The organism is Actinoplanes ianthinogenes (assembly GCF_018324205.1).
Taxonomy (GTDB): Bacteria; Actinomycetota; Actinomycetes; order Mycobacteriales; family Micromonosporaceae; genus Actinoplanes; species Actinoplanes ianthinogenes.
Genome location: NZ_AP023356.1, coordinates 8994640 through 9050114, shown reverse-complemented (window position 1 = coordinate 9050114; position 55475 = coordinate 8994640). Strand labels below are relative to the sequence as shown.

Sequence of the window (55475 nt, the reverse complement as noted above, 5' to 3'; positions counted from 1 at the left end):
GCCGAGGGCGGTCCCTCGGAGCCAGCGCAGCAGCGGCGTGGGCAACGGCAGCACGAAGATCACAAAAGGCCTCGCGGGGTGCGTCGGGGTGGTGGGCGGAGCGCCGGCCACCGTGGCGGCCGGCGCGCGCACCTCAGGAACCGGTCCGGGTCGAGGGGCTCGGGGCAGCGGTGGGCTTGCGGACCGAGGCGGACGGACTCGGCGCGGCGGTCGGCTTCCGGACCGAAGAGGACGGACTCGGCGCGGCGGCCGGCCCCGAGGCCGACGCCGTCACGGCCGGGGCGGAGGGAGCCGCGACCGAGGCGGAAGGCGTCACGGCCGGCGCGGAGGGAGCCGGCACCGAGGCGGAAGGCGTGGCGGCCGGGCCTGGCGACGCCGGCACCGAAGCGGAAGGCGTCGCGGCCGGCACCGGCGCGGGGGTCGCATCGTCGGCGAAGGCCGCTGCGGCGAACACACCACCGACGCCGATGACGGCAACGGCTCCGGCGGCGACCGCGAGGGTCCGGGTGGATCTGCGCATCTCAAGCTCCAGCACTAGTCAGTCGGTGCACTGTCACCTGGGAGGACGCTTCGGCCCGGAAAAGGTTGGCGACTAGGACGTGACCTCCGTCACTGCTGGCGCGATGCCTCACCGCGGGATCATACGGGGCCCGCGATCACTCGAAGGGCGGTAGCGGACTGTTCGCCGGACCCTGGATCACCGCGCCGTCGACGGCGAAACGGGAGCCGTGGCACGGGCACTCCCAGGCGGTCTCCGCCTCATTGAAGCTGACGATGCAACCCAGATGCGTGCACCGGGCCGACCGGGCATGCACCTCACCGGCCGCGTCCCGATAGGCGGCGCACTGCTGTCCGCGGATCCGGACGACGGCGCCGCTGCCGGGCGCGATGTCGTCGATCGAGTCGACGTGCGACGACCGGACCCGGTCACCCACGAAGTGCCCGGCCACCTCGGCCTGCGCCTTGAGCATCGTCCCCGCCTCGCGCAGCAGCCCGAGCCGCCGCGGATCGTAGAGCCCGGCCCACTCCGGCGCGTCACCGCTGATCAGCGCGGCCAGCAACTGCCCGGACAGCACCCCGGAGCTCATCCCCCAGCCACCGAACCCGGTTGCCACATAGACGTTGTCGCTGCCCGGACGATACCGGCCGATGAACGGCACCCGATCGGTCGTGCTGTTGTCCTGCGTCGCCCAGCGGTAGACGATCCGCGCGTCCGGGAACCGCTGCCCGGTCCAGTCGACGAGCCGCTGCCACCGCTCGGCGGCATCCCCGTTGCCCGGCGTGAAGTGCTCGCCGGTGACGATCAAAAGACGTTCACCCTTACGGTACGGCGTGGTCCGTACCGAACGGGTGTTGTCATCCGGGGTCAGGAACGTCCCCAGCGGATCCTGCCCGGCCGGGATCGCGGCCGCGACCACCAGCTCACGGCGCGGCTGAAGCCGGGCGAACAGCAACGCCCGGTCGAAGACCGGGTAGTGCGTGGCGATCACGACGTGCCGCGCGGTGACGGTGTGCCCGGCCTCGGTGGTGACGGTGCACGGGTCGCCCTCGTGCAGGCCGGTCGCGCGGGTGCGTTCGAAGATGCGCCCACCCTGACGGGTCAGGTCGCCGGCCAGCGCCAGCAGGTATTTGCGCGGGTGGAACTGTGCCTGGCCGTCCACCCGGACCGCGCCGGCCACCGGGAACGGCAGCCCGGTCTCGGTGACGAAGGTGGCCGGCAGCCCGGCGGCGGCCGCGGCGGCCGCCTCGGCGCGGACCTTCTCCAGGGTGCCGGCGGATTCGGCCCAGGTGTAGGCCGGCACCCGTTCCAGCTCGCAGTCGACACCGAGCCGCGCGGTCACCTCGGCGACCCGGTCCACCGCGGCCTGCTGCGACCGGGCGTACTGCTGCGCGCTGACCTGGTCGAACGTGGTCCGCAGGTCGTCGTAGATCAGGGTGTGCAGCACGGACAGCTTCGCGGTGGTGTACCCGGTGACGCCGGTGGCGATCCGGTCCGCCTCGACGAGTGCCACCCGGTGCCCCGCCTCGGTCAGCTCCCACGCCGTGCACAGCCCGGCGATGCCGCCACCGATCACCACCACGTCGGTGTCGAGATCCTCGGTCAGCCGCGGGTAGGCGGTCGGGGCGGTGGACTCGATCCAGTAGGACTCCTGCGCGCCTGCCAGCATGCCCGCGGGCTACCCGTAGCTCCCGTGAGTAAACACCGGCACCTCCCCTAAAGCGTCCTAGGAGGCTAGCCTGACGCCGCCCGGCGGGTCTGGCCGAAATGCCGTATTCCTACAAAATGTAGGAGTATGTTCTGTCCTCATGCCGCAATCGCCGACAGCCCTCGACACCGTCGCCAAGGTTCCTGCCGTGACGCTCGAGTTCTGGATCGTCAAGGTCCTGGCCACGACACTCGGCGAGACCGGCGGCGACTCGCTGTCGATGTCGATGGGTCTGGGCTACTTGACCAGCACGTTCATCTTCGCGGTCGCGTTCGTGGGCGCGGTCGCCCTGCAGATCCGGGCGGAGCGGTTCAACCAGTGGGTCTACTGGTTCACCATCGTGGCGACCACGACGCTGGGCACGACGGTCGCCGACTACGTGGACCGCTCGCTCGGCATCGGTTACGCCGGTGGCACGACGATCCTGGTCATCTGCCTGCTGGCGTCGTTCGGAGTGTGGCGGGCGGTCACCGGCTCGATCGCGGTGACCGACATCCGGTCGCCGCGCAGCGAGGCGTTCTACTGGGTGACCATCATGTTCTCCCAGACCCTGGGTACGGCACTGGGCGACTGGACGGCGGACACCATCGGGCTGGAGTACACCGGCGGCGCCCTGCTGTTCACCGCCCTGCTGGCGGTGCTGGCCGCGGCGTACCGGTGGACGAGCATCTCGCGGACGTTGCTGTTCTGGGCCGCGTTCGTGCTGACCCGGCCGCTGGGCGCGGTCGTCGGCGACTTCCTCGACAAGCCCCTGGCCAAGGGCGGACTCGCCCTGGACCGCTACGCCGCGTCGGCCGCTCTGCTCGCGGCGATCGTCGTCATCCTCACCGTCCGCCGGCAGCATCCCGCCGCCCGGCCGCACTAGGCGGGACCTCCACCACCGCGCCCGGACCCTCTCTCCTACGCCTTGTAGGTTTGTGGACGTCCGGGCCGGGTAGATCCGGTGCCGACGGACGCCGATGGGGAGGACCGTTCATGCCCGCATTCCTCGACCCCGAGCGGCTCATCTCGACCTTCGGGGTCATCGGCATCCTCGCCATGGTGTTCGCCGAGTCCGGGCTGCTGATCGGCTTCTTCCTGCCGGGTGACTCGCTGCTGTTCACCGCGGGCCTGCTGATCGCCGCCGGCACCTACCTGAACCTGCCACTCCCCGTGATGTGCCTGCTGGTGTCGATCGCGGCGGTCGCCGGCGACCAGTTCGGCTACCTGTTCGGGCGACGGTTCGGCCCGGCGCTGTTCCGCCGGCCCGACTCGCGCCTGTTCAAGCAGCAGAATCTGGTCCGGGCACAGGTGTTCTTCGCCGAGTACGGCGCCCGCTCCATCGTCCTGGCGCGCTTCGTCCCGATCGTGCGGACCTTCACGCCGATCGTGGCCGGCGCGAGTCACATGCGGTACCGGACGTTCCTGCTCTACAACCTCATCGGTGGCACGGTCTGGGGCTGCGGCGTGACCACGCTGGGCTACTTCCTCGGGCAGATCGCGTTCGTGAAGTCGAACATCGAGTTCATCCTCGTCGGCATCGTCGTGCTCTCCGTCATCCCGATCGGCGTCGAGTGGCTGCGCAAACGCCGCACCCGGTCTCGTCCGGCGCCGACGCACGAGCCCTGACCACGCTCCTTTTTCAGCGTTCTCTCATCTGCGGCTTGGCATGGTTCGGCGGTGACGATTACCCGGCAGCCGTCCGAGTCCGCGGTCGGCGTCAGCATCCGGCACCAGGCCGCACGGCGGTGGTTGCCGGTCGCCGGGCCGGGCGTGGTCATGCTGATCCTCGGGCTGACCGCCCCGGCCCGTCCGGTGCTGAGCTGGGACGAGGTCGCGACCGCCGACGTGGCACATCGGTCGGTGGGCGAGATCTGGCGTCTGGCGCACCACATCGACGGCGTCTTCGGCCCCTACTACCTGCTGATGCACCTGTGGACCAGGATCTTCGGCGACTCGGTGCTCAGCCTGCGCCTGCCGTCGATCCTGGCGATGGCCGCGGCCGCGGCGCTCACCGGTGAGCTGGGCCGGCGCCTGGCCGGTCCGCGCGCCGGCACGATCGCCGGCCTGCTGCTCTGCGCCATTCCGACCATTTCCCGGTACGCGGCGGAGGCCCGCCCGTACGCGATCGCCTGTCTGCTCTCGAGCGTGGCACTGCTGGCGTTGTACCGCGCCCTGGACGCCCCCGGCCCACGCCGCTGGGCCGCTTACGCCGCCGCGCTCACCGGCCTGGGGCTGTTCAGTCTGGTCGCCCTCTCCGCCGTCGCCGGGCATCTCGCACTGGTGCTGATCCGCTCCCGTGACCGGCTCACACCGTGGTGCGCGGCGGCCGGCGCGACCCTCGTGCCGATGTCACCACTGATCTGGTGGGGCGTGCACCAGCGCGCGGAGCAACTGCACTGGGTCACGCCGATCACGCTGACCGCGGTCCGCACGTTCCCGGCCGGGCTCACCGGTTCGCCGCAGGTCGCCTGGCTGCTGTGGGGCCTGCTGGCGCTGGCCGTGATCCGCCCGTCGCGCGGGATCCTCGAACTGACCGTCCTCGGCCTGGTGCCGCCGCTGGTGGTGGCCGGCGCCGCGGTCGCCGGAACATCCTTCTGGGTCCCCCGGTACCTGCTCTTCGTGCTGATCCCGGTGGCCGTCGCGGCCGGCGCCGGACTGGCCAGGTATCGCCTGGCCGGCCTCGTCGCCGTGGCCGTCTTCGCCGCGGTCGCCGTCCCCGGACAGGTCGCCGTGCGCGGGCCGACGGTGAAGAACGGCAGCGACTATCGGACCCTGGCCACGACCATCAGGGGACAGCAGCAGTCCGGTGACGACCTCGTGCTCGGCACGGACCGCACGATGCGGGCCGGTCTCTCCTACTACTTGCGGCACGATCCGGGCGGGCCGCGTGACGTGCTGGTACAGCGGAGCGCGGCGCAGACCGCGACGCTGAAGGCGGCCGAGTACCCGGACCCGGCGGCTCGTCTCGCTGACGCGGCCCGGATCTGGCTGGTCGTCTACGGCCGGTCGGCCGATCCCACCGGCAGACGTCATGACCTGCGAAAGCTTCTGCATGACCGATATCGGCGCGCCGGGCTGTGGACGGTCAAGAACGCCACGATGGCGCTTTACGTCCGCACGCCGTCGCGATGAGAGCCCCGATGAAGCGGGGCCCAACCGGGCTGGCGCTCATGGCCCTATCGGGCGTCCGGATAGGGCCGTGAGCGCCAGCCCGGTCTTCGCGATGGCGGCGCGAGCCCATTTCCTACATCGGGTAGGCGTTGACTGCCGATATTCTCGGGGCGTGACGAAGGACAGGCGGCGCCCGGGCGCTCTCGAGGCGGCCGTCATGACGTCGCTGTGGGCGGCCGACGCGCCGATGACCGCGGCGCAGGTGCAGCAGCAGATCGGTGACGACCTGGCGTACAACACGGTGCAGACGATCCTGATCCGGCTGCACGAGAAGGGTGAGGTGCACCGGCGCCGGGCCGGGCGCGGGCACGAGTACTGGCCGGCGCGGGACGCGGCGACCGCCGCGGCGGCTCAGATGCGCGCCGCGCTGCCGGACGGCACCGACCGGCACGCCGTGCTCCGCCAGTTCGCCGCCTCGCTCGACCCGTCGGACGCGGCCATCCTGCGCGACCTGCTCACATGACCGTCGCCGTCTACCTTCCGCTGCTGCTGACGCTGCTGTTGGCGCTGGTCGCGCGACGGGTGGCCGGCCGTGGCGCGCCCGGACCGGCCGCGCGGATCCTCACCGTGACCGCCGTGGTCGCCGCGCTCTCGTCCAGCTGGTCGCTGACGATGCTGGCACTCACCATGCTGGACGACGTGCCGCCGCTAGCCGCGCTGGACGACTCCCCCACCGTGGAGCTTCCGGAGCCGGTGCCGGGACCGGTCGCTCTGGTCGCCGGGCTCCTGCTGCTGTGGGGCGGGGCCCGGTTGCTGGCCGACGTGCGCCGCCGGGTGGTAACCAACCGCGGATTGCGGGCCGTCGGCACGGTCCGGCACGGCATGGCCGTCGCGGACTGGGCGGAACCGATGGCGGTGGCGGTGCCCGGCACCGCCCGGCAGCCCGGGCATCTGCTGGTCACCACCGGCATCCTGCGGCTGCTCGACGCGGACGAGCGACGGGTGATGTTCGCCCACGAGCAGGCGCATCTCGACCACCGGCACCACCGGCTGGTCGCCGCGGCCGCTGCTGCCGCCGCGCTCAACCCCCTGCTCACCCCGGTCCGCGACGCCGTCGCCTACCTGGTCGAACGCTGGGCCGACGAGGAGGCCGCGGCACAGGTCGGCGACCGGCGGCTGACCGCGAAGGCGGTGGCCCGCGCCGCACTGGCCGGCTCCGGACCGAAACCGATGACCACGCTGGGCATCGACGGCGGCGCCGTGGTGCGCCGGGTGCACGCCCTGCGTCAGGCGACGCCCGCCCGGCTGCGCCGCCGCCTGATCGGTCCGGCCCTGCTCGCCGCCGGGTTCGTGACGGTCGCCGCGATCGCCACCGAGGCGTTCGTCGACCTGGCGCGCGCCTGGCTCTAGAGCCACGGCAGCCCGGCGCGGCCGGCGGCAGCCCCGAGACTGGGCAGGCCGTACACCTTCTGGAGGCCGTGCAGCAGGTCGTAGTGGGTGAGTCGGTCGGTGTACTGGCCGGGCCGGACGCCGGCGCCCGCGACGATGGTGGCGATGTGGTTGCCGTCGGTCCGGTTGTCCTCGTCGAAGGTGAGCACGAACCAGCTGTGGTGCGTCCTGGCCCAGGCCACGTACGCGGTGAAGTGCCGCCGCAGCCAGGCGTCGCCGGCGGCCTTCGGGCAGTTGTGCATGTCGTGACACAGGTTCGGGATCACGAACGACACCGTGGGCAACTTGCGGAAGTCGGCCGGGAAGTCGGTGTACGGCCGGCTGACCGACGCCGGCACGTTGCTGAAGTTCACCCATGGCGTGTGCCGCCGGACGTACCCGTCAGCTCCTGATCCGCAGCCACGCCAGCCCGGCCGGGGCAGGTCTTCGGCGTATCCCCCGAAGGTGAAGCCGGCGTCGAGCAGTTGGCGGGCCAGGTTGGGCCGGGCGCCCAGATCGTGCGGGCAATTGTTGTCGGTGACGCCCTGGGTGGACCCGGAGAACAGCGCCAGGTAGTTCGGCTGACTGGGGTGGGTCTCGGCGTAGAAGTCGCGCAGATTCGCCGAGTGCGCGGCCAGCGCGGTGATCCACGGGGTCCGCGCCTGGCCGACGACGGCGTCGTATCGCTTGTTCTCCAGGACGACGATGACCACATGGTCGGGCCTCGGCAGTCCGGTCGCGGTGGCCGGTATCGGATTGATCAGCGCCACCGTCACGGCCGCCAGCGTCGCCTGCCCGATCGTTCGCATCATGTCCGCTCCGAGGTGAGATGACCTTTCTCCTACATGTTGTAGGTTTTCGGATCATCGTCGGCTCGACACTCCCGGCGGTCCGGTGAAGGTCACTCCTGCGATAGCGGGAGGCGGATCCGCATGGCGGCACCGTCGGTGAGGTTGTCGACGGTGAGGGTGCCGTCGTGGGCGGTGAGGATGTCGCGGGCGATGGCCAGGCCCAGGCCGGCGCCGCCGGCGTCCCGGGAGCGACTGTCGTCGAGGCGGACGAAGCGGTCGAAGATGCGGTCGCGGTCGGCGGCCGGGATCGGCGGGCCGTCGTTGCCGACCACGATCTCGCCCCGGCCGTCCCGGGCGGCGAGGCTGATCGTGACCCGCTCACGGGCGTGCCGGACGGTGTTGTCGACCAGGTTGCGCACCACCCGGGTGAGCTGGTCCGGGTCACCGGTCACCCGGACCGGCGTGACCGCACCCTCGACCCGCAGGTCCGGATGCTCGGTGGCGACCCGCTCCCGCTCGGCGAAGACCAGGTCGTCCAGGTCGACGTCCTCGCGGCGGACCGGTTTGCGCTGGTCGTCGACGCGCGCCAGCAGCAGCAGGTCCTCGACGAGGCGCGACATCCGGGCGCTCTCGGCGCGGATCCGCGCGACGGACCGGCCCGCCTTCTCGTCGAGGTGCGCGGCGCACAGCAGGTCGGCGTTGGCGCGGATGGTGGTCAGCGGACTGCGCAGCTCGTGGCTGGCGTCCGCGACGAACCGGCGCTGGACGGCCGCCGACGCCTCGATCCGGTCCAGCATCGTGTTCATCGTCGTGGCCAGGGCCGCGATCTCGTCGTCGGCCTCCGGCAGCGGCAGCCGGGCGTGCAGGTTCGTCGCGGTGATCGTCGCGGCCTGCCGGCGCATCGCCTCGACCGGGCGCAGGGTCCGGCCGACGAACAGGAACGTGGCGACCCCCACCACGACCGCGAGGATCGGCACCCCGAGCAGCAACGCCGTGACGATGGCCTCGGTGCTGTCGGCGACGGCGTCCATCGACTCGGCGACCAGCACGATCCGATCGCCGTCCGGGGTGGCGACGCCGGTGGCCAGGATCCGCCACGGCTCCCCCTCGGTCAGCGACAGGTCCCTGGTCTCGCGCAGCCGGCGCCCGGCCGCCGGCCGTAACGTGGACAGGGCCGGCATGCCGGCGATCGCGTCGGACGCGCCGACCACCTCACCGTTCCGCGTCACCACCTGCGCCAGGCTGCGGCCGGCGCCGGAGGGCCGCAACGCCATCTCGAGTGCGGCCGCGTTGCGTGCGGTGAGCGCCGTGGTGACCTGGGCGGTCCGGTCGCCGGCGGCGGTGCTGACGTTGTCGAGCAGGATGACGCGGGCGGTGACCAGCAGAATCGCGCCCGCGACCACCGACGCCAGGACGACCACGACGCCGGCCGCCAGGGCGGAACGCATCCGTACGCCGAGCCGTTTCCGCAACGATGGGAGCATGCCGGTCACGCTAGTCAGGGCGTGCTGAAGGCGTACTGAAAGAGGCTCTTCAGGAATTTCTCAGCGGTGGCCGGGCAGCCTGCCAGGCCCGGCGGCACGACGGAGGGTGGAGTCCCATGAGGGTCCTGGTGGTCGAGGACGAGATCGCCATGGCGGAGACCATCCGGGACGGGCTGGCTCCGGAGGGGTTCACGGTCGACCTGGTCCATGACGGGGCCGAGGGGCTGTGGACGGCCACCGAGAAGCCGCACGGCGCCTACGACGTGATCATGCTGGACATCATGCTGCCCGGGCTCAACGGCTACGAGGTGTGCCGGCAGCTGCGCGCCCGCGAGGTGTGGACGCCGATCCTGATGCTGACCGCCAAGGACGGCGAGTACGACCAGGCCGACGGCCTGGACCTGGGCGCGGACGACTACCTGACCAAGCCGTTCTCGTTCGTGGTGCTGATCGCCCGGCTGCGGGCGCTGATCCGCCGGGGCGCCCCGGAGCGGCCCGCGGTGCTGCGCGCCGGTGATCTGACACTGGATCCGGCCGAGCGACGGGTGGCTCGTGGTGGCACGGCGGTGGCGGTCACGCCGCGGGAGTTCGCGCTGCTGGAGTTCCTGATGCGGCACCGCGGGCAGGCGATGACCAAGACCGCGATCATCGAGAACGTCTGGGACGCGCACTTCGACGGTGATCCGAACATCGTCGAGGTGTACATCGGATACCTGCGCAAGAAGATCGACCACCCGTTCGGCCGCACCGCGATCGAGACGGTACGCGGCGCGGGTTACCGGCTGGCCGACGACGGCTGAGCACGGGCGCGAGCGCTTGACAAACACCTACGCGTTGTAGGAGCTTGGCAGGCGTTCGGAGTAAGGGTCGACTAACTTGGAGTTCTCGTGGGCGGCGCGTTCTTCGCCAGTTATCTCATCGGCCTGCGGGACGGGCTGGAGGCCGCGCTTGTCGTGTCCATCCTGGTCACGCTGCTGATCCGGGCGAACCGGCGCGACGGCCTGCCGCCGCTGTGGACCGGCGTCGCCCTGGCCCTGGTCTGCGCCGGCGGACTCGGCGCGGTCCTCACCTACGTCGCCACCTCGGTGCTCTCCGGCGTCCGGCTGGAGCTGTTCGAGGCGGTGACCTCGCTGATCGCGGTCGCCATGGTCACTTGGATGATCTTCTGGATGCGCAGCAGCGCGCGGACCATCAAGTCGGAGCTGACCGGCAAGCTCACCGAGGCGCTCGGACTGGGGCGCTTCGCGGTGGCCGCGCTCGCGTTCGTCGCGGTGATCCGGGAGAGCGTCGAGATGGTGCTGCTGGTCTTCTCCGCGGCGCAGGCCGCCAGCGAGACGGTGGCGCCGCTGCTCGGCATGCTCGCCGGGGTGGCCTCCGCGGTGCTGCTCGGCGTGCTCATGTACGCGGCGGTCGCCCGCGTCGATCTCGGCCGGCTGTTCACCGGCACCGGCGTGTTGCTGGTGCTGGTCGCGGCGGGGATCGCGAAGTACGCGGTGCACGGGTTCCAGGTCGCCGGCTATCTGCCCGGATCCGCGGCCACGGCCTACGACTGGTCGGCCACGATCGAGCCGGCGTCCTGGTACGGCACGCTGCTGGCCGCGACGATCAACGTGACTCCGTCGGCGACCGTGCTGGAGGTGGGGGCCTTCATCGCGTACGCGAGCCTGGTCTTGATCTTGTTCTTGCGGCCGGCGGGAAAGCGGACCGCGGTGACCGCGTAAACATTTCTCCCTCCCCCGGAAAGGGTCCGCCCCCGGAAGGTCACTTCCGGGGGCGGACCAGACCGGTCGCGACGAGTTCGAGCATGACCGCGGCGGCGATCGCCTCGGCCGCCAGCAGACCGACCAGCACCAGCAGCTGGGTGGCGCCGGCCTGGACCGCGGAGCCGCCGCCGAGCAGGACGCCGACGAAGGCGCCGGGGAGGGTGACCAGCCCGACCGTCCGCGTCTGGTCCAGGGCGGGCAGGAGCGCCTGGCCCGCGCTCGGGCGGCACACCTCGAGGGCGGCGTCGCGGGGCAGGAACCCGAGAGCCAGGGCGGCCTCGTACTCGCCACGCCGGTCACGAAGCTCGTCCAGCGCGCGCCGGCCGGACAGCGAGGTCGCGGTCATCGCACCGCCGATCAGGATGCCGGCGATGGGCAGGACCGCGATCTCGGTCGGCGGGACCGTGCCCGTGGCGACGACCACCGTGCCGGCGACCCCGGCCCCGGCCGCGATCGGGGCGATCGCCGGCCAGCCCCGGCGCAGGGTGCTGATCCGCCGCGCGGAGGTGGCCGCGGCGACGAGCAGCATCAGCAGGACGAACCCGGCGGTCGACCACCACGATCGCAGGACGGCGGTGATCAGCAGCGACACCAGGGCGAGCTGCACGACGGCCCGGACGGAGGCGGTGACCACGGCCCGGGACACCCCGAGGCGCCCGATCGCGGCGGCCGCCGCGGCGACGAGCACCAGGAGGGCCAGCACCCCGGCGAGGACGGGCCCGATCACGATCGTTGCCTGGGTCATCCCGGCACTGTCGCAGATCCCGTCCGGGAGATCCGCACCCGGCGGTACGCCGCGACGGCGCCCACCGCGAGCAGGGCGAGGACCGCGCCGGCCGCGATGTCGCCGGGATAGTGCACGCCCACCCAGACGCGGGCCAGGCCGACGAAGACTGCCGCGACGGTCAGCACGACACCCCAGCCGCGGCTGAGGAACACCAACACGGCGAACGCGAGCGCGAACGCGGCGGTCGCGTGGTCGCTCGGCAGGGAGACGCCCGGGTCGTGCGGAATCAGCTGATGGACCTGGTGGCTCTGGAACGGCCGCAGTTGCCCGTTGAGATGCGCCAGCAGTTGCCCGCCGGCGAAGGCCAGCAGCAGCGCGGCGCCGACCTCGGCCACCGGCCGGACCTGACGGTGCCGCAGGGCACGAGCGGCGAGGAACGCCGCGACCAGGAACACCGGGAAGATCAACCAGGTCGCCGCGAACTCCATCAGGTCGTCCACGCTGTCGGCCCGTCCGGCGAGATCGTTGACGAGTTCGAAAAGCCGATAGTTCATCCGGGCAAACTGCCATCGACATCCTGTGAAACCGCTGAAGAACGATGCGGTCATCCCCCGGACGAGTCACCGCTCGCCTTCAGGCGAATTTCAGCTGGTGTACCGCATCGTGTCAGCCGACACCTCGCCGCCGGCCGGCGGCAGGTCCGGCACTGACAGGAGAGACGATGGAGTACTCCAGCGGTCTGCTCACGCGCACCGGGAGCACGTGGCTGACGAAGGTTCCGGCGATCACCGCCACCTTCTGGGTGATCAAGGTTCTGTCGACCACGGTCGGTGAGACCTTCGCCGACTACCTGGCGGTCAACGTCGGGCTCGGTCCTCTCGTGACCGACGCGATCATGATGATCGTGCTCGTGGCCGCCCTGGTCACCCAGTTCCGGACCACCAAGTACACGCCGTGGATCTACTGGCTGTGTGTGGTGCTGGTCAGCATCGTCGGCACCCAGATCACCGACTTCCTCACCGACACGCTCGGCGTCAGCCTGTACTTGAGCACGGCGGTCTTCGCGGTGATCCTGGCAGTCGTCTTCGTCGTCTGGTACCGGCAGGAACGCACCCTGGCGATCACCTCGATCGACACGCCCCGGCGGGAGGCTTTCTACTGGGCGGCGATCCTGACCACGTTCGCGCTCGGCACCGCCGCCGGTGACCTGGCCACCGAGGCGCTCGGCCTGGGCTTCCGCACCGGCGTCCTCATCTTCGGGACGCTGATCCTTCTCACCTGGCTCGCCTCGCGGTTCGGCGCGAGCGTGGTGGCGACGTTCTGGATCGCCTACGTGCTGACCCGGCCGCTCGGGGCGTCGCTCGGGGACCTGCTCACGCAGGCGAAGGACTTCGGCGGGCTCGACCTCGGCGCCAGCGTCACCAGCCTGCTCTTCTTCGGCGTCATCCTGATCCTGGTCGTCCGCGAGCAGTTGCTGGTCAACCGGCACGGGGTCGCGGTCAAGGGTCAGGGGCCGCTGGGCGGGCACCGCGGCGACTACGCCTGGGCGGGCGGCGCCGCCGTCGCGATCGCGATAGCCGGGCTGGGGCTCAGCAGCACGCACGGCACCAGCACCACCACCGACACCACGGCCGCCACCACCGGCGACGACACGACCGGCACCCCGTCCGCACAGACGCTGCACCCCACGACCAAGCTCGGCAACCTGACCCGGTTCGCCACGATCACCGCCGCCGTGCGGGCCAAGGTCGACCACAACGACCTGGCCGGCGGCAAGACCAAGGTCAAGGACCTCGAAGTCGCCTGGGACGACGCCGAGGCCGGCCTCAAACCGCGCGACCCGGCCAAGTGGAGCCGGCTCGACGGGGAGATCGACGACGTGCTGACCGCCCTGCGCGACGGAAGCCCGAACCAGGCCGACTGCGAGGCCCGCCTGAAGACGCTGACCGACACCCTGAACCAGTTCGACGGCGTGTGATCCGCTGCGCCGCGCGCGGTCAGCGCAGGATGCCGGTGTGACCGAGCGAGTAGCGGCCGGGTTGGGGCCAGACGCAGAGTCCGTGCGGCTGGTTCCCCACCGGGATGCGAGCGAGGAGGTGCCCGGTGGTGGTGTCGATGGCGTAGACCTCGCGGTCGTAGCGCCCGGAGAGCCAGAGGATGCGGCCGTCGGCGGAGACCCCGCCCATGTCGGGGCTGGCGTGACCGGGCAGCTGCCACTTCGCCACCACCTGGCCGGTGTGGAAGTCGAATACGGACACGCTGCCCTCGCCACGGTTGGCGATGTAGAGGTCGTGGGAGTCGCGGCTGGGATACAGGCCGTGGGCGCCGGCGCCGGTGGGCACGAACGTGCGTACGGCCAGCCGTTCACCGTCGACGATCCAGAGTCCGCTGGTCTGCATGTCGGCCACGTACCAGGTACGCCCGTCCGGAGCGATCTTGATGTCCTGCGGCATGGCGTGCCCGGAGAGGTGCAGGCGGGCGACGACACGTTGCGCGGCGGTGTCGACCTTGACGAGGTCACCGGAGAACTCGCAGGTGGCGATGAAATACCGGCCGTCGGCCGAGAAGTCGGCGTGGTTGACCCCGTCGCAGTCGACGGGAAGCGTGTGCCGGGCCGCCATGGTGTGCGGGTCGCTGAAGACGATCGCCCGGCGTGCCTCGGCCATCACCATCGCGAACCGGCCGTCGGGCGTGAAGTAGAGGTTGTACGGGTCGTCGACCGGAACCGGCCGGCCGAGCCTGCCGGTAGCCGGGTCGATCGGGATGAGCGTGCTGCCGGCGTTGTCGTTGATCCACAGTGTGCGCAGGTCCCACGAAGGCACCACATGTTGCGGACCGTGGCCGGCGGGGACGGTCCGGACCACCCGATAGGTGCCCGGATCGATCACGGACAGGGTGTCGCTGCCGAAGTTCGGCACGTAGACGAACGACCGGGCGTGCGCCGCGACAGGCGCGAGGGCTCCCGGGCGGTCGGCGGCGTACACATCCGCCGGGTCGAGCGGCAGCGGCATACCGGGCAGCGACGTGGGGGGCACCGCCGCGGCCGAGGGTGCGCGGAGCACAGCGGGCGCGGGAGCGGCGGCACAGCCGGTGAGGAGAAGCACCGCGGACAGGGCGGTGACGGGCAGTCGTGTCATGCGAACAACTCCGAGGTGGTGACGGGTTGCAGAGCGCGGGCGCGCAGGCCCGCCAGCAACGGGCCGATCGCGGAGACGGTTCCCTGGTGGCCGCAGTGCAGGCTCACGATCGACCCCGGACGCACGGCGGCGAGCGTGGCGGTGACGATCGCGGACGCGCCCGGGTCGGTGAAGTCACGGGGGTCCACGTCATAGGACAGGCAGGTGGGATACCCGGCTCGGCGGGCGGCCGCCTGGATCATCGGGGTGGCGTGCGGGGTCCGCGACGGGCGGAACCAGCGGCCGATCGAGCCGCTGACGCCCTGGATCACGCCGGCACAGTGGGTGATCTCGGCGTACGCGAGCTCGGGTTTCATGGTCTTGATGTCCGCGTGATGCTGGGTGTGGTTGCCGAGCTCGTGGCCGCCGGCGAGGATGCGCCGACCCAGCGCGGGCTGCGCGGCAAGCCACGTTCCGACGGCCAGCACGGTGACCCGGGCGCCGCCGCGGTCCAGCTCGTCGAGCAGATCGGTGACCAGTCCCGGATCGCCCTGCCCGTGGAAGGTCAGCGCCACGCGCGGCCGATCGCGTGGCCCGTGCCGCACTTCGCCGGGAAGGGGTGCCTCGGCCGCTCTCGACGGATTCGGCGGCGCGGTGGTGGGTGATGCGAAGTGATGCGGGGCGTCCGTACAGCCGGCGATGGCGCCGAGGGCGAGGCCGGTGATCGCGTGCAGTGCGTCACGACGTTGCATGGGGCGAAGTTAGGAGCGCGGCGATGAGAAAAGGCTGAAGACCCCACCAGGTGAAGTATCGGCAAAACCGAGCTTTCCCACGCAGAGCGCCTCTAGCGTTATACCGTCCCGCGTAGTACGTTGGGCGATATAACGCGGGACGGAGTAATCATGGTCGACGACCTTGGCCGCTGGGCCGAACCCGGACTGCTGGTCCTGACCAGCCTCGCCGACGGCGCGAAGCACGGCTATGCGATCACCACCGACATCACTGCGCAGGTCGGCGTCACCCTCGGCCCGGGCACGCTGTATGCGGCACTGGCCCGGCTGGAGGAGCGCGGACTGATCGAGGGCCTGCCCGCTGAGGGACGTCGCCGGCCCTATCGGCTCACGGCCGCCGGCGCCGCGGAGCTGTCCGCTCAGGCGGCCCGGATGCAGCGCCTCGCCGCACTGAGCCTGAGCCGGCTGCGGCCGGCATGAGCATGGACAGCCTCCTGATCCGGGCGCTGGTCGCCTGCTATCCGGCCGGCTGGCGCGACCGGTACGGCGAGGAGTACGCACAACTCCTGGCTGACCTGCGCGTGCACCGGCGACCCGCGTTGATCCTCAACTCGCTGCTCGGCTCGGTCCGGGCCCACGGAGGTGAAGCGTCGATGACCAAGCTGATCTGGGCGGCCGGCCTGTTCACGGTGGCCGGGATCGGATTCGCCAAGCTGGCTGAGGACGACGCCGACGCCGGTCACGGCATGGACATCCTGCTGGTAACCGCCGCGGCGGTCGCATCGACGGCAGTGCTGACCGCGGTGCTCCCCGACGCGGTCGCGCTGCTGCGCGCCCGCGATGCGCGGGCCCGGCGATGCGCTGCGGTTCCGGTCGCCGGCACATTGTTCTGGTACGCCCTGAGCCGCCTCGTGGTGGCCGTCACCGACGGGTATCCGGTGCACTCCACGGCGAACCTGATCGGGTTCGCGCTGATCGCGGTCACCGGGATCGGAGTGGTCGCGGCCACCGCGGCGACGGCGAGTACCGTCCTGCGCCGCGAGCCGGCCCGACCGGCAACCCTGATCACCGCCGGCGGTATGGCCGTCGCGACGGTCGCCGCCCTGGTCTGGGGCGTGCAGGAGCGGTCCGCGTGGACCGGCGATCGCGGCATCCTGGCGACACCGTTCGTGCCGTCGTGGCTCCTCGTCGTGCTGGCGCTGGCCGCGGCTACCGCCCTGGCCTCCCGACCGCTCCGGCGGCAGCCATGATCGAGACCAAAGCCGTGTCCAAAAGCTACGGCCGGCACCGGGCGGTCGACGAACTCACCTTCCGGGTGCGGGCCGGCCAGGTCTGCGCGCTGCTCGGCCCGAACGGCGCCGGCAAGACCTCGACCATGCGCATGCTGGTCGGCCTGACCACCCCCGACACCGGCACGGTCCGGATCGCACAGAGCCCGGTGGCACTCGGGGCCGAGGTGCTACGCCGGGTGGGCGTGGTGATCGACGGCCCGGCTTTCGTCCCGCACCTGAGCGGGGCCACGAATCTGCGGCTGCTCTGGTCGGCGACCGGCTCGGCCTGGCCCCCGCCGGCCCTGGACGACGCCCTGGAGCTGGCCGGGCTCGGCCCGATGCTCGACCGGAAGGTCAAGGCGTACTCGATGGGCATGAAACAGCGGCTCATCCTGGCCGCCGCCGTGATGCGCCGACCCGACGTGCTGATCCTCGACGAGCCGGCCAACGGGCTCGACCCCGCCGAGGTCCGGGCGCTGCGCCGGCACCTGGCCGCCCGCGCCGCCGACGGCGCCACCGTCCTCGTCTCCAGCCACCAGCTCGCCGAGGTGCAACAGCTGGCCAGTCACCTCGTCGTGATGAACCATGGCCGGCTGGTCACCTCGGGCCGCCTGGACGACCTGCTCGGCGCCCACGAGTCACTCGAGGACGCCTACCTGGCCATGACCGGAGGAACCGACGATGCTGCGGTTTGAGCTGACCACCCAGCTCGTCCGGCTGCGCAGCCTGATCTCGCTCGCCCTGCTGGCCGCCGTCCCGGTGGCCGCCGCGGTGTCCTTCGCGTCCTCGGCCGGGCACCGCAACGGCACCGAGACCGGCCTGTTCGGCGCCTCCCCGTTCTCGGCCCTCAACCACGCCATGGCCGGCCTGCAATTCATCGGCCCGCTGCTGCTGCCGATCGTCGTCGCTCTGCTCGCCACCGCCATCGCCTCGGCCGACCGCGACTGGGGCGTCTTGCGCTACCTGTACGTCGCCCCGGTGACCCGCGGCCGGCTGCTGGCGGCCAAGCTCGGCGCGGCCGCGGTGGCGGCGGTGCTCGCGGTCGCCTGCGGGCTGGTGGCCGGACTCGTCTCCGGATGGATGCTGTTCGGCTGGCACCCGTTCCATGTGCTCGGTGCGCCGGACCTGAGTGCCGGCACGACAGCCACGCGGGTGGTGGCAGCGGTCGGCTACATCATGGTGTGCATGGTCGCCATGGCGGCGATCGCCTTCACGGCCGGACTGCTGCTGCCGCGCGGCGCGGAGGCCCTCGCCACGGCCGTGGTCTTCGTGGTCCTGGCCAGCATCGTCAACGGCCAGCACGCCCTGCACGCCGTCGCCGTGTTCCTGCCGGTGCACTACTGGCAGAACTGGACCGGTCTGTTCGACCCGGCGGGCCCGCACAGCCTGTCGCTCGGCGTCGCCGACCAGGTCGTCACGATCGCCGTGTGCGTGGCGGCGAGCTGGGCCGTCCTGTGGCGCCGCGACCCGGCGGCCTGACCACCGTTCGGGTGGTCAGGCCTGCGGTGACAGGCCCGCCCGGTTGGCGATGATGACGAGTTGGACGCGGTCCCGGGCGCCCAGTTTGTACAGCAACCGCGCGACGTGGACCTTCGCCGTGCCCGGCGTGATGAACAGGCGCCGGCCGATCTCGGCGTTGGTGAGTCCCTCGCCGACCAGGGCGAGCACCTGCCGCTCCCGGGCGGTCAGCACGTCCAGCTCCGGCGACGCCGGCGTCCCGGGCACGGCGCCGGTGGTGAAGGCGGCGATCAGCCGGCGGGTGACCTTCGGCGCCAGCAGGGCGTCGCCGGCGGCGACGACGCGGATGGCGGCGTGCAGGTCGGCCGGTGGCGCGTCCTTGAGCAGGAAGCCGCTGGCCCCGGCGCGCAGTGCCCCGTACACGTACTCGTCGAGGTCGAAGGTGGTCAGGATCAGCACCCGGGACGCGCATCCGGTGGCGGTGAGGCGTTGCGTGGCGGCGATGCCGTCCAGCTCCGGCATGCGGATGTCCATCAGCACGACGTCGGGTTCCAGCCGCAGCACCTCGTCGACGGCGCTCGCGCCGGTCGCCGCCTCGCCGACCACGGTGAGATCGTCCGCGGTCTCCACGATCCCTCGCAGGCCGGTACGGATGAGCGCCTGGTCGTCGGCGATGACGACGCGGACGCTCACGACGCCTCGTCCGCGGGTTTCGGCAGCGTGGCGTGCACCCGGAAGCCGCCGCCCGGCACCGGGCCGGCCATCAGGGTGCCACCGTAGAGCGCGACGCGTTCGCGCATGCCGGTGAGCCCGTGTCCCTCCTGCCGGACGTCGCCGCCGCGTCCACCGTCGACGATGTCGAGGACGACCGCGTCCGGACGGTGTTCCACGGTGACGCGGGCAGTGCCGGTGCCGGCGTGCCTGACCACGTTGGTCAGCGCCTCCTGGACGATGCGATAGGCGGACAGGTCCAGCCCCGGGCTGAGCCCGGCCGGGTCGCCGGTCACCGCCACGTCGACCCGCACTCCCGCCCGCTCCGTGTGCGCCACCAGCCGGGGCAGATCGGCCAGGCCCGGAGCCGGGTCGTCGTCGGCCGGATCCGGCTCGGCGGTGCGCAGCACACCGAGCAGCCGGCGCAGCTCGGCCAGGGACTGCCGGCCGGTCGTCTCGATGGCCACCAGCGCCGCCGCCGCCTCGGCCGGCCGGTCCTGCACGACGAGCCGCCCGTAGGTGGCCTGCACCGTCATGACGGTCATGCCGTGAGCGACGACGTCGTGCAACTCACGGGCGATCCGGGCCCGTTCCCGCGCGGCGCGGTCCGCGGCACGCTGCCCCTCGTGCCCCACCAGCTCCTCGCCGTAGCGGCGCCGCTGGCGCAGGGCGACGCCCACCGTCCAGGCGACCGCGAGCACGAGCGCGAACGGCACGATGCCGCCCGGCCGCCGCAGCGACGGCAGCGCGCTCGCCACCGGCCCGGTCAGGGCGGCCGCGAGCGCGACGGCCGCGACCGCCGGACGGTGCCGTTCCGCGCAGCGCAGCAACGCGTAGGCGAGCGGGACCAGCGCGATCCACGCATATCGCGACGAGATCGGTGACAGCCAGAACACCGCCAGGGCGCCGGCGGCAGCGGCCAGCGGCCAGCGGCGCGCGGCGGGCACCGTCGCGGCGGCGAGAGCGGTCGCCGCGACGGCGAGCGCCGGATTGCTCTCCCGGGCTCCGAGGATGCCGAAGGCGAACAGTTCGAAGGCGGCGGCGGCGAGTCCGTCGAGCAGCAGCCAGCGCACCGGGCTGATCCGGTGCCACAGCGGGGCGCGAGGTTCGATCGGCACGAGCGTCAGCGTAAGGGCGCCCGGCCCGGCCGTCGTCTGCCCACAGGCATATGCCCACGGCCGGACGCGGTGGCGGACCGCGCGGCCGCAGAGTCGGCGACATGATCGAAGTGCATCGGCTCACGAAGCGGTACGGCACCGCCACTGCCGTCGACGACCTGACCTTTTCGGTACGACCTGGGAGCGTCACCGGCTTCCTCGGCCCCAACGGCGCCGGCAAGTCCACCACCATCCGCATGCTGCTCGCCCTGACCACGCCGACCGCCGGGCGGGCGCTGGTGAACGGCCGGCCCTACCGCGACCTGCGGGAGCCGCTGCGCGAGGTCGGTGCGCTCGTCGACGCGGCGGGGCTGCACGGTGGCCGCACCGCGTACCGTCACTTGCACTGGCTCGCGGCCGCCAACGGCCTCGGCCGGCGCGCCATCGACGCGGCTCTCGGCACGGCCGGTCTGACCACGGTCGCACACCGGCGGGTGCGCGGCTTCTCCCTGGGCATGCGGCAGCGCCTGGGGATCGCGGCCGCGCTGCTCGGCGACCCGGCGACGCTGGTGCTCGACGAGCCGGTCAACGGCCTGGACCCGGAGGGCGTGCACTGGATCCGCGGGCTGCTGCGCGGCCTGGCCGGCGAGGGCCGCACCGTGCTGGTGTCCAGTCACCTCATCAGCGAGCTCGCTCTGGTCGCCGACCGGCTGCTGGTCATCGGTGGCGGACGGCTGCTCGCCGACGACACGGTGGAGGCGTTCAGCCGCGGGCACGCCACCCTCGAGGACGCCTACTTCGCGTGTACGGCCGGCGCCGTGACCTACCGCGGCGGAGGTGTGCGATGAGGGCGGTCCGCGCGGAGTGGAGCAAGCTGTGGTCGGTGCGCTCGACGTGGATCACGCTCGGCGCGGCCGTCGCCCTGACGGTCGGCCTGGGTCTCGCCGACACGATCAGCACCGTCCGCGGCTGGGCGACCGTGCCCGCCGCCGACCGGGCCGCGTTCGACCCGCTGGGCAGCGCGTTCGCCGGACTCACCTTCGCCCAGTTGGCCTTCGGCGTCCTCGGCGTGCTCGCGGTGACCTCGGAGTACAGCTCCGGCACCATCGTCGCGGCGCTCACCGCGCAGCCCCGCCGGGCCGTCCTGTTCGCGGCGAAGGCGGCCACCGTCTTCGGGGTGTCGTTGATCGCCGGCGAGGCGCTGGCCTTCGGCAGTTACCTGCTCGGGCAAGCGGTCCTGCACGGCGAGCACCTGGACGTCGGCCTGGGCGCCCCGGGCGTGCTGCGGTCCGTGGCCGGCGCCGGGCTGTACCTGTGCGTCGTCACCATGGTCGGCCTCGGACTCGGCGCGTTCCTGCGCCACCCGGCGGGAGCCACGTCGGCCCTGATCGCGGTGGTGTTCCTCGCCTACGGCGCCGCCAAAGCCGTGGAGGGCTGGTCCTATCTGCCGTCGCGGCTGCTGCTGTCCAACGCCGGCGACGTGGTGGCCCAGGTGCACGCCGTCGCCGCCAAGCCCCGGCTGCCGTCGCTCGGCCTGGCGTACCTGGACCTGGCGATGTACCTCGCGGTCGCGGTCGGGCTGGGCCTCTGGCGCTCCACCCGGGATGTTTGAGGCACGGCTCGTCAGTCGTAGTACTGAACCAGGCAGAACTCGTGGTTCTCCGGGTCCGCCATGACCACGACCACGCCTTCGTCGTAGTCGTGGCGTTCACCGGTCGCGCGGCCGCCGAGGCAGATGACCGTGGCCATGGCGTCCTCGATGTCGTCGACGGTGACGTCGAGGTGGATCCGGACCTTGCCGGCCGCGGGCTCGGGCACCGGCTGGAACACCAACCGGGGTTGGGGATCGCCGCGTTCGCCGAGGTAGACCCAGCCCTCCTGGGACGGTCCGGGCTCGCGGCCGAGCAGGGTGGCCCAGAATCGGGCCACCCGCTCGGGGTCGAGACAGTCGATCGTCACGCCGGACCACACATTCGCCATGGGCTCGATAGTGGCATCGGATCCTGGCCGACCACATCGGGCGAGGTGCGGCAATTGCCGACTTCGGACAGCCGCGACTGCGATCGGTGGCCGCCCGGCGGACAGCCGGTGACCTGCGGCGGCTAGTCCGGACGGTCAGAATCGGACGCTCTCCGGCCTAGACGGCGTTGACCTGGGCATTCGCGGCTGCCAAGATCAACTCGAAAGTTTGATCTTGAAATAACCGCGTCTCCAGGAGCGATCTTTTGACACACCAACCGCCCTTCGACCCGTATCAGCAATCCGGAGCGCCGGTTCCACCCCAGCAGCCCTTCCCCGCCCCGCCGGGGCAGCCGCCGTTCCCGGGCGCCGTGCCGGGAGCTCCGTATCCCGCCGGCCAGCCGCCGTTCCCGGGCGCCGTGCCGGGAGCTCCGTTCCCGCCCCAGCAGCAGCCGAAGAAGAGCAACAAGAAGCTGATCATCGGTGGCATCATCGGCGGCCTGCTGATCATCTGTCTCGGCTCGGCGATCGCCGGCGGCGGTGACGACGACAAATCCAAGGCCGCCGCCACGGCCACCGCGGCGACTGGGCCCGCCAAGGCCGAGGTGACCGAGGCCGCAGAGGTCGCGACGGCGACGCCGAAGGCCGAGGAGACCAAGACGGAGGCACCGAAGGCCGAGGCGCCGAAGCTGTCCGTGGAGGAGCAGAACGCCGTCCGCGCCGCGGAGAACTATCTCGACTTCGCGCCGTTCTCCCGCAAGGGCCTGATTCGGCAGCTGTCGTCCGACGCCGGTGACGGATACCCGCTCAAGGTCGCGACCAAGGCCGTCGACTCCCTCCACATCGACTACAACGAGCAGGCCGCCCGGGCCGCCAAGAACTATCTTGAGCTCACCTCGTTCTCCCGGGCCGGCCTGATCCGGCAGCTCGAGTCGTCCGCCGGCGATCAGTACACCCACGAGCAGGCCGTTTACGGCGCCAAGGCCGCCGGTCTCTGAACCGGCCGATCGCGACTCGCAGCACGGGTGGCCCGGCATCGGCAGCCGGCCGAGGACCTCGGGATGAGGTCCTCGGCCGGCGCGTCGGCGCGGAGCCGTCGCGCGGCGGAACCGCGGGTACGTCGCCACCACGGACCCGCGCTGCCGGCCGACCGGCGGGGCCATGACCGTGTCGGCTTTACATCGTTGCTCGCGGCTCCCTAGGATCGCCGTGATCGGCTCGACCGGAGGGACCACGTCATGCCGTCACCGGCCCGGTCCCGGCCACCGACCCTGGACGAGGTCGCCGAGCGGGCGGGCGTGTCCCGCACCGTCGTCTCCCGCGTGGTCAACAACGGCCCGCACGTGAGCCGCGCCAAACGCGAGGCGGTCGAGAAAGCGGTCCTCGAACTCGGCTACACCCCCAACCGCGCCGCCCGCGCTCTGGTCACCCAGCAGACCGGCGCGGTCGTCCTGGCCGTCTCCGGCGACGGCCCGGAGGTGTTCGGCGATCCGTTCTTCGCACAGATCATCGTCGGCGCGTCCGCCGCGCTGGAAAAGACCGACCTGCACCTGGTGCTCAGCCTGGCCACGCCGGTGCACGGCCGGCAGCGGCTCAAGGCGTTCCTGCAGACCCGCGGCGCCGACGGCGTGATGCTGGTGGCGATGCGCGGCGACGACCCGCTGATCGACATCGCCGAGCAGTCCGGCCTGCCGACCGTCTTCGTCGGGCTGCCGATGCGCGGGACGCCGCCGTTCTACGTCGACGTGGACAACGCCGGCGGCTCCCGGACGGCGACCGAGCACCTGCTGCGCGACGGGCGCCGCCGGATCGCCATGATCACCGGGCCGGAGGACACCGCGGTCGGCCGGGAACGCCGGCGCGGCTACGCCGAGGCGTTGCTGCTGGCCGGGCTCGAGCCGTACGCGGTCGTGCCGGGCGACTTCCTGGAGGACGGTGGCGCCGGGGCGATGCGCACGCTGCTGAGCACGCATCCCGACCTCGACGCCGTGGTCGCCGCCAACGACAACATGGCCGCCGGCGCGTTGCGGGTGCTGCGCGAGAGTGGCCGCACGGTGCCCGGCGACGTGGCGGTGGTCGGATTCGACGACCTGCCGGTCGCGGTGCACACCGACCCGAAACTCACCACCGTGCACCAGCCGGTGCAGGCGCTGGGCCGCGAGTCCGCCCGCATGCTGGTCGATCTGCTGGACGGCTCGCGGCCGGAGTCGTTCATCCTGCCGACGAAACTGGTCGTGCGGGAGTCGGCTTAGCGGTGCCGGGAACAGGCGTACTGCGCGGCGACCCGGGCCAGTTCGTGCCCGCGCCCGTTCATGTACCGCCGGTGCACCCAGTCGGTGAACGCGGCGAGGGCGGCCGGTGACGAGGTCGGCGACCAGGGCTCTTCCTTGGTCAGGTCGAAGTAGGTGAGCAGCTTCAGGTCCGGGTAGGCGCCCGAGCGCAGCCGCGCATCCATGTCACGCAGCCACGCGGCCTTGTCGCCGCCGTCCTCGGTGGACGCGAACTCGCCGAGCATCACCGGCCGGTCCGGCGCGATGTCACGAGCTTTCGCGTACGCGCTGGAGACCGTCGCGTCGAAGCTCGTCCAGTGGTCGCTGGCCGGATCCCAGGACGGTCCGAATCCCCAGTTGTAGCCGTCGATCCCCACCCAGTCGACGTAGTCGTCACCGGGGTACGCGGCCGCCGGGTCGTTGTAGGCCTCGTCCGGCGACGAGCCGTTGTTGAACGCCCACACCCACTGCACGTTGCGCGCCCCGCTCGCCTCGACGAGGTCGTGCACGTACCGGTACGCCGACGCGTACCGTGACGGGTCTTGATCGTTGTTGGCGATGCCCCACGGGTACCAGTTTCCGTTGAACTCGTGCGCCCAGCGGACCAGGATCGGCTGCCGCACGGCGGCGAACTCCCGGGCGCGGGCCACGATGTAGTCGTCCCAGGCGCCGTCGAGGATGTCGCCGAGGTGGATCTGCGCGGGGTCGTTCACGGCGAGGGCGGTGTTCCAGGGCTCCCAGGTGTAGTGCGGCATGATGCCGCGGCGCCAGAGCAGCTTGGCCTCGTTCACCGGGAAGGCGCGTCCGCTCGCCCAGCTGTCGAACCACATGACGCTGGCCGGGGTGACGCCGTACAGGGCCTTCACGTCGGCGGCGATGGCCGCCGGGTCCTGTTCCCGGAACATGCCCAGGTATCGAGTGCCGGCCGGTGCGGCGTTCGCCCTGACGGGGTCGGACACCGCCAGCGTCACGGCGGCTGCCGCCGCACCCAGCAGTACTCGCCTGCGCATGTTGCCTCCCGGTCGATCGATGACGAGAGCGCTCTCTCCAGACTGGAAGCGCTTCCGGTCACAAGGTACGACCGGTAGTCATCGATGTAAAGACGAGGTTTCCCGCTCCCGCCCCAACAACCCACTTCACTTGACATTCGTTAAGGGCAGGTAACAAACTCGTCATCGACCAAGCTTGATCGGCCATTCTGGAAGCGCTTCCAAACCCCCGTCCCCTGGAGGCAACCGTGAGCATCCCTCGATCCCGCACGCGGAGAGCGCTGGCCGCCCTCGGCATCGCCGTCGCCCTGACCGTTCCCGGCGCCGTCCCGGCCCAGGCCGCCATCGGCCCGAGCTTCACCGACGACTTCAACGGCTTCGACACCGGCCGCTGGTACAAGGCCGACGGCTACAGCAACGGCAGCATGTTCAACGTCGGCTGGCGCGCCGACCACGTCACCTTCGGCGGCGGCACGATGAACCTCAACCTGGACACCCAGACCTGTCCGGGCGGCTGCTCCGGCAAGCCGTACGCGTCCGGCGAGTACCGCACCACCGACCTGTACTCGTACGGCCGCTTCGAGGCGCGGCTGAAAGCCGTCCGGAATCCCGGCACCGTGACCTCGTTCTTCACCTACACCGGGCCCAGCGACAACCAGCCGTGGGACGAGATCGACGTGGAGATCCTCGGCAAGAACACCAGGCAGGTGCAGCTCAACTACTTCACCAACGGCGTCGGCGGCCACGAGACCGTGATCAACCTGGGCTTCGACGCCGCGGCCGGTTACCACAACTACGCCTTCGAGTGGTGGCGGGGCGGCACCATCAACTGGTTCGTCGACGGAGCGCTCGTGCACCAGGAGAACGGCTCGCGCGGCCCGCTGCCCACGCACCCGCAGCGCATCATGATGAACCTCTGGCCGGGCATCGGCGTCGACAGCTGGCTGCAACCGTTCACCTACCCGGGCTACCGGCTCACCGCGGGCTACGACTGGGCCAAGTACACCAAGTACTGAGCCCGAGGACCGTCAGCTGGGCGGCTTCCTCAGGCGACGGATGCCGAGGCGCCGCTCCAGCCGGCGGATGAGCAGCAGGGACAGGGCGACGCTGGTGGCCGGCAGCACCAGCGCCAGCAGGACGAACTGCCAGAACGAGGTTTGCAGGTCGTTCGTGAGGATGCGGAAGTTCATGCCGAAGTAGCCGGTGAGGAAGGACAGTGGCAGGAAGACGGTCGCCACGATGGTCAGCCCGCTGATCACCTGGGCCTGTCGGCCGGCGACCAGACCGGCGTGGTGGTCCAGAGCGTCCTTGCGGGCACCCTCGTCGAGGGCGCCGTACTGGTCCCGGGCGTGCCGCAGGGCCGCGCAGGGCGCCGGGTGCACGGTGACCAGGAACTGCTCGGTGAGCAGCAGACTCACGAACTCCGCGGCGATCCACGCCGCCGGCCGGGTGCCCACCGCCGCGGGCAGCACGGCCCGCACCGATCCCCCGGACCAGCCGAGCGACGACCGCTGACGAGCGTGCGGCACGCTGTCCAGGACGCCCGCGGGCAGCTGGAGGCCGCGGCGGAACTCCGCCAGGTCGTCGTCGCCCGGCTGCTCCAGGTCGAGCCAGAAGAACTCGCCCGATCGCAGGTGGCCGGCGACGTCTGCCGGCGTGGCCGGCCCGTCGCGCCCGGCCGCGTCGATGAGGCGGGCGATCGGGGGCCGGACCCGGTCGCGTACCGAATCGGGCATGCCCGTGCCACCTCCCAGCGCCACGGGCGATTGAACCAGCCGCCCGGCGAGCCGTCCTCCTCCTGTCCGGGTGAGGTTCGGACGCAGCAACCCATCGACCACTGACGGTGGAAACATGGCACACAGAGGGTGATGCACCGCTGGTCGCTCGCGGCATAGGAACGAAGCGGCCACAGGTTGGCACGGGGTCGCCGAGTGGGACGGAGAACGTCGATGGGTGCCGAGAGCGATCGAGTAGCGCGGTTCGGGCGGTTGGAGCACGGGCTGCGACAGGCCGGGGATTGGTACCGGTGGGGGCCGTACGTCAGCGAGCGGCAGTGGGGCACGGTCCGGGAGGACTACAGCGCCGACGGCAACGCGTGGGACTACCTGCCGCACGATCACGCCCGGTCCCGGGCGTACCGGTGGGGCGAGGACGGGATGGCCGGGTTCTGCGACATCGAGCAGCGGCTGTGCCTGTCGCTGGCGTTGTGGAACGGGCGCGACCCGATCCTCAAGGAACGCGCGTTCGGGCTGACCGGCCCGCAGGGCAATCACGGCGAGGACGTCAAGGAGTACTGGTGGTACCTGGACGCCATCCCGTCGCACGCCTGGAACCGGTGGCGCTACCACTACCCGCAGGGCGAGTTCCCGTATCAGGACCTGATCGACACCAATGCGCGCCGGGACCGGTACGAGCCCGAGTACGAGCTGCTCGACACCGGCGCGTTCGACGAGGACCGCTATTGGATCACCGAGGTGGTGTACGCCAAGGCCGGCCCGGACGACCTGCTGATGAGCATCCAGGTCACCAACAAGGGCCCCGAGGCGGAGACGCTGCACGTGCTGCCCACCGCCTGGTTCCGCAACACCTGGTCGTGGGGGGACGACGGGACCCGTCCGTCGCTGCGGGCCGCCGGCGATCGGTCGGTGCTGATCGAGCATCCGATCACCGGGACGATGGAACTGATCGCGGCGGCCGGTCCGGACGGCGCTGGCCCCCGGTTACTGTTCTGCGAGAACGAGACCAATCTGGTACGCCTGGACAACGCGGCGCCGATCACCGCGTACCCGAAAGATGGCATCAATGACCACGTGGTGCACGGTGCGCCGACCGTGAACCCCGAGCGGACCGGCACCAAGTGCTCGTTCTGGTATGAGATCACGGTGCCGGCGGGCGGGACCACCGAGCTGCGCCTGCGCCTGCGTCCCGCGGTCGAGGGCCGAAGCAGCGCGGCCGACGCGCTCGGCGACGACTACGACCGGGTGGTGGCCGGGCGCCGCGGCGAGGCCGACGAGTTCTACGCCGAGCTCACCCCGGCGGGCGCCGGCGCGGACGAGGCGCTGGTGCTGCGGCAGGCCTCGGCCGGCATGCTCTGGAGCAAGCAGCTGTTCTACTACGACGTCGACCGCTGGCTGGACGGCGACCCCGGCCAGCCCACCCCGCCCGCGGAGCGGCTGACCGGGCGCAACGCCAAGTGGCGCAACTTCAACGGGTTCGACATCATCTCGATGCCGGACAAGTGGGAGTACCCCTGGTTCGCCGCGTGGGATCTGGCCTTCCACACCGTCCCGCTGGCGCACCTGGACCCGGCGTTCGCCAAGTACCAGCTGATCCTGGTGTGCCGGGAATGGTTCCAGAGTCCGAACGGGGCGCTCCCGGCGTACGAATGGGATTTCGGCGATGTGAACCCGCCGGTGCACGCCTGGGCCGCGCTCCAGATCTTCGCCATCGACGGCGCCCGTGACTTCGACTTCCTGTCCCGGGTGTTCGACAAGCTGCTGGTCAACTTCACCTGGTGGGTGAACCGTCAGGACGCCGGCGACAAGAACGTGTTCGAGGGCGGTTTCCTGGGCCTGGACAACATCGGGCCGATCGACCGCTCGCACCTGCCCGACGGTTACACCCTCCAGCAGTCCGACGCCACCGGCTGGATGGGCGCCTATGCCGCGGCGATGGGCGCCATCGCGGCCATCCTGCAATGGTCGGGCAAGCGCCAGGGGCGGGACCTGGTCGTGAAGTTCCTGGAGCACTTCGCGGGCATCCGCAAGGCTCTGGAGAAGCAGGGGTTGTGGGACGACGCCGACGGGCTGTTCTACGACCGGCTGATCACTCCGTCCGGCCAGGCCGTCCCGATCAAGGTCCACTCGATGGTCGGGATCATCCCCGTCCTGGCGGCCCTGGTGATCGACGGCGACCTGCTCCAGAACGCGATGGACATGAACAAGGGCTTCATGCGCTTCCTCCAGCACGAGGGCCTCAGCGACATGGAGAAGCTGGTCGAGACCGCCCAGCTGCGCGGCGACGACGCCGGCCGGCGGCTGCTGCTGTCGGTGGCCCGGCCGAACCAGCTGGAGCGGTTGTTCGCCAAGCTGTTCGACGAGTCCGAGTTCCTGTCCCCGCACGGTCTGCGGGCGCTGTCGGCATACCACCGCGAGCACCCCTACCAGTTCGACGCCGAGGGATACCACTCGTCGATCGACTACGAGCCGGCCGAGTCGACCACCTCGATGTTCGGCGGCAACTCGAACTGGCGTGGCCCGATCTGGATGCCGGTCAACTACATGGTGGTCGAGTCGCTGGAGCGCTACCACCGGTTCTACGGCGACGACTACCAGCTCGAATACCCGACCGGCTCGGGCCGGCGGCTCCCCCTCGACCGGATCATCGCCGACCTCCAGGATCGACTGATCTCGCTGTTCACCAACGACGCGCACGGGCGGCGGCCCTGTTTCGGCGGGACCGAGCGGATGCAGACCGACCCGGACTGGCACGACAACCTGATCTTCAGCGAGTACTTCCACGGCGACAACGGCGCCGCGATCGGCGCGTTCCACCAGACCGGGTGGACCGGACTGGTCGCCGACCTGATCCTGCGCCGCCACGGCGCGGTCAAGTCCGTCGGCGACGTCGCCCGCGAGCTGATCGAGAAGGTGACGTCATGACCAGCTTCCCAGCGAGCACGGTCGCCGGCCTGCCCGGGGTGCCGTTCCCGCTCGGCGCCACCGCCGGTGAGCAGTTCGGTGTCGCGGGCACGAACTTCGCCATCGCCTCGTCGGTGGCCGACCGCGTCACGTTGTGCCTGTTCGACGCCGAGGGCCGAGAGACGCAGGTCCCGGTCCGGGACAACGACGCCGACGTGTGGCACGTCTTCGTACCCGGCGTCGGGCCGGGGCAGGCCTACGGGTACCGGGTCGGCGGACCCTGGCTGCCGGACCGGGGACTGCGGTGCAACCCGGCCAAGCTGCTGCTCGACCCGTACGCCAAGGCGATCAGCGGCTCGGTCACCTTCGGGCCCGAGGTCCTCGGGCAGGACGAGGCCGACCCGGCCAAGCCCAGCGCCCTGGACTCCGCGCCGCACGTGCCGCGCGGTCTGGTGACCGACCCCGCGTTCACCTGGGCCGACCGGATCCGGCCCCGGTACGACTACTCGGACACGGTCCTTTACGAGATCCACGTCAAGGGCTTCACGATGCGCCACCCGGACATCCCGGCGGAGCTGCGCGGGACGTACGCCGGACTGGCCCACGAGGCCGCCATCGGGTACCTGACCGGTCTCGGGGTCACCACCGTCGAGCTGCTGCCGGTGCACCAGAGCGTACCCGAGGCGTTTCTGACCGGGCGGAACCTGACCAACTACTGGGGCTACAACACCATCGGCTACTTCGCCCCGCACAACGGATACTCCGCCGCCGTGCGGGCCGGGCAGCCCGGTGGTCAGGTCGCCGAGTTCAAGGCCATGGTCGACGCGCTGCACCGGGCCGGCCTGGAGGTGGTCCTGGACGTGGTGTTCAACCACACCGCCGAGGCCGGGCCGGACGGTCCCGCGCTGTGCTTCCGCGGCATCGACAACACCGCCTACTACCGGACCGTGCCCGGCGACCCCGGCGTCTACGTCGACACCACCGGGTGCGGCAACTCGCTGAACGCGGGCGACCCGATCACGCTCCAGCTCATGCTGGACTCGCTGCGCTACTGGATCACCGAGATGCACGCCGACGGGTTCCGGTTCGACCTGGCACCCACGCTGGCCCGCCAGGAGGGCGCCTACGACAAGGTGTCGGCGTTCCTGGACATGGTCGCCCAGGACCCGGTGGTGTCCCAGGTCAAACTGATCGCGGAGCCGTGGGACGTCGGCCAGGTGGACAGCTACGACCTGGGCCGGTTCCCGCCCCTGTGGCGCGAGTGGAACGGCAAGTACCGCGACACCATGCGGAACTTCTGGGCCAGCCGCCCGGTCGGGATCGGCGAGTTCGCCACCCGGTTCACCGGATCCTCCGACCTGTACGGCCGCTCGGGCCGCCGGCCGACCGCCTCGGTCAACCTGATCACCGTGCACGACGGGTTCACGCTGCGGGACCTGGTCTCCTACAACGACAAGCACAACGAGGCCAACGGCGAGCACAACCACGACGGCACCGACGACAACGCATCGTGGAACTGCGGGGCGGAGGGCGCCACCGACGACCCGGGCATCCTGGCCCTGCGCGCGCGGCAGTCCCGGGCGATGCTGACCACGCTGCTGCTGTCCTTCGGGGTGCCGCTGCTGCTGGGCGGCGACGAGATCGGGCGTACCCAGCGCGGCAACAACAACGCCTACTGCCAGGACAACGAGATCACCTGGTTCGACTGGGCGAGCCGGGACGAGGCGCTGAAGGACTTCACCACGAGGCTGATCGCGTTCCGGCAGAGCCATCCGGTGTTCCGCCGCCGCCGCTTCCTGACCGGCGCCGAGGCGTCGGACCTGCGGTGGTTCACTCCGTCGGGCAAGCCGATGGACGGTGGCGACTGGGCCGACCCGGGTGCCCGGGCCATCGCCATCTATCTGGACGGGTCGGACGCCCCCGACCGGGCCGGGGACGGCACGCTGCTGCTCGACGACGACTTCCTGGTCCTGGTGAACTCCTGGTGGGAGCCCCTGGACTTCGTGCTGCCGCCGACCCGGGCCGACGCCCGGTGGCATGCCGAGATCGACACCTACGACCTCGCCGGGACCGGCCACGCGGCGCCGCGCGGCGCCGACGAGCGGGTGACCGTGGGCCCACGGTCCCTGATCGTGCTCCGGAGTCCGCGGCCTCAGGTCACCTGACGGTGATCGACCGGATCGAGTTGCCGAAACAGATGCGGTCGATGGTGGAGACCGCGGTGGTGGGATCGGTGGCCGCACCGAGCGTGAGCAGCAGCGGGACATAGTGATCCGCGGTGGGGTGCGCGACCTCGACGCCGGGAGCCTTCGCCCGATAGTCGGTCAGCGCGTCGACGTCACCGCGGGTCACCGCGTCGATGGCCCACTCGTCGAACGCCCTGGTGTGCCCGGCGAGCGCGGGATTGCGCATGGTGGCGAAGCTGTGCGTCATGAACCCGGACCCGATGACCAGGATGCCCTCGTCGCGCAGGCCACGCAGCCGCCGGCCGAGCGCGAGCAGCGCCTGCGGGTCGAGGCTCGGCATGGACAGCTGCACGACCGGGACGTCGGCGGCCGGATACATCGCCATCAGCGGGATGAACGCGCCGTGGTCGAGCCCGCGGTCGACGAACTGGTGCACCGGGGTGGCGGAGTCGAGCGTGCCGGCGATGCGGTGGGCCAGGTCGGTGGCGTCGGGCGTGGCATACGGCAGCGTGTAGTACCGCGGGTGGAAACCGCCGAAGTCGTAGTAGAGCGGGGTGCCCGCGGCGGACCCGGACAGCGCGGCCGGCGCCGCCTCCCAGTGCGCCGAGACGACCACGATGCCCCGGGGCTTGGGCATCGACTGACCCCAGGCGAACAGGTCGTCGAGCCACTGCTGGTCGTCGAGCGTCGGCGGCACGCCGTGGCTGACGAACAGCGACGGCAGCGCCCCGTCGGCCGGCTCCCAGATGCGCTGAGCGCGCGCCGCGGGCAGCGCCCGGGCCAGGAGCGCGTCGTAGGCACCGGCTGGACGGCTCGTATTCACAAAAGCGCTCATGGCCCCACCCTCACTTCAAGCGTTAAGTGAACCGTAGGCCCCACTCACTTCAAGATGCAAGTGATTCCGGGCACCGCGACGGCCTCGCCGCGGTCGACGGTGAACTCGGCACCGTCGACCGCGCGAACCGTCCCGCAGGACTGACCTAGCAGCCGGAGCTCTTACAAGCCGGCACGCAACTGCTTCATCTCGGTGATCTGCGCCTGCTGATCGGTGATGATCGCCTGCGCGAGCGCCTTGGCATCCGAGCTGGCGCCCTGGGCGAGCTCCTGCTCGGCCATCACGACCGCGCCCTGGTGATGCTTCACCATCACCGCCAGGAACTCCTTGTCCCACGGCGTGCCCTTGGCGTTCATCAGAGCCGTCATGTCCAGCTCGTCGACGCCGGCCATGTCACCGTGGTCCATGCCCTCCATCGCCTCGCCGCCGGGACTCGCCAGGGGCTTTCCCCAGGCGGTCAGCCACCGGTTCATGGTGTCGATCTCGGGCTGCTGAGCTGCCTGGATCTTGCGGGCGAGCTCGGCCACGCGCGGGTCGCCGACGTGGCCGGTGGCCATCTTCGCCATGGCGATGGCCGACTGGTGGTGCGGGATCATCTGCTGGGCGAACGCGACGTCGGCGTCGTTGAACGTCGCCGAGGTCGCGGCGGAGGCGGCGGCCGACGGCGCCGGGCCGGAGTCCGAGGAGGTGCTTTCGCCGCAGGCGGCGAGCGCCAGGACGGCGGTGACGGCCAGCAGGCCGCGGGACAGCTTGAGGGTACGCATCATCGCGGTAGGACCTTTCGACAGAAACGGGTGGACGCGGGAAACGGCCCGTTCCTATATGCGCAGCACCGCTGTCGCGGCGAGGGTGAGTCCGGCCCCGGGAATCGGCGGCGCCCGGCCGGCCCGGTGCCGCGATCCCCTCGTGCCTCGCGGCCGGTCACCCGACCGGGTGGCGACCAGCAGCGCCATCGCCAGCAGGACGACGACGGTGAGTCCGCCCAGCACGGCGAGACAGACGCTCCAGAGGCTCAGCTGCCCGTGATCGTGCCCGCCGGCGCAGTGGTCGTCCGGGCAGTCCTCGGCCGCCGTCAGCGTCGCCGACATCGAGGTCATCGCCACGCTGCCGGAGTGCTCGGCGCGGACGCCGGAGTGGCCCAGGGTGTGCATCAGCGCCAGCCCGAGCACGGTGCACAACAGCAGCACCGTCCGGGCGCCACGCCCGATCGATGCTGCCGTTGGACCGATCATGACGATCACCCTATCTCGCGGACGTCCTGGGCCTGCGGGGTCAGCCGGACCCGGCGCAGCAGCTGCGCGTTGAACGCGACCACGATGGTCGAGGCGCTCATCAGCACCGCGCCGATCGCCGGGCTCAGCGTGATCCCGGCGAACGCCAGCACCCCGGCGGCGAGCGGGATGGCGACGATGTTGTAGCCGGCCGCCCAGGCCAGGTTTTGCGTCATCTTGCGATAGGACGCCTTCGACAGGCGGATCACCCCGGTCACGGCACGCGGGTCCGAGGAGGCCAGCACGACGCCGGCGGACTCGATCGCGACGTCGGTGCCGGCGCCGATGGCCAGGCCCACGTCGGCGCGGGCCAGCGCCGGGGCGTCGTTGACGCCGTCGCCGACCATCGCCACCCGCAGGCCCCGCGATTGCAGGCCGGCCACGGCCCGGTCCTTGTCGGCGGGCAGCACCTCGGCGAAGACCTCGTCCACGCCGGGCACGAACCCGAGATCGCCGGCGACCGCCCGGGCGACCGGCCGCGCATCCCCGGTGATCATCACGATCTTGCCGATCCCGGCGGCGCGCAGCTGCTCGACGGCCTGCCGGGCCTCCGGCCGGACCTGGTCCTCCAGGGCGAACGCCGCGATCACCGCGGGCGCTCCCCCGCTGTCGAGGCGCAGCAGGTTCAGCACCGCGGCGCCGCGATCCGACCACTGCTCCGCGGCAGCCCGCAGGGGCGGCGGGACGGTGGCGCCGAGTTCGCGCAGCAGGGTCGGCCCGCCCACCGCGTACGTCAATCCGTTGATCGTCGCTTGCACGCCGCGACCGGTCAGCGACCGGAAGCCGGACGCGGTCGCCCGCAGCCCGCGGTCGTGGGCGACCGCGGTCAGCGCCCGGGCGAGCGGGTGTTCACTGTCGGCCTCGACCGCCCCGGCGATGCGCAGCACCTCGTCCTCGGTGAACCCGTCGGCGGCCACGGTGCCGGTCACCGTGTGCGCGCCCTTGGTCAGCGTGCCGGTCTTGTCGAACAGCACCGCGTCGACGGTGCGCATCCGCTCCAGGGCCAGCCGATCCTTGATCAGGATGCCCGCCCGTGCCGACAGTGCCGTGGACAGGGCGATCACGAGCGGGATCGCCAGGCCGAGCGCATGCGGGCACGCGATGACCAACACCGTTACGGTACGCACGACCGCCTCGTCCACGTCCCCGAGCGCCCACCAGACAACAAAGGTCAGCAGGGCCGCCGCCGTCGCGATGTAGAACAGCATCGCCGCGAACCGGTCCGCGAGCACCTGAGCGCGCCCGCCGGCGGCCTGCGCCTGCGCCACGAGGCGGCCGATCCCGGCCAGCGCGGTGTCCTCCCCGACGGCCTCCACCCGGACCCGGATCGCCGAGTCGGTGGCCACCGTGCCGGCCACCACGCGATCGCCCTCGCCGCGCGACACCGCCCGTGACTCACCGGTGATCATGGACTCGTCCAGCTCCGCCGTGCCGTCGACGATCCGGCCGTCGGCCGGGACGCGGCCGCCGGAGCGCACCAGCACGGTGTCCCCCACGGCCAGCGCGGCCACCGGGACCCGCTCCGCACTGCCGTCGGCGGTGACCCGCTCGGCGTCGTCGGGCAGCAGCGCCGCGAGCGCCGCCAGAGCGCCCTGGGCCTGGCCGATCGCCTTCATCTCCTGCCAGTGCCCGAGCAGCATGATGGTCACCAGCGCCGCCAGCTCCCACCAGAAGTCCAGGTCGAACCAGCCGAAACTGGTCACCAGCGAGGCAGTGAAGGCCACCGTGATCGCCATCGCGATCAGCAGCATCATGCCCGGCGCCCGGTTCCGGATCTCGCTGACCGCGCCGGCCAGGAACGGCCGTCCACCGTAGAAGAACACCGCGGTGCCGAGCACCGGGCCGACCCAGGAGATGCCCGGGAAGTCCAGCGAGTAGCCGAACCAGTCCATCACCATCTCGCTGGTCGCCACGATCGGCACCGTCAGGATCAGACTCAGCCAGAACTTGCGCCGGAACGCCTCCGGGTCATGCCCCGCGTGTTTGTCGTGCCCACCGTGATGAGCGCCGCCATGTCCGGCATGCGCCGCCGGCCGGTGGTGAGCCTGCCTGTGCGCGACGGCCGAGCCATGCAGCCCGTGGTCTTCGGTCACCATGTCGACCACCTCCCCTGCCCGAACCGTATACCCCTGGGGGGTATCCGACAAGCAGAGGCTCTTGACGGCCCAATTGGTAAGTCGTAACTTACCGTTCGTGGCTACTTACCCATCGGCCGATGGCTGGGAGGTCCTCGCCGATCCGACCAGGCGCTCCATCGTCACGTGCCTGGCCGAGCGACCGCGGGCAGTCGGCGAGCTGGCCGACGAACTGCCGATCAGCCGGCCCGCGGTGTCGCAGCACCTGAAGGTGCTCAAGGATGCCGGGCTGGTCACCGACGAAGCCGCCGGCACCCGCCGGGTCTACCGGCTGAACCCGGCCGGGGTGGCGGCGCTACGAGATCAGCTGGACACCTTCTGGAGCCGTGCGCTCGGTGGTTACCAGCAGGTGGTCGAAGAACCCGAACCGGACAACACGTCGCATGAGGAGGAGTCGTGACAGAGACAGCGGCCGTGGTGGTGCAGCGGCAGATCACCGTCGAGGCGCCGGTCGAGCGCGCCTTCAGCGTTTTCACCGACCGGTTCGGCGACTTCAAGCCGCCGGAACACAATCTGCTCGGCGCCCCGATCGTCGAAACCGTGTTCGAGCCGAAGGTCGGCGGCCACATCTACGACCGCGCCGCCGATGGCACCGAGTGCCGCTGGGCACGGATCCTGGCCTACGAGCCGCCGGACCGGGTCGTGTTCAGCTGGGACATCAGCCCGCAGTGGCAGATCGAGACCGAGCCCGGCAACACCAGTGAGGTCGAGGTCCGGTTCATCGCCGAGACCCCGGACCGCACCCGCGTCGAACTCGAGCACCGCCACCTCGACCGGCACGGCCCCGGCTGGCAGTCCGTGCACGACGGCGTCGCCCACGACGAGGGATGGTCCCTGTACCTGGACCGCTACGCCGCTCTGGTCACCCGAGGCGGTTGAGCCCAGCGCCTTCCGGTCAGGTGATGGATCGCCGGTACATGTCGGCGTAGGTGGGGGTGTCCTGGATCAGGCCGTCGCAGAAGGCGGCGACGTCGGGGCCGATGAGCGCCATGACACCCTTGCCGGACGCGGCGCCCTCGGCGAAGAAGTCGACGATGCCGGTGAGCAGCTGTCCGTCGTGCAGGTCGACCGGGCCGACCTTGAACAGGTACTTCTGCATCTCCCGGTAGACGATCCGGTAGTCCGGCGGGAGTGCCTTGACCCGCGCGACGTGCGCCCGCCACTGCTTCTTGCCCTCGATGATGTCCCGGATGCCCACGTCAGCCTCCCAGCCGGCTCAGTTTTCGCGCCACGTTGTCGTTGAGCTGCTCGCGCCACCGGTCGCGGTAGGTCCGCGCGCCGGTCCCCCCGGTCAGGGCCGCGCAGAAGCCGGGGATGTCGTCGCCGAGGACCTCCCCGACGCTCTGCCCCTCCGCCGCGGCCTCTTCGAGCAACGCCAGAGCGGAGTCCAGGATCGGCGTGAGGTTGCGGCCGGTGAAGTCACCGTGCGGGAACAGGCCGGCCTTGATCTGCTCCCACGCCGCCCGGTAGTCGTCCGGCAACACCCGCGCCCGGGCCTCGAACGCCGTCCAGTGCCTGGTCAGGTCGCTGCCGGTGACGGTCTCCCAGAAACTCATCGCACACCCTTCCTGAGGCTGTCGATACGCGAGGAGAGGTACTCCCACTTCGCCCAGAACGTGGCGAGCTCGGCACGCCCGGCGTCGTTGAGCGCGTAGAACTTGCGGGGCGGGCCCACCTCGGACGGCCGTTTCGTCACCTGGACCAGGCCGTTGCGCTCCAGGCGCAGCAGGATCGTGTAGACCGTGCCGTCGATGACGTCGGCGAAGCCGAGCTCGTTCAGCCGGCGTGTGATCGCGTACCCATAAGTCTCTTCGCCGTTGATGATTTCCAGCACGCAGCCCTCGAGCGTGCCCTTCAGCATCTCGGTCAGGTCCTCCATCGCGCCTCCTCGCACTGCCGGTACTCAGTACTACCGGGTACTGCTATACGGTAACACCGAGTACCGGTATCCGGTAGTACCGAATAGCTAGGAGGCCCGCCGGACAGCCCAGCCGAACGCCGCCGTCGCGACGCCGAACAGCACGATCGGCGGGAGCGGCAGCAGCCACACCGACAACCCGAACGCCACCATCGAGGCGACCAGCGCCGGCCCGCTCAGCGATCGCGACCGGCCGACCAGGGCGGGAGCCCCGCGCGCCACCAGCACGCACACCAGCCCGGCGAAGATCAGCGCGACGCCCATGACCAGCGACATGCCGGCGTTCAGGTCGTAGAGACTGCGGCCGGGCCCGGCGAACCCGAAGTCCGCGTCCCGCATCGCCGCGACCGCGGGAGCGGTCGCCGGGTCCGCGGGGCGCAGCGCCAGGACCGCGGCGAGCGTCAGGTGGCCGGCGCCGGTGAGCACCCAGGCCCAGGCTCCGGCGCGGAAAGCGGAGAGAGCGGTGAGTTCCACAGCACAACCCCTATCTGTACGCTGGCGTATAGATCGAGGCTAGCCCATCTATACGGCGCCGTATAGATGGTGCACGGTGAGGAGACGCGCATGGCCCTGCCCCGCACATCCCGGGACAAGTGGATCGAGGCGGGGCTGGACGCGCTCGCGGCGGGCGGTCCGGAGGCGGTGCGGATCGAGGTGCTGGCGCAGGCCCTCGGGGTGACCAAGGGCGGCTTCTACGGCTACTTCGCCAACCGGGACGTGCTGCTCACCGAGATGCTCGACCGGTGGGAGCGCGAGGTCACCGAGGCCGTGATCGAGCAGGTCGAGCGGGACGGCGGTGACGGCCGGACCCGGCTCGCCCGGCTCTTCACGATCGTCGGCGCGGCCCGCGAGCCGGCCCGCAGCCCGCTGCTCGATCTCGCGATCCGCGACTGGGCGCGGCGCGACGAGACCGTGGCCGCGCGGCTGCGGCGCGTCGACAACCGGCGGATGGACTACCTGCGCTCGCTGTTCGCGACGTTCTGCCCGGACCCGGACGACGTCGAGGTCCGGTGCCTGCTCACGTTCTCGGTGCGGATCGGCGCGCATGTGGTGGGCGCCGACCACCCCGGCCGCAGCCGCGCCGACGTCATGAAGCTCACCGGCGAGTGGCTGCTGCGGTGATGATCAGGCGAGTCCGGGCCCACGGTCGCCATGAGGAAAGTTCACCGCGTCGGTGACTGCTGAAGCCGCGGTCTGTCAGAGGCTTCGCCGTTGGTGGTGTGCGGCGGCGAGGATGAGGTAGCTGCTGGCGGTCCAGGTGTAGGCGCGGTCGCGTAGTCCCTCGCCGGTGGTGGCGTCGAAGTTCTCGGCGAAACCGGAGCTTTCGCACAGCGCGCGGAAGCGGTGGCTGATGGTGTCGGCGAGTGTGGTGTATCCGGCTCGGCGTAGCCCGTCTTCGATGAGGACGGTGGCGGGGGCCCAGATGGGTCCGCGCCAGTAGCCGTCTGCGGTGTAGGACGGTGAGGCGGTGGGTTCGGTGGCCAGGCCGTGTGTGGTGAGGTGTTGTCCGATGCGGGTGGCGAGGTGGGCAAGCACATCAGCAGGCAGGCTGTTGCCGAGCACGATCGGCATGAAGTCGAGCAGGCTGGAGCTGGCGCGCGGCTGTCCGGTCCGGGTGGAGAGGGACACGAAGCGGGAGCCTTGCCAGAGCTCGGTGAGCAGCGTTTCCAAGATGGTCTGCGCGGTTGCCTCCCACGCGTCGGCGTCTGCCGGGCGGCCGATAGTGCGCGCGAGCGAGGCGAGTTCACGCAGTTGCAGGATGAGGAACGCGCCGAGATCGGCTGTTTCGATGACGCGGTCGCCGTCGAAGGTGGTGGCGTTGTCCCAGCCGCTGTCGTTGCCGTGCTGATAGTGCGGCAATGCCCGTCCGGGTGCCCGGCGCTGGTCGAGCCAGAAGCGGGTCCAGGCAGTGAGTCGTTCGTAGGTTTCGGTGAGCTGATCGCGGTCGAGAGGGAGTTGTTCGCGGAGCTGCCGTAACGCCCAGCCGTGGATGGGCGGTTTGACGAAGTTGTAGAGCACTTCGGAGTGGGTGACCGAGTCCGGGAGCGCGCCGGTCGGGTCCTGGTGGTCGAAGGGCAGCTGGAATTGGTGCCAGGCAAGGTCGGGTTCGCCGGCGGCGAGGGCGAGGGCGTTGAAGCAGTGATCCCAGCTCCAGACCTTGTCCATCCAGTGTTTGGACATCAGGACCCCGGGGCGCGTGAGGAATCCTGCCGGGTCGACGGTGGCCGACCACAGCACGTATGCGGCGAGTTCCGCCGCCGGGGTCTCGGTGCTGCGCCACGGGGCCACCGCGTTGGTGAAGGCGTCGAATTGTGCTGCGACGCCGGCGGCGATCTCGTCGAAGCTGCCGGTGGCGGTGAACGGGAGGCGACCGGTTCGGTACTCCTCGATGGCGATCTCCCAGGCCGATGGTGAGGGCAGGGTCAGGTGCCTGTCGCCGGCACCGAGGGTTTCCACCCCTGCCGTGGCGGTGATCTCTCCGGTGAGAACGGTGATCCGGTAGCGGCGCCCGGTCTCGTACGAGGTGAGCACATAGGCCCCGTCCACCGGGTCGCGGAACAGGTAGCTGCCGGTGAACGGGGTCAGGGTGCCGGCGGCGACCTCGATGCGCAGGCCGAGGCCGGTGCCGCGAAGCCGGATCGTGTCGGGGTTCTGGTAGGCGAGGTCGATGCGGCCGTCGGCGCCGGTCCAGCTGAGCTGTGCGGGAGTGGCGGTGACCTCGGTGTCGGCGCGCGTGCCGTCGTGCAGAGGCACGAACCGCAGTACCGGGTGCATGCCGGTCTGGTGTGAGACCAGGTGCAGGTCCTCGGCGTAGGTCTTCTCGGCGATGACCGGGGAGATGTCGAACCACGATCCGCGGTGGGAGAACGGGATGTCGCGGATGGAGAACACGGTGCCTGCTTTCGTGGGTACGGCGGTGGCGGGTCAGTCTTCCTGGGGCGACGAGTCGTTTGACGGCGGGGTCGATGCTGAAGGTGGTAGGACACCCGGTGGACGACGGCGCCAGGTGGTCCGCCGCTACCGCAGAGGTGGCTATCGATGCGGCGGCGCGCCTGCCAGACTCAAGTCACGTTGCCATTCGTCCGACTCGGGGGGTCGAGATGAAGAGCCTGATCAGCTTGGTGTCGTTGCGACTGACAGATGAGCTGCCGCCCAGATTGGGCGAGATCGAACGCCTCGCCCGGCTGTGGCTGAGCGACTATCTTCACGACCACAAGCTCGTTGTCGCCGAGAACGGCGACGTGGTGCCGGCGCCGGCCACGCTCTCCGACGACGCCCCCGTGCCGCCCGCGGGCCGGCCGGACCTGGCAAGGATCCTGACGAACGACCTGGCATCGCTGCGGGCCCGGTTCGAGGCCTTCTATGCCTTGGACCCCCTCGACTCCACCGTCATCATCGGCAAGCTCGGCGGCATTCCCACCGGCCCCGCCGACGGTGCCTTTCCCGGGGTTGTCCGGTCCAAGGGCCTGGCGACCAGCGTCTACGACCGCATCGGTGAGGCCTACGAGACCGGAGTCGTCCCGGTCCGCGACCTGGTCGACTGGCAGCACTGGACCGGCGACGGCGCCCTCGCCTTCCGGGACAGGTTTCTGAAGCCCCTCCAGACCGCGTCCCAGCAACAACAGGCGTACGCCATGATTCTGGCCATGGTGGCGGTGGCGCAGCATGCGGCGATCGTGGAGACCCACCACTACCTGCTGAACATCGCCGACACTCTCATCCGGCGCCTTCAGGGCCATGGCCGCACCACCGAGCATCCCGCGACCGTGGAGTTCCTGTCCCGGGCGTCCATCGCCTTCGGAATCGCGTCACTGATCCCCGGGCCCGGCAGTCTCCTGACCGGGGCGCTCTCCCTGGGCACCTCCTTGGCCGGCTACCACCTCGGCAAGCTGGAGGAGAATCCCGACGAAGCACCGATCGACGGCACCGCGGCACCCCGGGCCATCGAGTCCGCCATAGCGGTGATCGACGCCGTCGAGCGCCGGCTCAGCGAGTTCGATGACGACCTCGCCGGCCGGCTGGACGGCATGGACAGCGCGAACGGGTTCGCCAGCCCGGATCTGCGCGTGGAACGTCCCGACGTTGCGAACAGTTCCGACGCGATGGAAACGCTGGACTTCGACAAAGGTGCGCCGACCGGCGACGCCGTCGTGGTCTCGGTGGCCCATCTGTACGAGGCGGGATACGTTCACCTGCCCGGCGCGGCGAGCCAGTACGAGGCCGCCGAGGCGAAGCTCACCTCGTGCGAGCTTTCCCACGGGGTTCGGGCCTACCTCGGCCGTTCGTCGTTCCGGTTCGAGATGGCGTGCATCGACCTCGCCGCGATCCTGCGCAGCACCCGGCACTCCTTGGCCGACTCCGGAGTGTCTCTCGTGCGGTGCGCACAGCAATACCAACTGACCGACGAGCAGTCCGCTGATCTGCTCCGCCGGGTCGAGAACCTCGTGCCTCCAGCGGCCGACCCGGACCCGAATTACCGCAACGGGCCGGTCTGAGCGTCAGCAGACGGCGGCTGCCCGGCCGGGTGGAGGTTGGGGCCGGGCGGCAGGTCGGCGGCCGGCAGCGTGAACGTGAAGACCGTGCCGGCGCCGCTCGGATTGTCGGCGGCGGTGATCGCGCCGCCGTGGCGTTCCACGATGCGTTTGCAGATGGCCAGGCCCAGGCCCGTTCCCGCGTAACCGGCGTCGCGGTGGGCGCGGTGGAAGTTGTCGAAGACGGTGGTGTGCTGCCCGGCGGGGATTCCGATGCCGTTGTCGGTGACCGTGACGCGGACCTGGGCGCCGTCGTATCCGCCGGTCACCGCGATGTCCGGGACGGTCCCCGGCGCGGTGTACTTGACGGCGTTGCCGATCAGGTTGTCGAGCAGCTGCCGGATCAGGGCCGGGTCGGCGTGCACCAGCGGGAGCTCGCCGATGTGGATGCGGGGCACCGGCGTGCCGGTGGTCTCGGCCTGGTCGATGCGGGCCACGGCGATGTCGGTGACGACCGCGGTCAGGTCCAGGCCCGCGGGGTGCAGGCCGTTGTCGCGCGCGGTGGTGTACGCGAGCAGGTCCCGGATCAGGTTGCGCATGCGTGCGGAGGCCCGCTGGATGCGCTCCATGCCGTCGGCGGCCCGGCCCGCGTCGGGGCCGAGCATGTCGGCGACGTTCTCGGCCCAGCCCTCCACCGTGGTCAGCGGGTTGGACAGGTCGTGCGCGACGACACCGGCGAAGGCGGCGAGCTCGTCGCGGTGCCGCCGGTCGGCGGTGACGTCGGAGAACACGCTGACGGCGTACCGGCGGCCGTCGACGCTGATCGGGAGCGGCGTTGCGCGTACCGAAAGAATGCGGTCCTCCGGATCGCGCAGCAGGACGTCCATCGCGTGCGGCTCGCCGCTCGCCAGCGTCCGCCGGTAGGGCTGGTCGCCGGGCGCGATCGGGGTGCCGTCGAGGTGGCACAGCGCGGCCTGCTCGGCGAGCAGCTGCGAACTGGCCGGGTTGCGCAGCAGGACGTGGCCGTCGGCGTCGACGACGGTCAGGCCTTCGCCCATGGCGTCGATGACGGTGGCGAACATGCGCGCCTGGTCGGCGGCGGCCTGCTGAAGGGCGGCACGCTCGTCGCGGCCGAGCGCGACGGCCAGGCCGACGACCGCGACGACGGCGACGAACATCTGGGAGACCAGGGCCCGGGTGGAGTGCGAGGCGATCGCGGCGAACTGGCCGTCGCCGTGCAGCGTGAACGCCACGGCCAGGCTGCCGAAGAACAAGTCGTGCAGGATCACGAAGGTGGTGCTCAGCCGGGTCGCCGCCCAGACCGTGACGGTGACCAGCAGGAAGCCCAGCGGCATGCCATGAGTCAGCCGGAAGACGAAGAGGTACGCGGCCAGGGAGATGGCCAGCAGCGTGGTCGCCTCGAACCAGGTCCGCGCCGGGACGGCCCGGGCCTGCCGGCGCAGGTTTCGCGGGGTCAGGTGCTGGACGAGCGCGCCGAGCCGCAGCCCCGCGATGCCGATCAGCAGCAGGCTCGCGGAGTTGCGGGCCAGCCAGACGGCGGCGCCCGCGCCGGAATAGTGGCCGCTGACCAGCCAGATGCCGGTCGGGCCGACGAGCGCCCCACAGCAGGTGCTGATCATGGCGATGGCGACCAGGCGCCACAGCTGGTGGGACCGGGCGATGGGTTCCGTGCCGCCGCTGCCCCACAGGCCCGGCAGCCAGCGCTGGTAAAGGTAGGTGAACACGGCCGCTTGCAGGACGTTCGCCACCACGAAGAAGGCGGCCAGGACGGCGCTCGCGCCGGTGGCCAGGTTCACCGCGAGGGTCACGGCGGACAGGGCGGCGACGTCGAGCAGACGCCAGCGCGACGTGCGCTGGCAGATGAACCAGAGTGCGCCGACGCCGGCGGCGGGCCACACCAGGCTCAGGTTGGTGCCGTCCATGATCGTGAGCCGGCCGGCGTAGGTGGCGATGACGTACAGCGTCGCGAACGCCCCGGTGCGCCACAACGACTGCCGCAACGTCACGCTGTTCCTCTTCCGGCCGGCCGACGGTTACCACCGTTCTGTTCGGCTGCTCGGCGACCATGCTGAGACGCGTGGCCGATCGCTACGGACGAAGGCAGACGGCCGTCGAACGAACGCGGACATTGCCGCGGCCGCTGCTCTGCACATCCCACTCGGTCACCAGCGTCGATGGCGGAGACCCCGGATGGGCACCGGCGAAAGTCACCAGGAGCGTACTTTCCGCGTAGATGACGGTGCCGTAGCCGCTGATCGCCGTGCGGCCGTTCGGACATTGCACGCGTGCCTGCCGATGGAAGCTGCCGGCGGAGAAGATGGACGTCAGGGCTTGGTCCGCCGAGACGGTCACGGTGACCGGCTGCGTCGGGTTCGGCCGTGGCGCCGGCTGAGGGTGGTCGACGACAGGCGGCGCGGGGTTGTCCGGAACCGGGTCGGAGGTCGGCTCGGGCGTCGGGGTGGGATCGGGCGCGGGCCGGACACGGGGGATCACCACCGCCACCGGACTCGACTGGTCCGCGGTGCCGCCGTCGCCCAGCTGACCGTAATCGCCCCGCCCCCAGCAGTAGGTGGTGGCGTCGTTGCCCAGCGCGCACGTGTGGTGTTCGCCGGCCGCGAGCTGGGTGAAGACCACCCCGGCCGGGGCGGCCACCGGCACCGGAACCGGCTGGTTCGCGACGCCGCCGTTGCCGAGCCGGCCGTTTTCGCCCCGGCCCCAGCAGTAGGCGGTGATGTCGCTGCCCAGCGCGCACGTGTGGTCCTCGCCGGTGGTGAGGTGGATGAAGGTCACCCCGGCCGGGGCGGCGACCGGCACCGGAATCGCCGATTGGCTCGTGGGGTCGTTGTTCCCCAGCTGCCCGGAGAACCCGCCGCCCCAGCAGTAGGTGGTGGCGTCGCTGCCCTGCGCACACGTGTGGAAACCGCCGGCGGTGAGCCGGGTGAGACTCACCCCGGGCGGGGCCACGACCGGCACCGGAACCCGCTGGCCCGTGGTGCCGCCGTTGCCCAGCTGTCCGTTGCCGTTGTTGCCCCAGCAGTAGATTTCGGTGTCGCTGCCCAGCGCGCACGTGTGGGTCTCACCGGCGGTGACCTGGGTGAAAGTCACCCCGGCCGGGGTGGTCACCGGCACCGGAGCCGGTTGGTCCGCGGTGCCACCGTTGCCGAGAACACCGTATTCGCCCCGGCCCCAGCAGTAGGTCGCGGTGTCGCTGCCCAGCGCGCACGTGTGGTCGCCGCCGGCGGTGACCTGGGTGAAGCTCACCCCGGGCGGGGCGGCCACCGGCATCGGAGCCGGCCGGCTCGCGGTGTCACCGGTGCCCAGCTGACCCCAGCCGCCCGAGCCCCAGCAGTAGGTCGCGGTGTCGCTGCCCAGCCCGCACGTGTGGGACTCGCCGGCGGTGAGCTGAGTGAGGCTCACCCCGGCCGGGGCCGCCACCGGCGCCGGAGCCGGCTGGCCCGCGCCCCAGCAGTAGGTCGCGGTGTCGCTGCCCAGTCCGCACGTGTGGAATTCGCCGACGGTCACCTGCACGAACTGCACCGGCCTGACGACCGTGAGGGAACGGGACGCGGAAACGAGACCCTTGAGCCTGCCCTGCTCGGCGACGACGGCCCGATAGGTGGAGGACCCCGCGCTGCGCGTCGACGGGTAGTAGACGGCCGTGCCGGTGGTGGCGTTCGTCTTGATCGTGGCTTCGGTCGTCCACCCGCCCGAGGTGTACCGCTGGACCTCGACGCTGCGGGCGACCTTCGGGGAGACGGTGATGGTCGCCGTCGGCTGGGTGTTCACCTCGGTCTGCGCCGCTGACATGGTGAGGGACACCGTCTGCCGGACAACCACGATCTTCCTGGACGCGCTGGCACCGGCGGGGCGGGTGCCGGACTTCGGCGCGTACAGGCGGATGGTTTTCGTCCCCGCCGAGGTGGTGAAGGTGCCGGCGTACGCGCCGGTCCGTGAGGTCGTCCCCGACTCGCGGGTGACCCACTTGCCCGAGCTCGCGACGTACTCCTGGAGGTGGACGGGCCGGCCCGTACCGGCCGGGCGCACCGTGCCCTTGACCGCCACCGCGACGTCCGCGACGCCCGATGAGGGCGCGGACAGCGTCACCGTCGTCCTCGCGACGGCCTGCACGGGCGTGCCGACGGCCGCGGTCACCACCGCGCACATCGCGGACGCCACCAGAAAACGTCTGAACACCGCCGGTCCCTTCGAGAGCACCGACGAGCAGTGTCACCCGGTCCGGCCCGGCTCGCCCGGAGAATTCTGAGAAGTACCGGGGAACCATCCGCATCCCGCCGGCGACTACCGCTGCGACGCCTCGGGACGCCGGTGCGTCGACTGCAACTCCCGGATGCCGGCGCACCCCTTCGCGCGCCGCCGACACCTCGACGAGGACAGCCGATGGCCATCTCCCCCGACGTCACCGAACCGGTCGTTACGCCGCCGGTCCGCACCCCACGACAGCAGTCCGCGTTCGGCGCGCTGCTGCTGCGCCTGCACTTCTACGCCGGCCTCCTGGTCGCCCCGTTCCTGCTGGTCGCCGCCACGACCGGCATCCTCTACGCGTTCGCCCCGCAGATCGAGCGGGCCGTCTACAGCACCGAACTGACCGTCGCCAACCCCGGAACCGCGGCGTTGCCCCTGGCTGAGCAGGTTGCCGCGGCCCGGGCCGCGAACCCTTCCGGAGACCTGCTTTCGGTACGCCCAGGGCACGACGACACCACCACGCAGGTCGACTTCAGCGACCCGGCACTGGACGCCGACCACCAGCACACGGTCTACGTCGACCCGTTCACCGGCACGGTCACCGGCCGGCTCACCACCTGGTGGACCGCCACCCCGCTCACCGAGTGGCTGGACAACCTGCACGCCAACCTGCATCTGGGCGACACCGGAGCGCTCTACTCGGAGCTGGCCGCCAGCTGGCTGTGGGTGATCGCGCTCGGCGGCGTGCTCCTCTGGTGGCGGCGCCTGCGCGGCAACCGCACCGCCCGCCGCCTGCTCGCCCCCGACCTGTCCGCCAAGAAGGGCGTGCGCCGCACCCGCGGCTGGCACGCCGCCACCGGCATGTGGCTCACCGCCGGCCTGCTCTTCCTCTCCGCGACCGGCCTGACCTGGTCGACCCATGCCGGCGAGAACTTCAGCGCGTTCATCGACTCGCTCGGCGCCGGCCGCCCGTCGGTCTCGACCGACCTGACCGGCGCCGCGGCGGCGAGCACCGGCGGCGCTCACCACGGCGGCATGGCGATGGGCGGCTCGGACGCCGCCGCCGTCGACCCGGCCGCGATCACCACCGTGTACCGGAGCGCCCGCGACGCCGGACTGACCGGACCGGTGTCGATCAGCGTCCCGGCCGACGCGAACACCGCTTGGAGCGTCACCGGCAACGACAGCCTCTGGCCGGTCGGCCGGGACAGCGTCGCCGTCGACGCGAACGGCACGATCGTCGAGCGGATCGACTTCGCCGACTGGCCGCTGCTCGCCAAGCTCACCCAGTGGGGCATCTACGCCCACATGGGCAACCTGTTCGGCCTGGCCAACCAGATCGTCCTGGCCGCCCTGGCCCTCGGCCTGATCTGCGTGATCATCTGGGGTTATCGCATGTGGTGGCAGCGCCGCCCGACCCGCGCTGACCGTCGCGCCCTGGCCGGCGCGCCGCCCGCCCGCGGCTCGTGGTGGACCGGGCTGCCGGCCTGGACGATCGCGGCCGGGCTGCCGGCCCTGTTCGCCCTCGGCTGGTTCCTGCCGCTGTTCGGCATCCCGCTGCTGGCCTTCCTGGTCCTGGACTTCCTGATCGGCACCTTCCGCCGCCGCCCCGCGACCCCGGTGTCGCCCGCGCCCGCCGGCAGCTGACCCGGCCGGGCCCCGCGTCGCAACGGCTTGTTCCGGCATGCGACGCGGGCCCGCTCGGCCGCCACGCGTTGCTGCCATACGCTCATCGGCGTGAGCGAAGCCCCACCGCGATGCCGCTGCATCATGTGCCGCGACTACGGCGATCGCGATCAGCAGGACGCGCTCGACGCCCGCGCCATCGACAACATCCGCCGGTACGGCTGGGGCGTCACGATGATTCCCGAGGACGCCCAGGGACCGGGCTGGGCCTACACCATCGGGCTCTGGCACAGCCACGGCACGGCCGAACTCGCCATGTTCGGCCTCGACGTCAACGCGATGAAGGCCTGTCTCAACAACCTCGCGGCGCGGGCCGGCACGCTCGGCGCCGATCAGGTCCACCATGAGGTGATCGAGCGGCACCCGGTGCATCTCAAGCCCATCGACCAGCGCTGGTACCGAGCTTTCTTCGGCCGCGCCATGGGCTTCTACCGCCGCCCGCCGGTGCCGTTCCTCCAGGTCGTCTGGCCGGACCGGGACGGCCACTTCGTCGGGGAGCCCGACGCCGACCCGGCCCTGGAGCACCGCCAACCACAACTCTGGCGACTCCCCGAGGAGCACCCGCAGGGCGTCTGGACGCAGGACCTTTAGCTCCGCGACGATCTCGGCCCGCGTCCCCCCGCCGGCCGGGCCGTCGACGTCGCCGCCGTTGTCGGGACGGCACCCGGTAATGTCTCAAAAGATCAACCACGGGTCAGGAGAGCACATGTCCGTACAAAATGTCACCTTCCCCAGCAACGGCGGACAGGCGCACGGTTACCTTCAGCTCCCCGAGGCGGGCACCGGTCCGGGCGTGATCGTCATCCAGGAGTGGTGGGGCCTCACCGACCACATCGCCGACATCACCCGGCGTCTGGCCGCCGAGGGTTTCGTCGCGCTCGCCCCCGACCTGTACGGCGGTGCGACCACCCACGACGCCGCCGAGGCCCAGCAGCTGATGACCGAGATGCCCGCCGACCGCGCGGCCAAGGACCTCGCCGGCGCGGTCGACTTCCTGCTCGCCCAGGAGGCGGTCACCAGCAGCACGGTCGGCGTGATCGGCTTCTGCATGGGCGGCGGTTTCGTCCTCCAGCTCGCCGCCGACCGCCCGGAGCAGGTCTCGGCCGCCGTCCCGTTCTACGGCTTCCCGCAGAACCCCGACGAAGTCGCGTCCCGCATCCGCGGCGCGGTGCAGGGCCATTACGCGACCAAGGACCGGATCCCGCTGGACGCCGTCCGCGACCTGTTCGGCCGGCTGAAGAATGCGGAGCTGCACGTCTACGAGGCCGGCCACGCCTTCCTCAACGACGAGAACCTGATCGGCACCCACGACCCGGAGGCCGCGAAGCTGGCCTGGTCCCGGGCCGTCGCCTTCCTGCACGAGCACGTCGGGAGCTGACCGCCGGCTCGGCCACTCGCCGAGGATGGACACGCCCGCCCCGGCGGGCGTGTCCATCACACGTAATCACACTGCGGGTTCGGCCTCGACGTCGCGTCGATGATGTCGTTGAGCCGGTCCCGGGCCAGCGTCAGCTCGGCGATCTGCGTGTCGATCCGGTCCCGCTCGGCCACCAGCAGTTTCCGCGACTCCGGCGTGCTGACCTTGGCGTCCACGCACGGCAGGAGCTCCGCGATCGTCTTGCTGGACAGCCCCGCGCCGTACAGCTGCTGGATCAGCCGCACCCGGCCGACCGCCGAGTCCCGGTAGAGCCGCTGCCCGCTCTCACTACGCGTCGAGGCCAGCAGTCCCTGCTCCTCGTAATACCGCAGCGCCCGCACGCTCACCTGCGCCTTGGTGGCCAGATCCCCGATCCGCACAGTGATCCACCTCGCAACACTTGCCTCTGACGTCAACGTGAGGTCTTAGCGTAGCGGTATGCAGATCAACGGAGCAAAAGCACTCGTAACCGGCGCCAACCGCGGCCTCGGCAAGGCCTTCGCCGAGGCTCTCCTCGCTCGCGGCGCCAGTACGGTCTACGCCACCGCCCGCCGGCCCGACCTGATCGACGTCCCCGGCGTCGTCCCGCTGCGGCTGGACATCACCGACCCGGCCTCCATCGCGGCCGCGGCGGCGCAGGTGGGCGACCTCGACATCCTCGTCAACAACGCCGGCATCTCGACGAACGCCCCGCTGCTGGGTCCCGACACGGACAACATCCGCCGTGAGTTCGACACCAACTTCTGGGGCACGCTCAATGTCACCCGCGCCTTCGCCCCGCGGCTCGCCGGTGGCGCCATCCTCAACGTCATCTCGGCACTGAGCTGGTACGTCTTCGCCCCGTCCAGCAACGGCTACGCCGCCTCCAAGGCCGCGGAGTGGTCCCTGACCAACGGCATCCGGCTGGAGCTGGCCGACCAGAAGACGCAGGTCACCGCCCTGGCCCTGGCCATCGCCGACACCGACATGATGGCCGGCTACGACATTCCCAAACTGCCGCCGATCCAGGTGGTCACCGCGGCCCTGGACGGCCTGGAAGCGGGCAAGCTGGAAGTGATCGCCGACGCGCCCACCGCCAACGTCAAGGCCGCCCTCTCCGGAGATCCCGCGCTCTTCTACGCCGACATCCCCGCCGCCCTCTTCGGCTGACGCGCCGGCCTCCATCTAGGAGACGGACCTCAGCAGCGCCTTCGTCATCGCTTCGACAAATCGGTCGCGGCAGGCGGGGGCGACGCGGTCCAGGGACAGGTACGGATTGAGGTCCTCCAGTTCCACGAGCAGCAGAGCGCCCTCGCGAGTCCGGCAGGCGTCCACCCGCTGGATGCCGTGAGTGATGTCGTTCCAGTCGATGAAGCGCCGCGCGAAGGCCAGGTCGGCCTCGTCGGGCTCGTACGGTTCGACGTCCCAGCGCCGGTCCGGCCGGGGCGCGTGCAGGGCGTACTGGAAATCGTGGTCGACGTAGTAGAAGGACACCTCGTACTCGAAGTCGATGAACGGCTGGACCAGCAGGTCCGTGTAGTCGAGCCCGGGCAGCTCGGCCCGGTCGACGATCAGCAGACCGGCCGAGTCCGCGCCGAACTTCGGCTTCGTCACGTACCTGCTGGTCTCCGGCAGCCGCCCGGCGTCCGCGAGCCGGTCGACGGTGGGGATCACCGGGTACCCGCCGGCGAACAGGTCGATCAGGTACTGCTTGCCGGCCATGTCCCCCTTGCCGGTCAGCTCGGTGTAGACCCGCGCACCCGTCGCGGCGGCGGCCGCGCGGAACGCGTCGTACTCGGCCCGGTAGTTGAGCACCGGACCGCTGTTGCGCACGACCACCAGATCGAAATCGGCCATCAGGGCGCGGGCGTCCAGCGGGTGACAGACCGCCAGGTCGAACCGCGCGCGCAGCCGGGAGGTCAGGTAGATGTCCTCGTCGCAGTACCGGCGTCCACGGGCGTCGTAGGCCAGGTCGCTGACGTAGAGCACGCGCGGCCGAGCAGGAGTCACCGCCTGATCCTCACACAGCGCTCACCGGTCCGGCGGTGCGGTTGCCGCCCGGCGGGTCGCGGGCGCAGGCTGCCAGACATGACTGATCTGATCGGCGGCGCCGGGCACGTGCTCGACCCGGCCGCCATCCGCGCGTTCGTGCTGGCCCGCCTGGCGGCCGAGGACCTCGACGGGCGCCGGGTGTGTGTGATCGTTCCGGACGCCACCCGCAGCTGCCCGCTGCCGCTGCTGCTGAGCGCGGTGCACGAGGCGCTGCACGGACGGGCGGCGGCGGTGACCGTGCTGATCGCGCTGGGCACGCACGCTCCGATGTCCGCGGCGCAGCTGGCGAAGCACCTGGGCGGGCCGTATCCGGGGTTCGAGATCCGCAACCACGAGTGGTGGCTGCCCGAGACGCTGGTGTCGCTCGGGCGGATCTCCGCCGACCGGGTGGCGGAGCTGTCCGAGGGGCGGATGAAACAGCCGATCGACGTCACACTGAACCGCGCGGTGGTCGAGCATGACGTCTGCCTGGTGGTCGGGCCGGTCTTCCCGCACGAGGTGGTCGGCTTCTCCGGCGGGAACAAGTACTTCTTCCCCGGCATCGCCGGCCAGGAGATCATCGACTTCTCGCACTGGCTCGGGGCACTGATCAGCAGCGCCGAGATCATCGGGACCCGCGGGATCACCCCGGTCCGGGCGCTGATCGACGAGGCGGCGGGGATGATCCCGTCGCGGCGTCTCGCGCTGTGCCTGGTGGTCAAGTCGGGGTCCGGGGACCTGCACGCGATGTCGTTCGGTGAGCCGGAGGCGGCGTGGGCGGCGTGCGCGGATGTCTCCGCGCGGACCCACGTCGAGTATTTGGACGCGCCGGTACGCCGGGTCCTGTCCATCATCCCCGCGAAGTACGACGACATGTGGACCGGGGCGAAGGGGTTCTACAAGGTGGAGCCGATCGTCGCCGACGGCGGGCAGGTGATCATCTACGCGCCGCACATCACGCGCATCTCCGCGATGCACCCGGAGATCGAGCAGATCGGGTATCACTGCCGGGACTACTTCGTGAAGCAGTGGGACCGGTTCCAGGACCAGCACTGGGGGTGCTCGCGCACTCCACGCACCTGCGCGGGGCCGGGACCTGGGATCCGGTCGGCGGCGAGCGGCCGCGGGTCACCGTCACCCTGGCCACCGGCATTCCCGAGCCGGTGGTCCGGGCGGCGAACCTCGACTACCTCGATCCGGCGACCATCGACCTGGAGGCGCTGGCCGCGGACTCCTTCGTGGTCTCCCAGGCCGGCGAGGTCCTGTTCCGCCTGCGGTGACCGGTCGAGCGCTTGCGACGGCTGTCGTCCTGCGATGAGCTGTAGCCCGCCGGTGAAGGGAGAACACGATGGACGGCATGACGGTCGACGAGGTGGTGACCGAGCTCGGCAAGCTGCTGACCGGAATCGATCGCCTCGCGGTGGCGTTCTCGGGCGGTGTCGACTCCTCGCTGCTGCTCGCCCTGGCGACCCAGGCGCTCGGCCCGGACCGGGTGCTCGCCGTGCTCGGGGTGTCCGCGAGCCTGCCGGAGGCCGAACGCGCCGCCGCGCACCGGGTGGCCCGGCACATCGGCGTGCCGGTGGTCGAGGTGGTCACGCACGAGGGCGAGCGGTCCGAGTACCGGCGCAACGGCCCGGACCGGTGCTACCACTGCAAGGACGAGCTATTCACCCGCATCGGCGACGACCTGGCCGCGCACCGGGTGAGCGCCGTGGCCTACGGGGAGAACGCCGACGACGCCCGCCGGCCGGACCGTCCCGGTTCGCGGGCCGCGACCGAGCATCGCGTGCTGCGGCCACTGGCCGATCTCGGGCTCGGCAAGGCCGACGTCCGGCGGCTCGCCCGCGCGTGTGCCCTGCCGGTCGCCGACAAACCCGCCGCGCCCTGCCTGGCATCCCGGATCCCGCATTTCGTCGAGGTGACCCCGCGACGGCTGGCGCAGATCGAGCGGGCCGAGGCGGCCCTGCGCGAGCTGGGCTTCACAGACTTTCGCGTACGCCACCACGGCGACGTCGCCCGGATCGAACTGCTCCCGGAGGAACTGCCGCGCGCGGTCAGTTCACCGGTCCGCGAGGCGGTGCACGCCGCGATGCTGGACGCCGGGTTCCGGTTCGCCGCGTTCGACGCCGCCGGCATCCAGTCCGGCGCGTTCACCCTGCCGCTGGTCGAGGCACGCGCGTGACCGACCAGTTCCCGTACGCCGACCTCGACCTGGGCCGGGCGGCCCGCCGCGGCTATCCGGAGGCGGTGTTCTGCGCCGGCAAGACGCCCGCGCAGGTCGCCGGAATCGCCGCGACGGTGCGTTCCCGCCCGGACGTGACCACCCTGTTCACCCGGGCCGGCGCCGAGCACGCCGCCGCGGTCCGGACCGAACTGCCGGACGCGCACCACGACGCCGGCGCCGGACTGCTGGCCTGGCCGCCAGACCCGCCCGCGCCGACCGGCGGTCTCGTCGTGGTCGCCGCCGCCGGCACTTCGGACCTGCCCGTCGCCCGCGAAGCCGAGCTGACCGCCCGCTACCTGGGTCGCCGGACGCAGCTGATCGCCGACGTGGGAGTGGCCGGGCTGCACCGCATCCTCGGCCACCTGGATCTGCTGCGGCGCGCCCGCGTCGTGGTGGTCGCGGCCGGGATGGACGGTGCGCTGCCCAGCGTGGTCGCCGGGCTGATCGAGGCACCGGTCGTGGCCCTGCCGACGTCGGTGGGTTACGGGGCCGCGTTCGGTGGCCTGGCCCCGCTGCTGTCGATGCTGAACGCGTGCGCCCCGGGCGTGGCGGTGGTCAACATCGACAACGGTTACGGCGCCGGCCATCTGGCCGCCCAGATCGCAGCCGTGCCGGCATGAGCCAGACCGACGCAAACAGCCGAGCCGACGCGAGCAGCCAGACCGACGCGAGCAGCCAGACCGACGCGAGCGGCCGGGCCGACGTGGACGACCGAGCCGACGCGAACAGCCAGACCGACGCGAACGACCGAGCCGACGCGAACAGCCAGACCGACGCGAATGACCGAGCCGACGCGAACGACCACGCCGAAGCGAACGACCGAGCCGACGCGAGCAGCCGGACCGACGCGAGCAGCCACGCAGGCATGAGCAGCCACGCCGATGTGAGCGGCCGGCATGCCTGGATCGATGCGTCGGCTGGGGTCGCCGGTGACATGCTGCTCGGTGCGCTGCTGGACGCCGGGGCCGACCTGACCGCGGTGCAGGCCGCCGTTGACGCGGTGGTGCCGGGCTCGGTCCTGATCACCACCGGCGAGGTCACCCGGGCCGGGCTGCGCGCCCGTAAGGCGCACGTGCGGGTTCAGGCCGACGACCCGCCGCACCGCACCTGGGCGTCGATCCGCACGATGCTTGACGACGCCGGCCTGCCGGTGTCCGTTCGTGATCAGGCGAGCGCGGTGTTCGCCCGGCTCGCCGCAGCGGAGGCCCGGGTGCACGGCGTAGCCGCCGAGGACGTGCACTTCCATGAGGTCGGCGCCCTCGACGCGATCGCCGACGTGGTGGGAGTCTGCGCCGCCCTGCACGACCTGGGAATCACCTCGGTCTCGGCGAGCCCGGTGGCCGTCGGTTCCGGCCACACCCG

The 55475-nt window shown here is 71.2% G+C and carries 58 protein-coding genes and 1 pseudogene (2 of these 59 only partly in view); 33 read left to right on the top strand and 26 right to left on the bottom strand.

Features of this window, described 5'->3' with window-relative positions; translation table 11 throughout:
- On the bottom strand, positions 1–54 hold the 5' end (the start) of the coding sequence (locus Aiant_RS40965) for an RNA polymerase sigma factor (RefSeq protein WP_229829964.1). It extends 507 nt beyond the left edge of the window; 54 of the gene's 561 nt are visible here — the first part of the coding sequence; the start codon lies at positions 52–54; its stop codon lies beyond the left edge, outside the window.
- A 122-nt stretch (positions 55–176) separates the two neighbouring features.
- On the opposite strand from Aiant_RS40965, the gene Aiant_RS40960 reads away from it, so the two are divergent.
- Entirely contained in the window at positions 177–596 is a 420-nt protein-coding gene (locus Aiant_RS40960; protein ID WP_189330023.1) for a hypothetical protein, read from the top strand.
- Positions 597–656: 60 nt separating this feature from the next.
- Here the strand turns inward: Aiant_RS40960 and Aiant_RS40955 are convergent, their stop codons facing one another.
- On the bottom strand, positions 657–2168 hold the full coding sequence (locus tag Aiant_RS40955) for an FAD-dependent oxidoreductase (protein ID WP_189330022.1): 1512 nt from the start codon (positions 2166–2168) through the stop codon (positions 657–659).
- A 187-nt stretch (positions 2169–2355) separates the two neighbouring features.
- Between Aiant_RS40955 and Aiant_RS40950 the strand changes: the two genes are divergently transcribed.
- The 5 genes from Aiant_RS40950 (at position 2356) to Aiant_RS40930 (ending at position 6710) form a co-directional block, all read left to right on the top strand.
- Complete coding sequence (locus Aiant_RS40950) at positions 2356–3072, top strand: COG4705 family protein (RefSeq protein WP_229829963.1); 717 nt, start codon at positions 2356–2358, stop codon at positions 3070–3072.
- A 110-nt stretch (positions 3073–3182) separates the two neighbouring features.
- A complete protein-coding gene (locus Aiant_RS40945) occupies positions 3183–3815 on the top strand; it encodes a DedA family protein (protein ID WP_189330020.1) in 633 nt (210 codons plus the stop codon).
- A gap of 51 nt (positions 3816–3866) precedes the next feature.
- Positions 3867–5321 carry a glycosyltransferase family 39 protein gene (locus Aiant_RS40940; RefSeq protein WP_189330019.1) on the top strand — a complete coding sequence of 485 codons (1455 nt, stop codon included), beginning with the start codon at positions 3867–3869 and terminating at the stop codon, positions 5319–5321.
- A gap of 151 nt (positions 5322–5472) precedes the next feature.
- A complete protein-coding gene (locus tag Aiant_RS40935; protein ID WP_229829962.1) occupies positions 5473–5823 on the top strand; it encodes a BlaI/MecI/CopY family transcriptional regulator in 351 nt (116 codons plus the stop codon).
- Complete coding sequence (locus Aiant_RS40930) at positions 5820–6710, top strand: M48 family metalloprotease (RefSeq protein ID WP_189330018.1); 891 nt, start codon at positions 5820–5822, stop codon at positions 6708–6710. The genes Aiant_RS40935 and Aiant_RS40930 overlap by 4 nt, the downstream gene beginning before the upstream one ends.
- On the opposite strand, the gene Aiant_RS40925 is transcribed toward Aiant_RS40930, so the two are convergent.
- Both Aiant_RS40925 and Aiant_RS40920 read right to left on the bottom strand, forming a co-directional pair.
- A complete protein-coding gene (locus Aiant_RS40925; protein WP_189330017.1) occupies positions 6707–7540 on the bottom strand; it encodes an alkaline phosphatase family protein in 834 nt (277 codons plus the stop codon). The two genes, Aiant_RS40930 and Aiant_RS40925, sit on opposite strands and share 4 nt — an antisense overlap.
- Positions 7541–7629: 89 nt before the next feature.
- Complete coding sequence (locus Aiant_RS40920; RefSeq protein WP_229829961.1) at positions 7630–9003, bottom strand: sensor histidine kinase; 1374 nt, start codon at positions 9001–9003, stop codon at positions 7630–7632.
- A 116-nt stretch (positions 9004–9119) separates the two neighbouring features.
- Between Aiant_RS40920 and Aiant_RS40915 the strand changes: the two genes are divergently transcribed.
- Entirely contained in the window at positions 9120–9803 is a 684-nt protein-coding gene (locus Aiant_RS40915; protein ID WP_189330016.1) for a response regulator transcription factor, read from the top strand.
- A gap of 87 nt (positions 9804–9890) precedes the next feature.
- Positions 9891–10724, top strand: a complete 834-nt coding sequence (gene efeU / locus Aiant_RS40910; RefSeq protein ID WP_189330015.1) for an iron uptake transporter permease EfeU — start codon at positions 9891–9893, stop codon at positions 10722–10724.
- 40 nt (positions 10725–10764) lie between these two features.
- On the opposite strand, the gene Aiant_RS40905 is transcribed toward efeU, so the two are convergent.
- Both Aiant_RS40905 and Aiant_RS40900 read right to left on the bottom strand, forming a co-directional pair.
- The gene (locus Aiant_RS40905; RefSeq protein WP_189330014.1) at positions 10765–11511 is read right to left on the bottom strand and encodes an ABC transporter permease; all 747 of its coding nucleotides are present in this window, start codon (positions 11509–11511) and stop codon (positions 10765–10767) included.
- Positions 11508–12047, bottom strand: a complete 540-nt coding sequence (locus tag Aiant_RS40900) for a phosphatase PAP2 family protein (protein WP_189330013.1) — start codon at positions 12045–12047, stop codon at positions 11508–11510. The genes Aiant_RS40905 and Aiant_RS40900 overlap by 4 nt, the downstream gene beginning before the upstream one ends.
- A 167-nt stretch (positions 12048–12214) precedes the next feature.
- On the opposite strand from Aiant_RS40900, the gene Aiant_RS40895 reads away from it, so the two are divergent.
- Entirely contained in the window at positions 12215–13471 is a 1257-nt protein-coding gene (locus tag Aiant_RS40895) for a COG4705 family protein (RefSeq protein WP_189330012.1), read from the top strand.
- Positions 13472–13490: 19 nt separating this feature from the next.
- Here Aiant_RS40895 and Aiant_RS40890 read toward each other — a convergent pair whose 3' ends face one another.
- Both Aiant_RS40890 and Aiant_RS40885 read right to left on the bottom strand, forming a co-directional pair.
- Entirely contained in the window at positions 13491–14630 is a 1140-nt protein-coding gene (locus Aiant_RS40890; protein ID WP_189330011.1) for a YncE family protein, read from the bottom strand.
- Positions 14627–15361, bottom strand: coding sequence for a polysaccharide deacetylase family protein (locus tag Aiant_RS40885; RefSeq protein ID WP_189330010.1), 735 nt, complete (start codon positions 15359–15361; stop codon positions 14627–14629). Before Aiant_RS40885 ends, Aiant_RS40890 begins: the two co-directional genes overlap by 4 nt.
- A gap of 150 nt (positions 15362–15511) precedes the next feature.
- Here Aiant_RS40885 and Aiant_RS40880 point away from each other — a divergent pair, with 150 nt between their 5' ends.
- From Aiant_RS40880 to Aiant_RS40865, 4 genes are read left to right on the top strand one after another with little or no spacing between them, the layout of a single operon-like run.
- The gene (locus tag Aiant_RS40880; protein WP_189330009.1) at positions 15512–15820 is read left to right on the top strand and encodes a PadR family transcriptional regulator; all 309 of its coding nucleotides are present in this window, start codon (positions 15512–15514) and stop codon (positions 15818–15820) included.
- Entirely contained in the window at positions 15817–16590 is a 774-nt protein-coding gene (locus Aiant_RS40875) for a hypothetical protein (RefSeq protein WP_189330008.1), read from the top strand. The genes Aiant_RS40880 and Aiant_RS40875 overlap by 4 nt, the downstream gene beginning before the upstream one ends.
- Positions 16587–17306: an ABC transporter ATP-binding protein gene (locus Aiant_RS40870; RefSeq protein WP_212846749.1), complete on the top strand. Its 720-nt coding sequence runs from the start codon at positions 16587–16589 to the stop codon at positions 17304–17306. Before Aiant_RS40875 ends, Aiant_RS40870 begins: the two co-directional genes overlap by 4 nt.
- Positions 17293–18090 (top strand): ABC transporter permease, encoded by a 798-nt coding sequence (locus tag Aiant_RS40865; RefSeq protein ID WP_189330006.1) that lies wholly within the window; start codon positions 17293–17295, stop codon positions 18088–18090. Before Aiant_RS40870 ends, Aiant_RS40865 begins: the two co-directional genes overlap by 14 nt.
- A gap of 15 nt (positions 18091–18105) precedes the next feature.
- Here Aiant_RS40865 and Aiant_RS40860 read toward each other — a convergent pair whose 3' ends face one another.
- Positions 18106–18762 carry a response regulator gene (locus Aiant_RS40860; protein WP_189330005.1) on the bottom strand — a complete coding sequence of 219 codons (657 nt, stop codon included), beginning with the start codon at positions 18760–18762 and terminating at the stop codon, positions 18106–18108.
- Complete coding sequence (locus Aiant_RS40855; protein WP_189330004.1) at positions 18759–19898, bottom strand: sensor histidine kinase; 1140 nt, start codon at positions 19896–19898, stop codon at positions 18759–18761. Before Aiant_RS40855 ends, Aiant_RS40860 begins: the two co-directional genes overlap by 4 nt.
- Before the next feature lie 101 nt (positions 19899–19999).
- Between Aiant_RS40855 and Aiant_RS40850 the strand changes: the two genes are divergently transcribed.
- Entirely contained in the window at positions 20000–20725 is a 726-nt protein-coding gene (locus Aiant_RS40850) for an ABC transporter ATP-binding protein (RefSeq protein ID WP_189330003.1), read from the top strand.
- Entirely contained in the window at positions 20722–21489 is a 768-nt protein-coding gene (locus Aiant_RS40845; protein WP_189330002.1) for an ABC transporter permease, read from the top strand. Before Aiant_RS40850 ends, Aiant_RS40845 begins: the two co-directional genes overlap by 4 nt.
- Positions 21490–21500: 11 nt before the next feature.
- Here Aiant_RS40845 and Aiant_RS40840 read toward each other — a convergent pair whose 3' ends face one another.
- Positions 21501–21857, bottom strand: a complete 357-nt coding sequence (locus Aiant_RS40840) for a VOC family protein (protein WP_189330001.1) — start codon at positions 21855–21857, stop codon at positions 21501–21503.
- Between the two features lie 398 nt (positions 21858–22255).
- Here Aiant_RS40840 and Aiant_RS40835 point away from each other — a divergent pair, with 398 nt between their 5' ends.
- Positions 22256–22834 (top strand): Ltp family lipoprotein, encoded by a 579-nt coding sequence (locus tag Aiant_RS40835; RefSeq protein ID WP_212846741.1) that lies wholly within the window; start codon positions 22256–22258, stop codon positions 22832–22834.
- A 240-nt stretch (positions 22835–23074) separates the two neighbouring features.
- Positions 23075–24088, top strand: a complete 1014-nt coding sequence (locus tag Aiant_RS40830; RefSeq protein ID WP_189330000.1) for a LacI family DNA-binding transcriptional regulator — start codon at positions 23075–23077, stop codon at positions 24086–24088.
- On the opposite strand, the gene Aiant_RS40825 is transcribed toward Aiant_RS40830, so the two are convergent.
- Positions 24085–25116 carry a glycoside hydrolase family 26 protein gene (locus tag Aiant_RS40825; RefSeq protein ID WP_189329999.1) on the bottom strand — a complete coding sequence of 344 codons (1032 nt, stop codon included), beginning with the start codon at positions 25114–25116 and terminating at the stop codon, positions 24085–24087. The genes Aiant_RS40830 and Aiant_RS40825 overlap by 4 nt on opposite strands.
- Positions 25117–25343: 227 nt before the next feature.
- On the opposite strand from Aiant_RS40825, the gene bglS reads away from it, so the two are divergent.
- Positions 25344–26111: a beta-glucanase gene (gene bglS, locus Aiant_RS40820; protein WP_212846737.1), complete on the top strand. Its 768-nt coding sequence runs from the start codon at positions 25344–25346 to the stop codon at positions 26109–26111.
- 12 nt (positions 26112–26123) lie between these two features.
- On the opposite strand, the gene Aiant_RS40815 is transcribed toward bglS, so the two are convergent.
- Positions 26124–26831: a CorA family divalent cation transporter gene (locus Aiant_RS40815; RefSeq protein WP_189329998.1), complete on the bottom strand. Its 708-nt coding sequence runs from the start codon at positions 26829–26831 to the stop codon at positions 26124–26126.
- A gap of 213 nt (positions 26832–27044) precedes the next feature.
- Here Aiant_RS40815 and Aiant_RS40810 point away from each other — a divergent pair, with 213 nt between their 5' ends.
- Both Aiant_RS40810 and glgX read left to right on the top strand, forming a co-directional pair.
- Positions 27045–29756 carry an MGH1-like glycoside hydrolase domain-containing protein gene (locus Aiant_RS40810; protein ID WP_189329997.1) on the top strand — a complete coding sequence of 904 codons (2712 nt, stop codon included), beginning with the start codon at positions 27045–27047 and terminating at the stop codon, positions 29754–29756.
- Positions 29753–31900 carry a glycogen debranching protein GlgX gene (gene glgX / locus Aiant_RS40805; protein WP_189329996.1) on the top strand — a complete coding sequence of 716 codons (2148 nt, stop codon included), beginning with the start codon at positions 29753–29755 and terminating at the stop codon, positions 31898–31900. Before Aiant_RS40810 ends, glgX begins: the two co-directional genes overlap by 4 nt.
- On the opposite strand, the gene Aiant_RS40800 is transcribed toward glgX, so the two are convergent.
- The 4 genes from Aiant_RS40800 to Aiant_RS40785 form a co-directional block, all read right to left on the bottom strand.
- Positions 31893–32756 carry a DODA-type extradiol aromatic ring-opening family dioxygenase gene (locus Aiant_RS40800; RefSeq protein ID WP_189329995.1) on the bottom strand — a complete coding sequence of 288 codons (864 nt, stop codon included), beginning with the start codon at positions 32754–32756 and terminating at the stop codon, positions 31893–31895. The two genes, glgX and Aiant_RS40800, sit on opposite strands and share 8 nt — an antisense overlap.
- 161 nt (positions 32757–32917) lie before the next feature.
- Positions 32918–33523, bottom strand: coding sequence for a DUF305 domain-containing protein (locus Aiant_RS40795; protein WP_189329994.1), 606 nt, complete (start codon positions 33521–33523; stop codon positions 32918–32920).
- Positions 33524–33574: 51 nt separating this feature from the next.
- Positions 33575–33988: a DUF6153 family protein gene (locus tag Aiant_RS40790; RefSeq protein WP_189329993.1), complete on the bottom strand. Its 414-nt coding sequence runs from the start codon at positions 33986–33988 to the stop codon at positions 33575–33577.
- 5 nt (positions 33989–33993) lie between these two features.
- Complete coding sequence (locus tag Aiant_RS40785; protein ID WP_189329992.1) at positions 33994–36123, bottom strand: heavy metal translocating P-type ATPase; 2130 nt, start codon at positions 36121–36123, stop codon at positions 33994–33996.
- A gap of 97 nt (positions 36124–36220) precedes the next feature.
- Between Aiant_RS40785 and Aiant_RS40780 the strand changes: the two genes are divergently transcribed.
- Both Aiant_RS40780 and Aiant_RS40775 read left to right on the top strand, forming a co-directional pair.
- Positions 36221–36562, top strand: a complete 342-nt coding sequence (locus Aiant_RS40780; protein ID WP_189329991.1) for an ArsR/SmtB family transcription factor — start codon at positions 36221–36223, stop codon at positions 36560–36562.
- Positions 36559–37041, top strand: a complete 483-nt coding sequence (locus tag Aiant_RS40775; protein ID WP_189329990.1) for an SRPBCC family protein — start codon at positions 36559–36561, stop codon at positions 37039–37041. Before Aiant_RS40780 ends, Aiant_RS40775 begins: the two co-directional genes overlap by 4 nt.
- 16 nt (positions 37042–37057) lie before the next feature.
- Here Aiant_RS40775 and Aiant_RS40770 read toward each other — a convergent pair whose 3' ends face one another.
- The 4 genes from Aiant_RS40770 to Aiant_RS40755 all read right to left on the bottom strand — a co-directional run bounded on the left by Aiant_RS40770 (position 37058) and on the right by Aiant_RS40755 (position 38554).
- The gene (locus Aiant_RS40770) at positions 37058–37360 is read right to left on the bottom strand and encodes a DUF1048 domain-containing protein (RefSeq protein ID WP_189329989.1); all 303 of its coding nucleotides are present in this window, start codon (positions 37358–37360) and stop codon (positions 37058–37060) included.
- Position 37361: 1 nt separating this feature from the next.
- On the bottom strand, positions 37362–37718 hold the full coding sequence (locus Aiant_RS40765) for a DUF1048 domain-containing protein (RefSeq protein WP_189329988.1): 357 nt from the start codon (positions 37716–37718) through the stop codon (positions 37362–37364).
- On the bottom strand, positions 37715–38041 hold the full coding sequence (locus Aiant_RS40760) for a PadR family transcriptional regulator (RefSeq protein WP_189329987.1): 327 nt from the start codon (positions 38039–38041) through the stop codon (positions 37715–37717). The genes Aiant_RS40765 and Aiant_RS40760 overlap by 4 nt, the downstream gene beginning before the upstream one ends.
- An 87-nt stretch (positions 38042–38128) precedes the next feature.
- Positions 38129–38554 (bottom strand): LIC_13387 family protein, encoded by a 426-nt coding sequence (locus tag Aiant_RS40755; RefSeq protein ID WP_189329986.1) that lies wholly within the window; start codon positions 38552–38554, stop codon positions 38129–38131.
- Between the two features lie 90 nt (positions 38555–38644).
- Here Aiant_RS40755 and Aiant_RS40750 point away from each other — a divergent pair, with 90 nt between their 5' ends.
- A complete protein-coding gene (locus Aiant_RS40750; RefSeq protein ID WP_189329985.1) occupies positions 38645–39202 on the top strand; it encodes a TetR/AcrR family transcriptional regulator in 558 nt (185 codons plus the stop codon).
- 75 nt (positions 39203–39277) lie between these two features.
- Here the strand turns inward: Aiant_RS40750 and Aiant_RS40745 are convergent, their stop codons facing one another.
- Positions 39278–40972 (bottom strand): amylo-alpha-1,6-glucosidase, encoded by a 1695-nt coding sequence (locus Aiant_RS40745; RefSeq protein ID WP_189329984.1) that lies wholly within the window; start codon positions 40970–40972, stop codon positions 39278–39280.
- Between the two features lie 98 nt (positions 40973–41070).
- Between Aiant_RS40745 and Aiant_RS40740 the strand changes: the two genes are divergently transcribed.
- Positions 41071–42576, top strand: a complete 1506-nt coding sequence (locus Aiant_RS40740; protein ID WP_189329983.1) for a hypothetical protein — start codon at positions 41071–41073, stop codon at positions 42574–42576.
- Here the strand turns inward: Aiant_RS40740 and Aiant_RS40735 are convergent.
- Together Aiant_RS40735 and Aiant_RS40730 are read right to left on the bottom strand one after the other, a co-directional pair.
- Complete coding sequence (locus Aiant_RS40735) at positions 42555–44579, bottom strand: ATP-binding protein (RefSeq protein ID WP_189329982.1); 2025 nt, start codon at positions 44577–44579, stop codon at positions 42555–42557. The two genes, Aiant_RS40740 and Aiant_RS40735, sit on opposite strands and share 22 nt — an antisense overlap.
- An 82-nt stretch (positions 44580–44661) precedes the next feature.
- A complete protein-coding gene (locus tag Aiant_RS40730; protein ID WP_189329981.1) occupies positions 44662–46767 on the bottom strand; it encodes an RCC1 domain-containing protein in 2106 nt (701 codons plus the stop codon).
- Between the two features lie 204 nt (positions 46768–46971).
- On the opposite strand from Aiant_RS40730, the gene Aiant_RS40725 reads away from it, so the two are divergent.
- From Aiant_RS40725 to Aiant_RS40715, 3 genes are all read left to right on the top strand, one after another.
- Positions 46972–48423: a PepSY-associated TM helix domain-containing protein gene (locus Aiant_RS40725; protein ID WP_189329980.1), complete on the top strand. Its 1452-nt coding sequence runs from the start codon at positions 46972–46974 to the stop codon at positions 48421–48423.
- Between the two features lie 90 nt (positions 48424–48513).
- Positions 48514–49053 (top strand): DUF4262 domain-containing protein, encoded by a 540-nt coding sequence (locus Aiant_RS46785; RefSeq protein ID WP_212846735.1) that lies wholly within the window; start codon positions 48514–48516, stop codon positions 49051–49053.
- Between the two features lie 115 nt (positions 49054–49168).
- Entirely contained in the window at positions 49169–49840 is a 672-nt protein-coding gene (locus Aiant_RS40715) for a dienelactone hydrolase family protein (RefSeq protein ID WP_189329979.1), read from the top strand.
- A gap of 56 nt (positions 49841–49896) precedes the next feature.
- Here the strand turns inward: Aiant_RS40715 and Aiant_RS40710 are convergent, their stop codons facing one another.
- The gene (locus tag Aiant_RS40710; protein WP_189329978.1) at positions 49897–50259 is read right to left on the bottom strand and encodes a MerR family transcriptional regulator; all 363 of its coding nucleotides are present in this window, start codon (positions 50257–50259) and stop codon (positions 49897–49899) included.
- Positions 50260–50317: 58 nt separating this feature from the next.
- Here Aiant_RS40710 and Aiant_RS40705 point away from each other — a divergent pair, with 58 nt between their 5' ends.
- Entirely contained in the window at positions 50318–51028 is a 711-nt protein-coding gene (locus tag Aiant_RS40705) for an SDR family oxidoreductase (RefSeq protein WP_189329977.1), read from the top strand.
- Positions 51029–51043: 15 nt separating this feature from the next.
- Here Aiant_RS40705 and Aiant_RS40700 read toward each other — a convergent pair whose 3' ends face one another.
- Positions 51044–51868: an ATP-grasp domain-containing protein gene (locus Aiant_RS40700; RefSeq protein WP_189329976.1), complete on the bottom strand. Its 825-nt coding sequence runs from the start codon at positions 51866–51868 to the stop codon at positions 51044–51046.
- 78 nt (positions 51869–51946) lie between these two features.
- On the opposite strand from Aiant_RS40700, the pseudogene Aiant_RS46265 reads away from it, so the two are divergent.
- The 5 genes and pseudogenes from Aiant_RS46265 to larC form a co-directional block, all read left to right on the top strand.
- Positions 51947–52438, top strand: a pseudogene (locus Aiant_RS46265) (lactate racemase domain-containing protein); the annotation flags it as partial.
- A 509-nt stretch (positions 52439–52947) separates the two neighbouring features.
- Complete coding sequence (locus Aiant_RS46260) at positions 52948–53169, top strand: hypothetical protein (RefSeq protein ID WP_245006638.1); 222 nt, start codon at positions 52948–52950, stop codon at positions 53167–53169.
- 68 nt (positions 53170–53237) lie between these two features.
- Positions 53238–54071, top strand: coding sequence for an ATP-dependent sacrificial sulfur transferase LarE (gene larE / locus Aiant_RS40690; RefSeq protein ID WP_189329974.1), 834 nt, complete (start codon positions 53238–53240; stop codon positions 54069–54071).
- The gene (gene larB / locus Aiant_RS40685) at positions 54068–54733 is read left to right on the top strand and encodes a nickel pincer cofactor biosynthesis protein LarB (protein ID WP_189329973.1); all 666 of its coding nucleotides are present in this window, start codon (positions 54068–54070) and stop codon (positions 54731–54733) included. The genes larE and larB overlap by 4 nt, the downstream gene beginning before the upstream one ends.
- Positions 54730–55475, top strand: partial view of a nickel pincer cofactor biosynthesis protein LarC gene (gene larC / locus Aiant_RS40680; protein WP_229829960.1) — the 5' portion only. Its footprint extends 724 nt past the window's final position; the window shows 746 of its 1470 coding nt (coding positions 1–746); the start codon lies at positions 54730–54732; the stop codon falls past the right edge of the window. The genes larB and larC overlap by 4 nt, the downstream gene beginning before the upstream one ends.

Excerpts from the sequence above, each read along its gene's own strand:
- Aiant_RS40955 (WP_189330022.1), bottom strand. The coding sequence starts at position 2,168 with ATGCTGGCAGGCGCGCAGGAGTCCTACTGGATCGAGTCCACCGCCCCG.
- Aiant_RS40945 (WP_189330020.1), top strand. The coding sequence starts at position 3,183 with ATGCCCGCATTCCTCGACCCCGAGCGGCTCATCTCGACCTTCGGGGTC.
- Aiant_RS40930 (WP_189330018.1), top strand. The coding sequence starts at position 5,820 with ATGACCGTCGCCGTCTACCTTCCGCTGCTGCTGACGCTGCTGTTGGCG.
- Aiant_RS40925 (WP_189330017.1), bottom strand. The coding sequence starts at position 7,540 with ATGATGCGAACGATCGGGCAGGCGACGCTGGCGGCCGTGACGGTGGCG.
- Aiant_RS40920 (WP_229829961.1), bottom strand. The coding sequence starts at position 9,003 with ATGCTCCCATCGTTGCGGAAACGGCTCGGCGTACGGATGCGTTCCGCC.
- Aiant_RS40915 (WP_189330016.1), top strand. The coding sequence starts at position 9,120 with ATGAGGGTCCTGGTGGTCGAGGACGAGATCGCCATGGCGGAGACCATC.
- Aiant_RS40905 (WP_189330014.1), bottom strand. The coding sequence starts at position 11,511 with ATGACCCAGGCAACGATCGTGATCGGGCCCGTCCTCGCCGGGGTGCTG.
- Aiant_RS40900 (WP_189330013.1), bottom strand. The coding sequence starts at position 12,047 with ATGAACTATCGGCTTTTCGAACTCGTCAACGATCTCGCCGGACGGGCC.
- Aiant_RS40895 (WP_189330012.1), top strand. The coding sequence starts at position 12,215 with ATGGAGTACTCCAGCGGTCTGCTCACGCGCACCGGGAGCACGTGGCTG.
- Aiant_RS40890 (WP_189330011.1), bottom strand. The coding sequence starts at position 14,630 with ATGACACGACTGCCCGTCACCGCCCTGTCCGCGGTGCTTCTCCTCACC.
- Aiant_RS40885 (WP_189330010.1), bottom strand. The coding sequence starts at position 15,361 with ATGCAACGTCGTGACGCACTGCACGCGATCACCGGCCTCGCCCTCGGC.
- Aiant_RS40880 (WP_189330009.1), top strand. The coding sequence starts at position 15,512 with ATGGTCGACGACCTTGGCCGCTGGGCCGAACCCGGACTGCTGGTCCTG.
- Aiant_RS40875 (WP_189330008.1), top strand. The coding sequence starts at position 15,817 with ATGAGCATGGACAGCCTCCTGATCCGGGCGCTGGTCGCCTGCTATCCG.
- Aiant_RS40870 (WP_212846749.1), top strand. The coding sequence starts at position 16,587 with ATGATCGAGACCAAAGCCGTGTCCAAAAGCTACGGCCGGCACCGGGCG.
- Aiant_RS40865 (WP_189330006.1), top strand. The coding sequence starts at position 17,293 with ATGCTGCGGTTTGAGCTGACCACCCAGCTCGTCCGGCTGCGCAGCCTG.
- Aiant_RS40850 (WP_189330003.1), top strand. The coding sequence starts at position 20,000 with ATGATCGAAGTGCATCGGCTCACGAAGCGGTACGGCACCGCCACTGCC.
- Aiant_RS40845 (WP_189330002.1), top strand. The coding sequence starts at position 20,722 with ATGAGGGCGGTCCGCGCGGAGTGGAGCAAGCTGTGGTCGGTGCGCTCG.
- Aiant_RS40840 (WP_189330001.1), bottom strand. The coding sequence starts at position 21,857 with ATGGCGAATGTGTGGTCCGGCGTGACGATCGACTGTCTCGACCCCGAG.
- Aiant_RS40830 (WP_189330000.1), top strand. The coding sequence starts at position 23,075 with ATGCCGTCACCGGCCCGGTCCCGGCCACCGACCCTGGACGAGGTCGCC.
- Aiant_RS40825 (WP_189329999.1), bottom strand. The coding sequence starts at position 25,116 with ATGCGCAGGCGAGTACTGCTGGGTGCGGCGGCAGCCGCCGTGACGCTG.
- Aiant_RS40815 (WP_189329998.1), bottom strand. The coding sequence starts at position 26,831 with ATGCCCGATTCGGTACGCGACCGGGTCCGGCCCCCGATCGCCCGCCTC.
- Aiant_RS40810 (WP_189329997.1), top strand. The coding sequence starts at position 27,045 with ATGGGTGCCGAGAGCGATCGAGTAGCGCGGTTCGGGCGGTTGGAGCAC.
- glgX (WP_189329996.1), top strand. The coding sequence starts at position 29,753 with ATGACCAGCTTCCCAGCGAGCACGGTCGCCGGCCTGCCCGGGGTGCCG.
- Aiant_RS40800 (WP_189329995.1), bottom strand. The coding sequence starts at position 32,756 with ATGAGCGCTTTTGTGAATACGAGCCGTCCAGCCGGTGCCTACGACGCG.
- Aiant_RS40795 (WP_189329994.1), bottom strand. The coding sequence starts at position 33,523 with ATGATGCGTACCCTCAAGCTGTCCCGCGGCCTGCTGGCCGTCACCGCC.
- Aiant_RS40790 (WP_189329993.1), bottom strand. The coding sequence starts at position 33,988 with ATGATCGGTCCAACGGCAGCATCGATCGGGCGTGGCGCCCGGACGGTG.
- Aiant_RS40785 (WP_189329992.1), bottom strand. The coding sequence starts at position 36,123 with ATGGTGACCGAAGACCACGGGCTGCATGGCTCGGCCGTCGCGCACAGG.
- Aiant_RS40765 (WP_189329988.1), bottom strand. The coding sequence starts at position 37,718 with ATGAGTTTCTGGGAGACCGTCACCGGCAGCGACCTGACCAGGCACTGG.
- Aiant_RS40760 (WP_189329987.1), bottom strand. The coding sequence starts at position 38,041 with ATGGAGGACCTGACCGAGATGCTGAAGGGCACGCTCGAGGGCTGCGTG.
- Aiant_RS40750 (WP_189329985.1), top strand. The coding sequence starts at position 38,645 with ATGGCCCTGCCCCGCACATCCCGGGACAAGTGGATCGAGGCGGGGCTG.
- Aiant_RS40725 (WP_189329980.1), top strand. The coding sequence starts at position 46,972 with ATGGCCATCTCCCCCGACGTCACCGAACCGGTCGTTACGCCGCCGGTC.
- Aiant_RS40715 (WP_189329979.1), top strand. The coding sequence starts at position 49,169 with ATGTCCGTACAAAATGTCACCTTCCCCAGCAACGGCGGACAGGCGCAC.
- Aiant_RS40705 (WP_189329977.1), top strand. The coding sequence starts at position 50,318 with ATGCAGATCAACGGAGCAAAAGCACTCGTAACCGGCGCCAACCGCGGC.
- larE (WP_189329974.1), top strand. The coding sequence starts at position 53,238 with ATGGACGGCATGACGGTCGACGAGGTGGTGACCGAGCTCGGCAAGCTG.